Origin of the sequence: Calderihabitans maritimus, from assembly GCF_002207765.1 — a bacterium.
GTDB classification, from domain to species: Bacteria; Bacillota; KKC1; order Calderihabitantales; family Calderihabitantaceae; genus Calderihabitans; species Calderihabitans maritimus.
This window is the reverse complement of sequence record NZ_BDGJ01000198.1, coordinates 41,853-84,234: the sequence shown is the minus strand read 5'-3', so window position 1 is coordinate 84,234 and position 42,382 is coordinate 41,853. Positions and strand designations below refer to the sequence as shown.

Genomic DNA, 42,382 nt, shown 5'->3' with positions numbered 1-42,382 from the left:
CCCAGCCCTTCTTCCACCGCCGTTTTGACGGCTTCCGTACTTCCCAGCTCCATGCGCAGTTTAATTTGCCCCGGAGAAATCCCCGCTTCTTCCAACCCTCTTTCCATAACCCTGCGGGTACCGGAACCCCTTTCCCGCAGCACGAAAGGATAATCTAAAATGTCCTTTAATTCAACCTTTTCCCTTTTGGCAAGAGGGTGCTCCGGGGAAGCAATAAGCAGAAGTCTATCAGACAGAACAGGCCGGGAAACCAGTTTTCTTTCGTCGAACAGGGTGCCCACCATTCCCAGGTCAATTTCCCGGGCCAGAACCATGTCCACCACTTTCTTGCTGTCGGCTACCTTCATATTTACCTCTACCTTGGGAAAATTGGCGGTAAAAATACCGATGTAGCGCGGCAGGATATATTCCCCGGGGATGGTACTGGCCCCGATAGTCAGTCGGCCCCGTACCAATCCTTTGAGTTCGGCAATGTCCTCGTCCAACCGCTGGGATAAAGCGATAATTTCTCGGGCATATTTCTTTAATATTTCTCCTGTTTCCGTCAGGGCAACTCCCCGGCTCAAGCGCTCAAACAGGGGAGCCTGGTAATATTCTTCCAGCGCACTTATCTGAAAAGATATAGCCGACTGGGTGAGATGGAGCTTTTTAGCTGCAGCGGAAAAACTCCCTTCCTCCGCGACGGTGAGAAATACCTGAAGCTTGTGGAAGTCGGGCATTCACATCATTCCTTACCTGCGTCAACTTTCCAAATATAATTATAAGCCAGCTTCCTTAATTTGACCATATAAAGCCGCTCCTAGAGCCCCGACAATTTGCGGGTCGGATGGAATAACAACTTCCGTTCGCAGCCGGGCTCCTAATAAATCGGCTATTCCAGAAAGCAACGCTACGCCGCCTGTAAAAACCAGAGCTGGCTTCAGCCCGACCCGGTGAAGCATCGAGGCAGCTTTTGCACAAACAGATTCTAATACGGCCCGGGCTACAGCTTCTGCTTTAACCCCCCTAGCTAGGAGGGAGACCACCTCCGTTTCTGCAAAAACGGCACATGTGCTGTTGAGGGTCACTCTTTCGGACGTAGCGAGGGCCATACAGGCAAATTGTGTCAGGTCTAAGCCAAGAGTTTGCGCCATAACTTCCACAAATTTCCCCGTACCTGCAGCGCACTTCTCGTTCATCAAAAAGTCCACTACTCTACCGTTATCGTCAAGGCGTATTACCTTGATGTCCTGTCCCCCTATATCTAGAACAGTGCGACACTGGGGATACACAGCGCGAGCTCCTAGGGCGTGAGCCTTAATCTCTGTAATGATTTCATGGGCAAAGGCAGCTCTGGCTGCATGCCGTCCGTAGCCGGTAGCCACCACCCGCCGGTATTTACCCACGTCTCCTAACAATTGAGCTGCCCGTTCCACAGGATTAGGCCCGCTGTCTACAACTCGGGAGAAGGCCAGCCGTCCTCTTTCCCATACTACCATGGCAATAGTCCGGGAACCAATATCTATACCTGCAAACCTCATGGGCTTGGCTACCTCACCACCTCTAAAAAAGCTTCTATCCGGGTACGAATCTGTTCGATGTCTTCTTCACTATAATCAGTTTCGATTCGTAAGCAAGGTATCCCCTTTGCTTTAAGAGCTTTCTCCACCCTAGCCGCCTCGATGCTATAGGGTTGGCAAAAGGACAGGTTATAGTGGATAACACCATCGGCACGATATTCATGCACCAAACGCAAAATATCCTCTACCCGTTCGTGGTTAGGCGTAAAACAGGCGCAATTGATTTGGAAATAACGGTTGGCCAGGTTTACCAAAAGTTCTTCCAGCGTCTCCCCTTCCTCCTGCACTAAATGCTCAAAATAACGAGTTCCGGTACAAGTTTCTTCACATACAACTACCGCGCCGCTGGTCTCTATGAGGTGGTGAAGTTTCCAATTAGGAATTGCTTGAGGACTGCCTGCAATTACAATACGCGGCGCCCCGTTCTTGAAAACCCCGTAGCCCGAGGTTACCCGTTCTTCTAACTCGCTGCATAGTTCTTCCGTCCGCTCGACAAAACGCTGCGGATCGTCGTAAAACGCAATCTGAGTTACCAAAAGAGCGTCTTTCCCACTTATAGGGACCGGATCGTTTTTGCGAAAGCTATAGAGCCGCTTCAGAGCCTTTCTCTTGGCATTTTCCACTCGAATTGCTTCCCGTAAGTGTTCCCTTTCTATCTTCTTCCCAGTTATTTTTTCTACAGTGCCTTTGAAGATACCAACTTCCTCGATCCATGCCTGCCGGTCCTTTTCCCGCTTCATCTGAGGAAGTTCCATTACATAAGTAGGTATGTACTCGTTGAGTATTTCCCACGCCTTCTTTTTATCATCACAAGTTGTTTCCCCTACTAACATGTCGGAAGATTCAAAATAGGGGCAAGTCCTGCTGATTTTCGCACCTACCGAAGCCTTGATCAAGGGACAAACAGTACGCGGCAGTACTTTTTCCCCATCCGGTACCCAAAATTGAGAACCGCCGCATAAACCTATGGCTACACCTCCGGCGGCCCTGATTATTTCCGTAGGAACAAAAACGCAGAAAGTACCGAACACCTTACCGCCCTGCTTCCGGTGTTCGGCCAGTTCCGCCACCCGCATACCGTGAATCTCCGCTATCACCGCATTAAAATAGTTCATCCCCTGCGGACGCCCCGGCTGGTTCAAGTAGACCTCTTCATACAAAGATGGCAAAGCAGCACAAAGAAGATCATGTCTTTCCAGGTCCATATTTAAAGATTGCCATAGATCCCGGTAATCTGACATAAGAACCCTCCTCCCAGACTAACAATAACTTTACAAACAATTCCCCAATAAATTATTAAAAACCTTCAATTCAGCCATCTAATTTTTTAATATATCTGGGTCTGACCAGTTAATTTTTTTGATACGTGTGGTAACACTAACAAAGGATAGGGTTCTTTTACCGGGAGTCAATTTAACCTTAAGATAGCCTTCGGAATTTAAAAATCGCTTAGATTTAGAATCCACACCATGAAAAAAGACGTTGCGTAAGACATCCTCTCCTTACTCCAAGTCGGCATAAATAAAAGCAAAGCGGGTGGCGTGTTCCATTTCATCGGTCATAGCTTCAAACATAATGTCCCGGACTTGGTAGTCAGAGGTAGAGAGCATCATATCCCGATAAAGTTCGGCTGCCTCCAGTTCTCTCTGGAAGGCCTCCTCCACTGCCTCCTCATAGCATTCCACGTGAACCGGCGGAACGGTAATCATAGGCTTCATCCCGGTCAGGAACTGATACAGGTCGGTAAACATTTGGTAGTGTTTTCTTTCATCTTCCAAGGCATGTCTGATATGTTTCTTATGCTCAGCAGGTGCCATTTTTAACATTTGTTCGTACATTTCGATGGCCATCGCTTCATCTTTGATAGCTTTTTGCAAGTTGTTCACGAATTCCTGAAAGTTTTTGAAAACCCCGTGCATAGGGTAGTTGGGTGGATAGCCATAATGATAATAGTACATTCCTGATGGTTGATACATCACTTTTCCCTCCTTGAGGCTTCTTACAACATAATATGCATGTCACGAGCAAAAGGGTTATTGCACCCCAGTCAAAACCTTTAGCCCGCAGAGGTGGCTTGAAATTATGGAAGAAAGATTAAACATTGATCTGTTATCTCCCGAAGCTGTAACAGCCAAGGCCGAAAGTTTGGGTGTGAAAAAGGCTAAGAACACCCTGCGCAGTACAGTGATGTTGGGAATCCTTGCCGGGACTTTTATTGCCCTGGCCGGAGAATTCTATATCATAGCTACCTTTGACGCCAGGGTCGGGCCCAGCTTGGCCAAGCTGTTGGGTGGACTAGCTTTTTCTCTGGGGCTTATATTGGTGGTTATAGCGGGCGCCGAACTGTTTACCGGAAACACTCTGCTGATCATTGCCTACATGACCAGAAAGATTTCGCTGGGTCTGCTCCTCAGAAACTGGATTCTAGTCTATTTTGGCAACCTGCTGGGTAGTCTTTTTATCGTCTTTCTGGTCTACTATTCGGAACAGTGGCGTCTGGGTAACCTGGCCTTCGGTATAACCGGTATGCAAATAGCCCTGGCCAAGGTAAGCAATGATTTCACTACCAACCTGCTGCGCGGAATCCTGGCCAACATGCTGGTAGTGCTGGCCATATGGTTGAGCTACAGCGGAAGGAGTGTTACGGATAAAGTCTTGGCCATTATTTTCCCCATCACCGCTTTTGTGGCTTCCGGCTTCGAGCACAGCATTGCCAATATGTTTTTTATCCCTTTCGGTCTGGTATTGAAAGAAAACGAGGCCGTTCGCCAGGCCTTTATGGCGCAGACGGGAATTTCTTCCCTAGATAATCTAACGCTGGAATCTTTCCTGGTCAACAATTTAATACCGGTAACCCTAGGCAACATTATCGGCGGAGGCTTTCTGGTAGGACTGGTATACTGGTTTGTATATCTGCACAAACGAGTTTAAAAGAAGGTGGGTTAAATTAATGTCCGTAAAATGTTGTAACCAGCAAAAAAAGAAGCCAAAGGACCCGGATATAGAAAAGCTTATCCAAAAGTACCGGGAAACCGACGGCGGCCTTATTCCCCTTTTGCAGGAAACCCAGGATATTAAAGGTTATCTTCCCCGAGAGGTCTTGGAACAGATTGCCGAAGGAATGAAAATTTCTCTGGCCAAAGTTTGCGGCGTCGCTACTTTCTATGCCCAGTTTTCCCTTAAGCCTAAGGGACGCAATACAATCCGGGTCTGCACAGGAACGGCCTGTCATGTGAGAGGCGGGCGGGATATTCTTGAAACCATTGGGAAACAGTTAAAGATACCGGACGGCGGTACTACCGAAGATCGGCGCTTCACTCTGGAAACGGTAGCCTGTGTGGGAGCCTGTAGCCTGGCGCCGGTAGTGGTCATTAACCATGATACCCACGGACAGGTAACTCCGGAGCAAATCCCCTGTATTCTCGACCAGTATACGTAGGAGGTGCCCGCGTTGAAAGAAAAGTTGGCTAAACCCAAAGTAGATCACCAGCCCGACCGGCCCCGGGTAATCGTGGGTATGGGCACCTGCGGTATAGCAGCGGGAGCGAAAAAAGTATGGGAAGCTATTTCCCAGGAAATCCGGCGACAAAATTTGGACGTTGAAGTCCGGCAGACCGGGTGTCTGGGAATGTGCCACCGGGAAGTACTGGTGGAAGTAAGAATTCCGGGGCAACCCAAAGTAATTTACGGTAACATCAGCCCGGAAAGCGTAAAGCGCATAGTACAGGAACACCTGGTAGAAGGCAGAATAGTTAAAGACCTAGTGGTAGGAATGGAGGCCGAAAAGGGAACTCTCCTTGAGGGTATGCCTTTACTGGAAGAAAATCCTTTCTGGAGCAAACAGCTCCGTCTGGTCACCAGGAACTGCGGTATCATTGACCCTGATAGCATTGATGACTACCTGAAGGCCGGAGGCTACCAATCGCTGCGCAGGGTGCTGGCAGAATACACGCCCGAAGAAGTAATCGCCGAAGTGAAAAATTCAGGCCTGCGGGGAAGAGGAGGAGGCGGTTTTCCCACCGGCATCAAGTGGGAGTCAACCCGCAATGCAGTAGGAGACCGGAAATATGTGATCTGCAATGCCGATGAGGGAGATCCCGGAGCTTTCATGGACAGGAGCATCCTGGAAGGAGATCCCCATGCCGTCATCGAGGGAATGATTATAGCTGCTTACGCCGTAGGGGCTCGAGACGGGTACATATACATCCGGGCAGAATACCCCCTGGCTGTTCACCGGTTGATGAGAGCAATCGACCAGGCAAGGGAAAGAAATTTTCTTGGTGACAACATCCTGGGTAGCGGCTTCAACTTTCACCTGTATATCAAGCAGGGAGCGGGAGCCTTTGTGTGCGGCGAAGAAACAGCACTCATCGCTTCTATTGAAGGGAACAGAGGCATGCCCCGGCCCCGTCCTCCTTTTCCCGCCACTAAAGGCTTGTGGGACCGACCCACCAACATTAATAACGTGGAAACTTACGCCAATATTCCGGTCATTTTTCGTATCGGGGCATCGGAATTCGCTTCTATAGGAACCGAACAGAGCAAAGGGACTAAAGTCTTCGCCGTAACCGGAAAAGTTAAGAAGACTGGTCTAGTAGAAGTCCCTATGGGAATCACCTTGCGGGAAATTATTTTTGATATATGTGGCGGAATAAAAGACGACAAAAAGTTCAAAGCAGTACAAATCGGCGGGCCTTCAGGGGGCTGCCTGCCCGAACAACACCTAGACCTCCCGGTCGACTACGATTCGCTTATTTCCGCAGGAGCCATGATGGGCTCCGGCGGCTTGGTGGTACTGGACGAAAATACCTGCATGGTGGAACTGGCCCGCTACTTTCTACAGTTCACCCGCAACGAGTCCTGTGGTAAGTGCACCCCCTGCCGGGAAGGATTAAAACGATTATTGGAAATTTTAAATCGTATTGTCAACGGAAAAGGTGAAAAAGGGGACCTAGACCGGCTCATTACCCTGGGGTCCGTTATCATCAATACTTCCCTGTGTGGCCTGGGTCAATCGGCACCCAACCCGGTGCTCAGTACCATCCGCTATTTTCGCTCTGAGTACGAGATGCATATTGAAAAGAAATTCTGTCCCGCCGGGGTATGCAAGGACCTTACCACCTACCGGATAATCGAGGAAAAATGCAAGGCATGCAGCATCTGCCTGAAACATTGTCCGGCAGGAGCCATTACCGGAGAAAAGAGGACACCTCACCGCATTGACCCGGAAAAATGCGCCAGGTGTGGTATATGTTTAGAAAAATGTCCTTTTGAAGCCATTGTTCGAGCATAGGAGCGTGATACTTATGGATAAGGTAAGGGTAATCATTAACGGAGAAGAATATACCGTTCGCCGCGGGAGTACCATCCTTAAGGCTGCAGAAGCCAACGGTATTGATATTCCTACCCTTTGCTATGAAGAGGGACTACCCGCTCCCGGCAACTGCCGCCTCTGTGTAGTAGAAGTAAAAGGGGCCAGGAAACTGCTGTCGGCCTGCACCACGCCGGTACAGGAGGGTATGGAGATATTCACAGAATCGGAAAAGGTCGTGGAGGCCCGAAAGGAGATTCTCCGGCTACTTCTGGCCAATCACGACCTCCGCTGTCTTACCTGTGCCAAAAATGGCGATTGCCGTCTGCAGGATTACTGTTTTCGTTACCGGGTAGAGGATACTCCCTACCGGGGAGACCAGAAAAAATACCCGGTAGATACTTCCAACCCCTTCTTCATCCGGGATTACAGCAAGTGTATCGTCTGCGGCAAATGCGTCTATGTCTGCGCAGAAATTAACGGTGCTCATGTATATGACTTTATGGAAAGAGGATTTAATACCAAAGTTACGTCAGCCTACGACGATAGCCTGACGGAAACCACCTGCACCTTCTGCGGCATGTGTGTCAACGTATGTCCGGTAGCTGCCTTGGTAGAAAAGTCGGCCGTATGGGCGGCGCGTCCCTGGGAAATTAAGAAGGTTACCACCACCTGTCCCTACTGTGGAGTAGGTTGCCAATTAAAACTTAAGGTGCATGATAACCGCATAGTAGGAGTAACCAAGGATAAATCCGGGTCCAATATGGGCCATCTGTGCGTTAAAGGGCAGTTCGGCTGGGATTTTGTTCATTCTCCCGACCGCCTTACTCAACCCATGATCCGGAAAAGCGGTGAACTGGAGCCGGTATCCTGGGAAGAAGCACTGGACTACGCCACCCGCCGCCTGAAAGAGATCGTAAAGCGCTACGGCCCCGACGCTGTAGCCGGTATTTCCTCGGCTAAATGCACCAACGAAGAAAATTATCTCTTTCAAAAATTTATGCGGGCAGTGATAGGTACGAATAATGTGGATCATTGCGCCCGTCTCTGACACAGCTCCACCGTGGCCGGTCTGGCCACCGCTTTTGGCAGTGGAGCAATGACCAATTCCATTAATGAACTTCTTCAGACGGAAGTGATCCTGCTCATCGGTTCCAATACCACCGAAGCCCACCCGGTAACCGGCTACCGCATCAAACAGGCGGTAAAAGACGGTGCCAAACTGATTGTAGCCGATCCTCGAAAAATTGAACTGGTGCGTTATGCCGACATCTGGTTGCGCCTGCGGCCGGGAAGCAATGTGGCCCTACTAAACGGCCTGGCTCATGTCATCCTGCGGGAGGGCCTGTGGGACAAAAAGTTTGTGGAGGAAAGAAGCGAGGGGTTCGAGGAATGGCAGGAATCAATTCGCAAGTACACCCCCGAGCTGGTGGAAAAACATACCGGCATCCCGGCCCAGGACATTGTGGCCGCCGCCCACCTCTTTGGGAAGGCCGACAGGGCTACCATCGTCTATGCCATGGGTATTACCCAGTATACCTCTGGTACCAATAACGTGCTGGCTATTGCCAACCTGGCCATGCTGACCGGGAATGTGGGCCGGGAAGGTACCGGGGTTGCTCCTCTGCGGGGCCAAAATAATGTGCAGGGGGCATGTGACGTGGGCTGCCTTCCCAACTACTTTCCTTCTTACCAGCCTGTGGAAGATCCGGAGGTGCGCCGGATATTTGAAGAAGGCTGGGGAGCAAAACTGCCGCGGCATAACGGCTATACCGTCACCGAAATGTTTGAAGCGGCTGCCCGCGGTAAGGTAAAAGCCATGTACATCATGGGAGAAAACCCGGTACTGTCCGACCCCGACGCCAGGCATGTGGTGGAAGCCCTGGAACGCTTGGACTTTTTGCTGGTACAGGACATCTTTATGACCGAAACGGCGGAAAAGGCCCACGTGGTTCTCCCAGCCGCGTCTTTTGCCGAAAAGGACGGTACATTCACCAACACCGAACGGAGAATTCAGAGGGTAAGGAAGGCCATTGAGCCCCCGGGAGAGAGCAAAGCCGATTGGGAGATAATACAGCTATTGGCCCGGAAACTGGGAGCCGATTGGAACTACCCTCACCCCAAAAACATTATGACAGAGATCGCTCGCTTTACCCCTATCTACGGCGGTATCAGCTACGATCGCCTGGAAGAAAAAGGAATCCAGTGGCCCTGCCCCCATCCGGACCACCCGGGGACCAAATTCCTGCATGCAGAGAAGTTCTCCCGAGGCAAAGGGCGTTTTCACGTGGTGGAATACCTGCCCCCGGCGGAAGTGCCGGACGAAGAATATCCCCTGTGGCTCAGTACCGGGCGCATGCTATACCATTTTCATACCGGCAGCATGAGCCGACGTTCCAAGGGGCTGCATGAAATCCATTCAGAAGAGCTAGCCATGATCCACCCGAAAGATGCCCAAAAATACCGCGTACAAGACGGGGATACCATTCAAGTAGTCTCCCGGCGGGGCAAAGTAAAAACCAAAGTACAGGTTACGGACCATGTGCCGTCCGGAACGGTGTTTATGACCTTCCACTTCCGGGAAACCCCGACCAACCAGCTAACCAACACCGCCACCGACCCCATATGCAAGATACCTGAGCTCAAAGCCTGCGCCATAAAAATTGAGCCGGTTTAATCATTGTATGATTGCTCCCAGGGCTTCCCTGTAGTAAAATGTTGATAAATACCTTTAATAGGGGGCTTGAATTTGATGATCATTACCACCACACCCAATATTGAGGGACGCACCATTAAGAACTACCTAGGTGTGGTCTCCGGGGAAGCTATTATGGGGGCTAACGTTGTCCGGGATCTCTTTGCCAGCATTACTGACATAGTCGGGGGACGGTCCGGGGCCTATGAGACCAAGCTTATGCAAGCGCGGGAGATTGCCCTGAAAGAGATGGCGGAACGAGCCCGCCACCTAAGGGCCAACGCCGTTGTCGGGGTGGACCTGGATTATGAGGTAGTGAGGGAAGGAATGCTTATGGTTACCGCCAGCGGCACGGCGGTGGAGGTGGAGTAACGTATGGCCAGGGACTTAGGTTTTCAGTTCCTTCCAGGCCTGGTCCACCACAGAATTAATCAGGCTTACGGGATCCTCCGGGATAGATCGCCCATTTTTTTGTAAAAGCAACAGGTACTCTATGTTGCCCTCCGGTCCTTTGAGCGGGGAAAAGGTGATTCCAGCCAAGGCCAGGTTTAACTCTTGCGCCGTGGATATAATCTTTTGCAACACTTCCCGGTGCACCTGGGGATCTCGCACTACTCCTCGCTTGCCCACCTTTTCCCTTCCCGCTTCAAACTGGGGTTTTACCAGAGCTATAATAATTCCACCTGTTTTCAATAACTCAGCGGCCACCGGCAGGACTAAAGCCAGGGATATGAAAGAAACGTCCACCGTAATTACCTCAGGTAATTCCGGCAGCTGTTCCGGCTGCAAATAACGCACATTGGTTCTTTCCATATTGATTACCCGGGGATCCTGGCGCAACTTCCAAGCCAGCTGACCGTATCCTACATCGACCGCTATAACTTTTTGAGCCCCGTGCTGCAAGGCGCAGTCGGTAAACCCGCCGGTAGAAGCCCCTATATCTAAGACGACTTTTCCTTGCAGCGAAATATTAAACTCCCGGAGAGCTTTTTCCAGTTTGAGTCCTCCCCGGCTGACATAGGGTACGGCTTCCCCCAGGATGCGGATTTCCGCGTCTAGCGGCACCGGAGTGCCCGGTTTATCTACCCTCTCTCCATCTACCAGTACTAATCCTGCCATGACAGAGCGCTTTGCCTTTTCCCTACTAGGAAAAAAGTCCCGCCTAACCAGCAGGACGTCAAGCCGTTCCTTATTCTTTTTCCCCACTGGAAACCTCCCATCAGGCCTGTCCTCGTGCAGTCTTATGGTAAGAAACTTGTACCGGAAACCGGCTCAGAATGGCTTTTTTGATTCCTTCGGCAGTCAGGCCATACTTGGCCCGTAGAATATCTGCCTTGCCCTGGGGTACAAACTCATCGGGAATGCCTAAGCACAATACTTCCCTGTCGTTAATTCTCTCCCTGGCCAAGAGTTCGAGAACCGCACTGCCGAATCCCCCGGCCAGCACATGTTCTTCCACGGTAACTATTCTTTTAACCTTACGGGCTACAGCTTTGATTAATTCCTCATCTAAAGGTTTCACGAAGCGACAGTTGATTACACCGGCTTCAATTCCCAGAGAGGCCAGTTCTTCCGCCGCAGCCAGGGCATCATATACGGGTCGGCCGATAGCTAGGATGACTATGTGCTGACCTTCCCGCAGAACTTCCGCTTTGCCCACGGGCAGCGGTTTCACTTCCTGATCTAATCTAACACCCGTTCCTGATCCCCTGGGATACCGGAGCGCTATGGGACCGTCAAAAGTTATGGCCGTGGCCAACATATGGCGAAGCTCATTCTCGTCCTTCGGAGCCATTACCGTCATGTTAGGTATACTGCGCAGGTAAGAAAAATCAAATAGTCCCTGGTGAGTTTCCCCATCCTCGCCGACAATTCCCGCCCGATCTATAGCAAAAACTACAGGAAGATTTTGTAGGCAAACATCATGAAGAATTTGGTCATAAGCCCGCTGCAGGAAAGTAGAATAAATAGCTACTACCGGTTTAAATCCTTCGACCGCCATCCCTGCCGCCAGAGTCACCGCATGCTGTTCAGCAATGCCCACATCATAGAACCGCGCGGGAAATTCCTTGGCGAAAATGTCCAGTCCAGTGCCGTTAGGCATGGCCGCCGTGATACCTATTATTCTCTCGTCTTCCCTCGCCAGCTGTACCAAAGTGTTTCCGAAAACGCTGGTATACGATGGGGGACCATTCTTCCGGATTGGAGAACCCGTTCTAATATCAAAGGGTCCTATACCGTGAAAAGTGTCGGGGTTTTCTTCCGCGGGACGATATCCTTTCCCTTTTTTAGTGATGACATGAATCAGCACTGGCCCTCTGATGGATTTTGCCCGCTTAAATACGGAATTCATCGCCGCTATATTGTGGCCGTCAATAGGACCAAGATAAGTGAAGCCCAGTTCCTCAAAAAGCATCCCCGGAACTACCAGATACTTGAGCGAATCTTTTACCCTTTCCGCCACTTTTACTACCCGCGGGCCAATATGCGGCACTTTGCGCAGCAATGTCTCAAACTCTTCTTTCCCCTTAAAATACATCGGGTCGGTACGGAGACGGGACAAGTAGGAGGATAGAGCTCCCACGTTGCTGGCAATAGACATCTCATTGTCATTCAATATAACTATGAGGTCAATTCCCAGGTGTCCCGCGTGATTGAGGGCTTCAAAAGCCATGCCACCGGTTAAAGCACCGTCTCCTATTATCGCTACTACCTCGTATTTTTCTCCCCGTTTTTCGCGGGCTAAAGCCATGCCCACCGCCGCCGAAATGGAAGTGCTGCTATGCCCCGTATTGAAAGCGTCATGGGGACTTTCTTCCCTTTTCGGAAAACCGCTTATTCCGCCATATTGCCGAAGACTATCAAATTTCTCGCGCCGGCCGGTCAGTAACTTATGCACATAGCACTGATGCCCAACGTCCCAGATAAACTTGTCTTTAGGAGAATCAAAAGTGAAATGCAAGGCCAGAGTCAGTTCCACGACCCCCAGGTTGGGAGCAATGTGTCCTCCGGTCCGGGCAACCGTAGCGATCATTTCCGACCGAATCTCTCCGGCCAGTTGTTCCAGCTGCGACAGGGTTAATTTCTTGACGTCCTTTGGGCCGTTAATCCCGTCCAGAATCCGACCCATTTATTTCACCTTCTTTCTTTTGCCGGAGTTAATTTCAATCCCCATAACCCTGCTCAACCGGTGCAGCAGCCGTCCTACCAGAAAAATTATCTCGTGAGAACGATTGATGGCCAGTCCTTTACCGTAAGCTTTTCCCCCTACCGTCAAGGCGGCAATAAAAGCCGTCATAACCGTTCCGAACAGAAGCTGTTGTTTCCCTCCCGGCTGTCCGACCTGTAGCAGCAGGCGGAAGACAATGGAGGCACCTACCGCACCGCTCAAGGTACCACATACGTCTCCCACCACGTCGTTACAAAAACTGGCTACCCGTTCTGCATTCCTTACTAAAAAAATAGCCTCCCGGGCTCCCGCGATCTTTCTGGACGCCCGGGCATGGAAAGGAGCTTCGGATGCCGCCGCTACCGCTACCCCAACAATATCAAAGATTATTCCTATCAGAATAATTAACACCAAAAGCAGGAAAGATAATACCAATGAAGTGAGGTGACTTAAAAGAGTCTGGGAGCCCAAACTAATGGCTATAGCTAAAAAAAAAGTCCCTACACCGATAAATAAAGCATGTTTCCAACGATTATTGTTGCCGGAATTACCCACGGATATTCTTCTCTCCTCAGGGTTAAAAATAAAACCCAGTTTATGTAATGTGTTTGGGTGGGTGGTAACTTGCCGGGTAAACTTTGTGGCTTAAGGTCTAGCAGGATTTCCCAATAGTCCACCGGCCGTCACCGCACCGGCGGTTTCCCTTTAAGGACTATTCTGTGCCGTCGCCGGTCACAGGGCTAGATTACCACTTAGCACACACTTTAATCCCCGGCAAGCCTTACCTCTCAAGGTAAACAGTCTAGGAGTTTTCCTCAACAGACCAGACCGACTTCTAGCCTCTTTTGCAGTGATGGTTTCAAAACAAGGTACGCGGAAAAGCCCGTGGCTCCGAGCCTCTCCGGTACACTGTATTATTATCCACCATCACCACTCAAGGCAGGCTACGCTGCACCCAGCACTCCTCGCACCGAATGCAGGTTCACACCCCAAGCCGTAGCCTGCCGGGAGCCAGCCGGCAGTTACCACGCACTTGGGTCTCCGCGGGGACGGGGTCAACGCCTACATGCCCTTGTAGGTCGCCCCACCCCCTTAACTCCCAGCACCGACCCCCGACGGGGCGTCAGCAGCCAGCACCAGGAACTTCATCGATGTGCCCTTGACGGATTTTTAGGCCCGTCTTCAAAGCCGGTTGGCCTGACTAGAATACTGCACCACCCACCGCCTAGGAATAAACTATGTCAAGATTACTCTCATTATTTAGTCCACATTAATATTTTATATGCAGAACGTTATTATAACAATTTTCCGCCTCCATTGCAAGAAATGGGTTGAACTAGGTAGACCTAATCTCAGAGGTCGAATACCAGCTCGAGGACGGGTCAAATGGAATGGCCATACTAGTACTCTCTATTCAGCAAAAAACGAGCAATCATCCGCAGCGGTTCTGCTTCCTTCCCGAAATTGGAAAGGCATTGCAGCGCGCGGTTCACTTTTTCCCGGGCTATAGATTTGGACCTCTCAATCCCGTAGAAAGCGGGGTAAGTAGCCTTCTTCTTTTTCAAATCACTACCTACCCGCTTGCCCATCTTCTTCTCTTCCCCTTCTAAATCAAGTATATCATCAGTTATTTGGAAAGCCAAACCTAGGTTGTCTGCGTATTCCGCCAAGAAGAACAGTTCAGGCTCTTCTGCACCTGCCAGCATAGCTCCCACCCTGACGGACGTACTTATCAGGGCTCCTGTCTTCCGTTTATGAATACTTTCTAAGGTATCCCCGTCTACCTGAACTTCTTCCGCCTGAAGATCCATGACCTGGCCGCCGATCATCCCGCCAGTACCTGCCGCCCGGGAAATTTCCTCTATAACCTTAAGAGCAGCCTCGGCACTGATATCCACCATTTTAACCTGCTGCGCTAACAGCGTAAAGGCATAGGTTAAAAGGGCATCACCGGCCAGTATGGCTATGGCTTCCCCGAACACTTTGTGACATGTCAACTTGCCTCGACGATAGTCGTCATCATCCATAGCCGGCAAATCATCATGAATTAGTGAATAAGTATGGATTAACTCCAGGGCGCAGGCAGCCGGCACTACTCTGTCTGTTCTGCCCCCTACCGCTTCTGCCGCCGCCATACAAAGGATGGGACGCAATCGCTTTCCTCCGGCAAAAACACTGTATCGCATCGCCTGGTGAATGGTGACTGGAGGTTGGTTTTCAGGAGGTAGGTATTGATCCAGCGCATCATTTATGAGCCTAATTCGCTCTGCAAAATATGCCTGCAAGTCCACTACTCTTTTACACCATCCTCTTTCTGCTCCTGGAAAGCTTCTAAGACGAGTTCACCGTCCGCCTTCTCTACCAGCAGAGAAACTTTTCTTTCTGCAGCCTCTAATTTATGGTTGCAAAATTTAATTAACTTAATGCCCTCTTCAAAATGCTGCAGGGAATCTTCCAGAGACAGGTTGCCCGTTTCTAAAGCCCGAACTATTTTCTCCAGGCGCTCCAACGCCTGTTCAAAAGTCAAATCCTTTATTTCTGCCAATGTAAATCCTCCTTTTTCTCCTCGACCCGACAGTGAAGAACACCCCGCCGCAGGGTAACCTCCACTAATCCTCCCACTTCTACCTGATCACTATTATTTATTATCTTTCCGCTGTCAACCTCCCTGCAAAAGGCATAACCCCGCTCCAATACCGCCAGGGGACTTAAACTGTTCAATTGACCCGCCAATCGCTGCAAAACCTGCACCCTTTCGCCAAGCCGGAGTTCCATCTGACGGTGGAGTTCCTTTTCCCATAAATCAACCGCCTGGCGTGCTTCATTAAGAAGAGTCTCCGGCCTCTGCATAACTGGACGACCTTGCAAATTTTCCAACCTGTTCCGGCCCCACTCCAACTTTCGTTGCAGCGCCTGCCTCAAACGCTCAAAAGAGGCGTTTAGATTTCTTCTAATTTCTTCCTTGACAGGAACTACCATTTCTGCCGCAGCGGAAGGCGTAGGCGCCCGGCAGTCGGCCACAAAATCAGCAATGGTAAAATCGGTTTGATGTCCTACCGCCGAAATGACCGGTATGCGTGAGGCATAAATAGCTCGTGCCACCGGCTCAGTGTTAAATGCCCACAATTCTTCCAACGATCCCCCGCCCCGTCCTACTATTATAACTTCCGCTTCCCCATGACGATTTAAAAGTTCTATAGCAGCGGCAATCTCTGCCGGTGCCTCCTCTCCCTGTACCAGGGCAGGAGCAATAATGAGTTCAACATTCGGAAAACGCCGGGTAATAACGGAAATAATGTCCCGCAGGGCAGCCCCAGTAGTAGAAGTAACAATACCGATTTTGCTAGGCAAAACCGGTATTGCGCGTTTACGAGCAGAATCAAACAAACCCTCTGCTTCCAGTTTCTTCTTCAATTGTTCGAAGGCCAAATGGAGATCTCCCAGCCCATCGGCCCGTAGTTCCTGGACATAAAGCTGATAGAGGCCATCTCGCTCGTAAAGAGATACATAGCCCCGCGCAAGGACCTTCATCCCATTTTCCGGCTGGAAAAGCAAGCGGCTGTTCTGACGCCGAAACATCACGCAGCGCAGGGCGCTACCGTCGTCCTTCAAGGTAAAGTACATGTGTCCCGACGTATGGTGCTTAAAGTTGGAAATTTCACCGCGCACCCATATATCTCTCAATATTTGGTCGTTTTCTAAAAGTTGCCTAACGTGACGATTAACCTCCGTTACGGTAAATACCTGTTGCGTTAACACTTGCGCCGGGCCGCCTCCACCGTGTTCTTTAGGAGCATAGTAATAGTCATAGGACCTACGCCACCAGGTACCGGAGTAATCCAGCTGGCCTTTTCGGCAGCGCTTTCAAAATGTACATCTCCGACCAAACGTCCATCATCGAGCCGGTTAATTCCCACGTCGATTACAACCGCACCTTCCTTAATCATGTCCCCGGTAATCATTTCCGGACGGCCTACTGCCGCAACCAAAATATCTGCCTGCCGGGTTTCTTCCGCCAAGTTTTGGGTTCGCGAATGACAGATAGTTACCGTCGCATGCCTGGCCAAAAGCATCATAGCCACCGGCTTGCCAACAATATTACTGCGACCAACTACTACCGCCTTTTTCCCTTTGGGGTCGATTCCAGCCTTATCTAGGAGAACCATACATCCGTGAGGGGTACAAGGATAGAAGCATTCATCACCAATTACTAAATTGCCGACGTTAGCCGGGTGGAAACCGTCCACGTCCTTGTCCAAAGAGATAGCATCAATAACGGCCTTTTCGTCAATATGGTCCGGTACCGGTAATTGTACTAGGATACCATGAATTTTGTCATCATTGTTCAGTTTATGAATCAGTTCCAGCAACTCTTCCTGCGTAGTTTCCTTCGGTAGACGGTGTACTTCTGAGTAAATACCAACGTCTCCACAGGCCTTATGCTTATTACGTACATACACTTGCGAAGCCGGGTCATCACCTACAAGAATAACCGCCAGTCCCGGGTGTACTCCCTTGGACTTAAGCTCTTCTACTTCCCTTTTAATTTCTTCCCGGACCTCCTGAGCAATCTTTTTCCCATCCAAAATGTTAGCCGCCATTTTTATAAAACCTCCCTTTTCATAATAATTGTGTTCTGCCCGGCAATCAACACCCGTTGTTGCTGGAATTAGCCGGATATTAAAGAGCCCGTGCTTGGTTGATTAAATAGGGCTAAGGGAAGGGTTAGGCCTTTACTACCTTGACGGCCCCCGCCTTGTATTCAGGTATCTTAGCAACCGGATCGAGGGCCGGGCCGACTAGCCGGTTTACCGGTGCCTCGGCAAAGTGGAAGCTCAAGAATACTACTCCCGGAGCTACCCTTGGCGTAATCTTTGCTTTTACCTCCACTTCCCCGAAGCGGGAAATAAGTTTTACCTTCTGCCCATCCCTTATTTCCATCCGCACGGCATCTGCCGGGCTTATTTCTACATAAGGTTCGGGGCAAACCTCCTCCAGTCCTTTAGCCCGCCGGCTGATGGTGGCATGATAGTGGAAGTGGATACGACCGGTAGTAAGAACGATCGAATATTCTTCGTCGGGGACAACTGCAGCCGGTTGATATTCAACAGCATGGAATTTCCCTAAGCCACGGGCGAATTTATCTTTGTGTAAGAATCGGGTCCCTGGGTGATTCTTATCGGGACAGGGCCACTGCAGACCGATATCGCCAAGACGGTCGTAACTGATACCGGCGTAGCTGGGAGTGAGCCGGGCAATCTCTTCCATAATTTCCTGCGGGGTGCGATAATGCATGGGATAGCCCATACCCCGGGCCACATCCTGAATTATCTGCCAATCGGGCCGGGCTGTGCCCGGTGGGTCAAGAGCCCGCTCCAGTTTTTGTACCCGCCGTTCCGTATTGGTAAAGGTACCTTCTTTCTCCGCAAAGCCGGCCGCCGGTAGGATTACGTCGGCATAACGGGCCGTCTCGGTAAGGAAAATATCCTGCACTACCAGGAAATCCAGTTTCTGCAAGGCCTCTTCTACATGCTTCGAATCCGGATCCGTTAGCACCGGGTTTTCACCGACAATGTAAAGTCCTCTAACCTTTCCTTCCCCTGCCGCCTTTAGCATCTCTACCAGCGTCAGGCCCGGCTTAGACGGAAGCTCAACTCCCCAAGCTTCTTCAAATTTCTTACGAACCTCGTCATCATCCACCCTCTGATACCCGGGGTAGACGTTGGGCAGTCCGCCCATATCGCAGGCACCCTGCACGTTATTTTGTCCCCGCAAGGGATTAACCCCAGTACCTTCCTTTCCAATGTGGCCGCAGGCCATAGCCAAGTTGGCTAGGGCCATAACGTTGTACGTCCCGGTTACATGCTGGGTAATCCCCATTGCATAGTATATACTAGATCTCGGGCCCTGTGCATAAAGACGAGCCGCCCGCCGGATATCCTCTGCCGGTACGCCCGTGATTTCTTCCACATACTCCGGCGTGTACTTGGCAACTACTTTCTTGACTTCGTCAAAGCCTTCCGTGCGCGTTCGGATAAATTCTTCATCATACAACTTTTCTTCCACTATCACATGTAGTAGGCCGTTAATAAGAGCCAGATCGGTTCCCGGTTTCTGCCTGAGCCAGATATGGGCGTATTCAGTCAGTTCAATCGCCCGGGGATCGGCCACAATAAGTTTGGCCCCGTGGTTTCTCACCGCAGCCTTAATCTTTTGCCCGATGATGGGGTGGTTTTCCGTGGTATTAGAACCGATTACCAGAATACAATTCGCCTTTTCCACTTCAGCAATTGAATTGGTCATTGCCCCGCTACCAAATGCTGTTGCCAGACCGGCAACCGTAGAAGAGTGTCAGAGACGGGCGCAATGATCTACATTGTTCGTTTTCAACACTGCCCGTGCGAACTTCTGTATCAGGTAATTTTCCTCGTTAGTACACTTGGCAGAAGTTATCACGCCCAGGGCATCGGAACCATACGTATCTTTAACATGCTTCAGACCCCTGATTACCGTATGCAAGGCTTCTTCCCAAGAGGCTTCCCGGAACTTGCCTTCGCCTTTTTTCCCTTCCCGGATCAGGGGGGTAGTCAAACGCCCTTCATCATGAAGGAAATCGCAACCAAACCGCCCTTTCACGCATAACCAACCCTGGTTCACTTCCGGATTGTCCCATCCCATTACCTTAACAATCCGGTTATCATGTACGTAGAGCTCCAGGTTACAACCCACTCCACAGTAGGGGCAAATGCTTTTCACCTTCCGCATCTCCCATTCTCTCACTTGGTAACGGCGGTTTTTCTCCACTAACGCCCCTACCGGACATACCTGCACGCAGTTGCCGCAGTAAACACACCCTGCTTCCTCGGAGGAAACTTCTTTCCCGTCTTTAACTGTTGTCACCTTGCTGTTAAAGCCGTTGTCTACCCAGTCCAGGACGCCTCTTCCCCGTACCTCCCGGCAGGCCTCAACGCAACGACCGCAAAGAATACACTTTTCATAATCCCGTACAATAAACGGGTTGTCCTTCACCACCGGGTACCGGTAAGTGTCAGTTGTTACCTCACATTCGGTTATACCCTGCTCATAAACAAAATCCTGGAACTCACAGTTTCCTGAACGGTCGCAGGTGTAACAACCGTTGACCGGGTGGGCGGCAATGAGCATCTCCAGTGCACTCTTGCGCAGTTCCTGAACTTTGGGGGTATCGGTAATAACTTCCATCCCCTCTTGTACCGGTGTATCGCAGGCAGTCACCGGTTTTTCCACCCCGGACACTTCTACCAGACACATCCTGCAATGACCCATAGGTCTCAGTCTAGGGTGATAACAGAGGGTGGGAATAGAAATACCGATTTTACGGGCAGCTTCCAATATGGTTGTATTTTCATCAACGGTTACTTCTTGCCCGTTTATCTTTAACTTAACCATTATCCACGCCCCTCCTTCTTAATCATAAGCCGATCTAAGCAACCAAACCTTCCCCTTCAATCGAAAGCCTATTTCCCCCAAGCGTCATCAAAGCCCAGCCAGCTCAATACCTGCAAGTACCGGCTGGAAGTAAAAGGCTGCAAGAGCAATTCCCGCCAAAGCGACCACCAAAGTTATATTTACCAGCAAAGGGGATGTTACCGGTTGCTCTACTGAAGGTTGGATGAAATACATCACCCGTATCACATTTACGTAGTAGTACAGGGAAATAGCACTGTTTATAGCCGCAATAATTACCAGAACCAGCAACCATCCACCCTGCTGGATGGCTCCCCAGAAGAGATAAAACTTGCCGAAAAAGCCCGCCAGCGGAGGTATCCCCGCCAAGGATAGCAGGCATAGCGTCAGGCCCAAGGCGAGGAAGGGATTTCGCCAGTGTAACCCGGCATAATCGGATATGAGATCGCTGCCGGTCAGGTTTGAAAATGCCACCACTACCGCAAAGGCTCCCAGCGTCGCAAACAGGTACGCAAACAGGTAAAAGGTAACCGCTTGAGATCCTACAGCACTGGCCGAAGCCACACCTACCAAGGCATATCCGGCATGAGCCACACCTGAATAAGCAAGCATCCGTTTGATATTAGTCTGGCGCAATGCCGCTGCATTCCCCCAAGTCATGGTAACTGCGGCCGCGAACCCTATCCAAGGCGCCCAGGTCGCAGCCAAGGAATGAAATCCCGTTAACATCACCCGCACAAACACCGCAAAGGCCGCCGCCTTCGATCCAACGGCCAAGAAGGCAGTAACAGGAGTCGGCGCCTCCTGGTAGGCATCGGGAACCCACATGTGGAAGGGTGCCAGGCCCATTTTAAAGCCGAAGCCCACTATGAGAAGGAACAAGCCGATCAAGAGCAATGGGCTGCTCCCGCTGTCTACCATCTTGGCAATCTCTATCAAATCGGTCTGCCCGGTCAGTCCGTAAACTAAAGCCGCTCCGTAAAGCCACAGGCCAATGGCAAAGGAACCCAGGATAAAGTACTTAAGAGCTGCCTCCGTTGCATTTTTATCGTCCCGCCGGTAACCAACCAGGGCGTAAAAGGAGAGGCTGATAAGCTCGATGCCAACGTAGATGGTTACAAGCTCCCGGCTTGCAGCCGTAACCATCATTCCCAGCAAGGCGGTAAGCACCAGCCAGAAAAATTCTCCCCTCCGTCCCGGCAGCCGCTCCAAGGAGGAGATGATAAGCAAATAAACCAACAGAGCGCCGGAGATAAAGATAATCTTAAAGGCAACGGCCAGTCGGTCTACCACAAATACGCCGTTGAAAAGATTATCCTCTACCCCTAACAGCCTGAAACTGGCCAGAAGGGCCACCACCAGCCCGAGGACCCCGACGGTTCCCAGTCCCTCGCGCCGGTTGCTCTCCGGCAACATGAAGTCCAGTACTAAAACCAGTAAAGCGGTAACGGTTATGATAATCTCCGGGGTTAGTAACCACCAATTCACGCTTCCTCGCCTCCTATCTACCTGAGCAAGGCCATCAAGCTAGGATGGCTCCAATCAGTTATCAAGGCAGGATAGACGCCTACCACAATTGTCAGGCCCATCAAGACTACCAGGGGAATATATTCATAAACTTGACCCATATCCGTTAGATGAGACCAACGCGGGTTAAGAGGACCGTAGAATATCCTTTTAACCATCCACAGCATATATCCGGCGGTCAACACAATCCCGAAAACAGCAATGATGGTCGGCACTTGCAAAACAGGATATGATCCTAGGAACACCATGAATTCGGCGATAAACTGGCTCATACCCGGTAATCCTAACGAAGCCATGCTGGCCATAATAAAGGCCACTCCCATGCGCGGAATTTGGGCTACCAGGCCTCCTTCCAGTTCCGGTATCTGCCGGGTGTGGGCCCGTTCATAGAGTAAGCCGATCAGGAAAAACAGCAAACCGGAAACTGTTCCGTGGGCAAACATTTCTAAAACTGCACCATTCAACGCTACCGGCGTTAAGGCGGCTATGGGGAGCAAGACAAAGCCCATATGGCTTACGCTGGACATAGCGATCATGGTCTTCAAATCCTTTTGTCCCATGGCGACATAGGCACCGTATATAACATTTATCACGGCTAGAGTCGCCAGTAAAGGAATAAAGGCTTTAAGACCTTCCGGCAGGAGCCCCGCATTGATGCGGATGAGTCCGTAGCCCCCCATTTTCAAGAGTACCCCAGCTAGGATCATACTGATCGGTGCCGGTGCTTCCACGTGAGCATCAGGCAGCCAGGTATGGAAAGGAAAGACGGGAAGTTTTACGCCAAATCCCAGGAACAGGAGGATAAACAGTAGTGCTTGTACCTGAGGAGCAAATCCTGCCCGGCTCAAATCCACCAGGTCGAAGGTAGGACTGGGAGCCAGGAAATACATGGCTAAAAATCCGGCCAGCATAAAAGCACTGCCTGCCATGGTGTAGATTATAAACTTCATCGCTGCATATTCCCGCCGTTCGGAACCCCAAATTCCTATCAAGAAATACATGGGGATTAATTCCAGTTCCCAGAAAAGGAAGAACAGAAACAGGTCTAAAGAGACAAATACACCCAACACAGCCGTTTCCAAAATCGTAACCAGTAAGAAGTACTCTTTAGTCCGGTGCTTAATGTTCCACGACGCCAGGATGGCACACACAAATATGAAAGTGGTTAGAATTACCATCGGGAGGCTTATCCCGTCCACCCCAAGGTGGTAACTGATAGCAGGCGAGCTCATCCAGGTCGCCTTTTCTACAAACTGAAATCCGGCCAAACGGTTATCATAACTGAAGTACAGAACAAGAGATAAGAATAAGTCTATCAGAGCAACGACTAAGGCTGTACCTTTAATTAACTTCTCCTGCTGTCGTGGCATAAAGCAAATTAAGAGAGTTCCCAGCAACGGAAGCCAGAGCAACGCCGAGAGCCAGGGCATAATATTATTTCCCTCCCCCAATTCCAGTTCATATATTCCAGAATAACGCAAAGTACACGATACTGATGGTAGCCGCCGTTAAGATAATTACCGCATAAAACTGGAAATAGCCGGTCTGCAATCGTCTCAGACCCATGCCGATAACATCGACAAACCGCGCCACGCCATTTACCAAGCCGTCAATTACCGCTCGGTCGAACCAGGCCAGGAAGTAAGCCAGACCAACCGCTCCATATCGCACAATTACTCCATAATAAAAGTTTTCAATATACCATTTGTTGGAGAGAAACTTAAATAACCAGGGTAGCGAGCGAGCCATTGGCTCTTCGGTAACTCTGCGTCGTCCATAAATCAACCAGGCCAGGAAGATGGCGCTAATCGCAACCAGCGTAGAAACCACCATTAGTGTCAGAGCCAATGAGTTAACTCCTGCCTCATGGTGCTCTTCCGGACTGATAAAAGCGGCAAAATAGTTATGCCACGGAGTTCCCACCAAGCCTACAACTATCGCAAATACAGCCAAAATAAGCATGGGGATGGTCATGGTCGGAGGTGATTCGTGAATGTGGTGCTTCTTCATATGCTCCGGAACATCGCCCCGGAAGGCATGGAAGTAAACGCGGAAGATGTAAAAGGCCGTGAAAAATGCCGCCACCAACCCCAATATTCCCAAACCTACATAGCCGGAGTGGAAGGCCGAGTAAATTATCTCATCTTTACTCCAGAAACCGCTGAAAGGCGGGATTCCAGCCAAAGCCAGCGAACCGACCAAGAAGGCAAAGGAAGTGATTTTCATTTCCTTTCCCAGTCCGCCCATATCTTTCATATCCTGAGAATGGACGGCGTGGATCGCACTACCGATAGCCAGAAACAGCAAGGCTTTGAAAAAGGCATGGGTTGTAAGGTGGAACATACCCACGCTCGCCGCCCCAGTAACGCCTAGGGCCATCATCATATACCCCAACTGGCTAATGGTGGAATAACCGATAACCCGCTTGAAGTCGGTATAAACCAGAGCAATAGTAGCCGCAAAGAAAGCAGTGAAGCCTCCGACATAAGCTATAACCAATAGTGCTTGTGGTGACATGGCTACTATCGGCATCACCCGTGCTACCAGGTATACACCTGCTGCCACCATGGTAGCGGCGTGAATCAACGCACTCACCGGGGTCGGACCTTCCATAGCGTCGGGTAACCAGGTGTGGAGCGGAAATTGAGCGGATTTACCAACTGCTCCGGCGAAAATCAAAATACCTGCCGCCGTTAAAGCGGAAGAACTAATTTCCCCTGCCTCGGCAAACTCAAAAACCTCCTGAAAATTCAAGGTAGGGACTGCCGCTACCAGCACCAGTATCCCCAGCAAAAAGCCTACGTCCCCGATACGGGTGGTAATGAAGGCCCTCATTCCTGCTAAGGGCGGGGGAAGTGCGACGCCAGGTTGGTCGTACCAGAATCCGATTAAGAGATAAGAGCACAAGCCTACCAGTTCCCAGAAGATAAAAATTTGCAGAAAGTTATTGGCCGCAACCAAGCCCAACATGGAAAAAACAAATAGGGACAGGAAGGCGTAAAAACGGGAAAAACCCGGGTCTCCATGCATGTACCCGAAAGAATAGATAAATACCAACAGCGAGATCACGGAAACGACTACGAACATTACCGCGCTCATGGGGTCAAGCAGGACGCCCATCTCCAGCTTTAATTGGCCCAAGTCCGCCCATAGAAAACTCAGTTCAGTTTCTTTTCCGGCCCATACGGACCCAAAAACAGCCAGAGAAAGGATTAGAGAAATCGCCGTCCCGCAAACTCCTACCAATCCGCTGAGTACCGGCCTCTTATAGGTAAAGGCCACAATTACGATAAATGCCAATAACGGCATGGCCGGAATAAGCCAGGCATACTGCACCATACTTCACCACCTTCATCATCCCTTAAGATTGGAAAACTCATCGGTAGAGATAGTACCATGCTTTCTCTGCACGGCCAAAAATATCCCCAAGCCCAGGGCAGTCTCTGCTGCCGCCACCGTCAGCATAAAAATAACAAAAATATACCCTACCGCTAAGTCAGGTGCAAAATAACGGGAAAAAGCTACCAGAGTTATTCCTACGCCAGTGAACATCAATTCCAGGCACATAAAAACAAAGACTACATTGCGCCTGGTAAGTACACCAAAGGCCCCGATGCTGAAGACTATCGCCCCGATTACCAGATAATTAACCAGAGCCATGTTCCTTTTCCCCCCTCTCATGGCCCCGGCTTGTGTACATAACAGCACCTACCAGGGCTACCAACAACAACAACGACACCAGCTCGAAAGGCAACAAATACTGTCCCAACAACGTCTGTCCCAGGTCATTCAGCGACAGACTCCTGGAAACTTCTACCGCCTTGATCGTGTTGACCTCCCTAAACGCAAACAACATAACGAGCAGGAAGACAACCGTGATAATCAATCCTGCCCAATGGTTGGTCGTCTGCGGGACCTCCACCCCGGGCAATTGAGGCGTGAGCATGATCACAAAAGCAAAGAGAACCGATACTGCTCCGGCATAAACCATTACTTGTACCAAAGCAAGAAATTCGGCTTCAAGGAGAAAATATAGACCTGCAGCTCCCAGGAAAAAGAAAACCAAAAACATAATTGCCCGGGACAAATTTCTCATGGTAGCTACCATCAGGGCAGAAAGCACGGTTATCAACGACAGTACCACAAAGGATAGCTTAAAGAAAAAACCGTCCATGGCTCACCCTTCTTTCCTTATCTACAGCACCAAAACTAAACTGGTTATACCTAGATTAACTAACGCTAGGGGAAGTACAAACTTCCAATTAAATTGCAACAAATGATCCACTCTGATCCGCGGATAGGTCCAGCGGATCCACATGAAGATAAATATTACCGCGTAACATTTGATCAGGAACCAGATAATAGGAGGCAGTAACGGTCCCTGCCAGCCTCCCAGGAAGAGGGTAGTAATGATGGCCCCACTGGCTAAAAGGTGGGTATACTCTCCCAGGTAAAACATAGCGAAGGGCATACCGGAATATTCTGTTAAATATCCTCCCACCAGTTCCTGCTCCGCTTCTTCCAAATCAAAAGGTCCCCGGTTGGCCTCCGCCAAAGAAGCCATTAGGAAAAGGATAAAACCTAGTGGTTGCTTTACGATATTCCACATTCCTTTCTGCGAAGCAACAATATCCGTTAGGTTTAAGCTTCCGGCCAAGAGAGCTACTCCCAAAGCCGAAAGAATTAAAGGGACTTCATAGCCGATTACCTGCGCCACCGTCCTCATGGCCCCTAGCAGGGACCACTTGTTATTGCTGCACCATCCTCCCGCCAGGACAAAAAAGCTGCTCATCCCGCTGACGGCAAAGATAAACAGCAAACCGTAGTCAAGCGAAGCCACTACCCAGCCGGGACTGAAAGGTATTACGATAAATACCATCATGGCCATGGTAAACATAAACATAGGACTTAAAAAGTAGATGAACCGGTCAACTCCCGGCAGGGCTATAGGTTCCTTAAATAGGAGCTTCACTGCGTCAGCCACGGGCTGCATCAGCCCATGCCATCCAGTTCGCATGGGCCCATAGCGCACCTGGATGTGTCCCGCTACCTTTCTCTCCATCCAAGTTAAAAACATCACATTCAAGAAGATAAAAGCCAACAATATTACGGCCACCGGTATCAGCAACAAAAGCTGTATCAAGGATACCGGAATGCCAACACTCTGTCCCCAGGTTTCTACGGCCTTATAAATACCATACGCCCATTGATCTGGTGCGTAAAAAAATTCCCACATCTTCAGTCACTCCTTACCGATACCTGGTTATCGGCGGCTCACCGGCCATCTTTTCCTGTGCGTAGATAGTGTCCTCGAGGTCGTACACAGCAAGTTCGTAATAAGGCGAGTGGGAAAGAGCGTTGACCGGACAAATTTCTACGCAAAACCCGCACAGCATGCAGTGAGACGCATCTATCTGGTAGTGTAATACTACCTTTTCTCCCTGTTCCCCTTCCCCGGTTACTATATCAATGGCCTTCACCGGGCAGTAGTGCTCACAAAGCACGCATGCTGCGCATTTTTCCCTGTCCCAACGGACTAACCCGCGAAAACGCTCATGAGGTTCCCTTCGCTCAGTAGGGTACTGGAGGGTTACCGGCTTCTGAAACAGGTGCCGCAAAGTAACCCCCAATCCTCTTATAAGTTCTTTCGCTAAAACCACATCTCGTAACCGTAGTGCCATGGTACCTAACCCCTTTTAACGGTCAATTTCTCCCATTACCGGGTCAAAGCTGGCCAGGATTGATACAACATCCGCCAACAGTGTCCCCTTCATTACCTTGGGCAAAATTTGAGCACTCACAAAGGATGGCGCCCTGATCTTCAGGCGATATGGACGACCGGTTCCGTCGCTAACCAGGTAAAAGCCCAACTCTCCTTTAGGATTCTCCACCCCTACATAAATCTCTCTTTTCGGCGGTTGGAAGCCTTTTACCAGCAGCTCGAAATGGCGCACTACTGCCGGAAAATTAGTAGGGAACTGTGCTTTATCCGCTAAAGAAACACCCGGAATATCTACCATAATAGGACCTTCCGGCATTTGATCCAAGGCCTGTCTGATAATCCGACAACTCTGCCGCATTTCCTCCATGCGCACCCAGTACCGGTCGTACACATCTCCCCGGGAACCTGTAGGAATGTCAAATTCTACCCGATCGTAGATTTCGTAGGGATACGCCTTGCGGATGTCCCACTCTACTCCCGATGCCCGCAGGTTAGGGCCGCTAAGCCCGTAGGCAATAGCATCTTCTGCCGAAATTACACCTATATCCCGCGTCCGGGTCAGCCATATGGGGTTCTTATTTAATAACGCCTCATAATCATCCAAACGACTCGGAAAAACCTTCAGGAAATCCTCAATCTTCTGAATAATCTCCGGGGTTAGATCGTAAGGGGTTCCACCCACCCGGAAACAATTCAGGGTCATACGGGCGCCGCAATACATTTCAAAAATATCCAGGATCATTTCCCGTTCCCGGAAACTATAGAGCATTACCGTCCAGGCTCCCAGGTCCAAAGCCATAGTGCCTACCGCTACCAAGTGACTGGCTATCCGCTGCAGTTCAGAAATAATGACGCGAATATACTTCGCTCGCTCCGGCGCTTCCACGCCCATCAAAGTTTCGACCGCCAGGACATAACCCAGGTTATTGCATGCACCGGCTAAGTAGTCCAACCGGTCAGTCATAGGAATGAACTGGCTGTAAAGCATGCCCTCAGCCATCTTTTCCAGCCCACGGTGGAGTTGACCGATGACAGGCACGCATTTAACTACCCGCTCTCCCTCCAGAGTAAGTTCAAATTTCATTACCCCGTGAGTACTAGGATGTTGCGGCCCTAAATTCAAACAGATTTCCTCAGTATTGGTCGGTTTCGGAATACTTTCCATTGGTACCTTCTCCTCCATTTAGACAACTTTCTCCGGCCGCCGATCAACCGGATAGTCTTTGCGCAGCGGATGCCCTTCCCAGTCATCGGGAAGTAAAATGCGCCTTAAATCGGGATGACCGGTAAAGCGAATTCCAAACAAGTCATAAGTCTCCCGCTCATCCCAGTTGGCAGCCGGCCAGACCGAAGTAACAGAGGGAATTTCCGGTTCCTCTCTAGAAATCCTCACTTTCAGCATTAACTGGTGTCGCTCCTTAAGGGAACGAACGGCATATACCACTTCGAAATACTCGATCTTATCCACTGCTGTAACGTAGATCAAGAAATTAAATGCCAACCCAGGAGTATCCCTCAAAAAACGAGCTATCTCTACTAATTTCTCGCGGGAAACCTCCACAACTAGCTGGGGTTCCTCTTGAACAACAGCGACGTGGTCTCCAAACTCTTGCTTAAGCGCCTTGACTAATTCCGCGGGGCTCATTTTTTACCAACCCCCTTCGGGTGATCTTTTCCTGCATAATCTTGTCTTGTAATTTCATCAGCCCATAGAGCAAAGCTTCCGGACGGGGGGGACAGCCGGGAATATAAACATCTACCGGCGCAATTTCATCCATTCCCTGCACTACACTATAGGTGTTAAAAGGCCCGCCGCTGCAGGCACAGTTGCCCATGGCTATTACCCACTTCGGGGCAGGCATTTGTTCATAAAGAGTTCTGACCCGCGGCGCCATTTTATAAGTAATAGTACCGGCTACAATCATTACGTCCGCATGCCGGGCTGAAGGACGAAAAACACCGGCACCAAAACGATCGATATCAAAGTTGGAAGCTCCGGTACTCATCATCTCAATGGCACAGCAGGCCAGACCAAAAGTCATAGGCCATAACGAAGATTTCCTACCCCAGTTAACTAACGCTTCGGACCACCCAATCAGAATTTGCCCACCGGGTATTTTTTCTACATGGGCAAATAACTTTCCCAATGGTCCAGGCTCTGTCTGATGAAACCTTTCCCACCGGTCGTCTACACCCATTTTAAAACTCCTTTCCGCCAGGCATAAACTAACCCTGCCACCAGCATAAGAATGAAAATCATGACTTCAATTAAACCAAATAATCCTAATGGTTTAAAAGCAGCCACCCAAGCAAAAAGAAAGATGGCTTCCACATCAAAAACCACAAATAATAAAGCAAAAGGATAATAGCTCAGGTGATATCGGGCCCAGCCGCTACCTACCGGCGGGTCGCCGCATTCGTAGGCAGTATTTCTCAGCTGCGTAGGCACGGTTTTGGGGGATAAGAACCAGTTAAGAAAATAGATTAAGCCTACCAACAGGACGCCCACCAAGGTAAAAAAAGCAATCTTCCCAAACTCGAACAAAAAGTTCACCCCTTTCAGGCAGTCACCAAGGTCTACCGCCAGAAGCGTAGCCAGCATCGCACCGGCAGTAAACATGGCCGCATGGTTACCCAGTTATGTATCAACCCGATGGAATTAATCTCCAGCGTTCCTCATATCAGAACGCTTACCAGGGAACGGCCATGTACCGCCTGTAAAACTCGTTCTTAAACCGATAGAGGAGCAGACACTACCCACCAGTGTAACCATATTCGCCAGACATTGAGAAATTCCTCTTTTTAATTTCAGAAAAAACTTTTTAATCTGATAAATCAATCTTTCTTTGTGTATTTATATGCGGTATTAACCCGAATAAGTACGGTTATATATGCTTGCCTTTATTAGTTTGTATTGATATGATAGATATGATAGAACCGAGGTCTTCTGTACCTACCCACCAGATTGCTTGATCAGCGGTAGCCAGCGTGAAGGTAGTGATATCCTTTACTAAGCGGGGAGGGAAGAAGCTTGTTCAGTACGTGGAAGAGCGGCGGCGACGTTCTTAAGACCTCGCTCCCATCATTTGGGGGACAGCCGGTAAAAGCCTTTATCGGCTGGAGCGGTATTCTGATCGCCGATACTGAAGTTAACCTTTTAGAAGCGCTTATTGCTTACTATGAAGCTGTGCAGAGAGAATCTTGCGGGCGCTGCGTGCCCTGCCGGGTTGGTACCAGAATAATTTTAAGTTTACTGCAAAAACTTGCCCAGAAAGATGACCCCTCTCTCCGGCAACAGCTGATGAGCGTAGCCAACCTGGTCGTTAATGGTTCAAAATGCGAACTAGGCCAATCTGCCGGTAAGCCGGTTATAGATTTTCTGAATAATTATCAGGAATTATCAAAATATTGCGCCCCTTCAAACTCCGATCAAAAATATCATGCCTTGGTCACCGCTCCGTGTCTACACCGTTGTCCTGCCCATCTCGATATTCCATCATATATAGAACGTACAACCGAAAGATGTTTTGAGGAAGCGTTAGAAGTCATCAGAAGATCTACCGCCTTAGCGGGTGTACTGGGTAGAGTATGTGTCCACCCGTGTGAGGAACACTGCCGCCGAGGACTCCTCGACGAACCCATTGCCATCCGAGGTATAAAGAGATTTGTGGCCGACTATGAACTTAAGCGTGGCCGTAAACCGACCTTGAAAGGCGAAGGTAAAAACAGTAAGGCGCAGGTGGCTGTAGTAGGGGCCGGTCCCGCGGGGTTGAGCTGTGCGTACCAACTGGCCCGAAAAGGATACAAAGTGACTATTTTTGAGGCTTTACCGGTAGCCGGTGGAATGCTAGCGGTGGGTATTCCGCCTTATCGACTGCCTCGCGATATTTTGCAGGGCGAAATTGAGGCCATCAAAGCCCTCGGGGTGGAAATCAAGTACAATACCCGTGTGGGTCAGGATATAAGCTTACAGGACCTCATCCAGAATTATCAGGCTGTGTTTATTGCCGCCGGGTTACATGATAGCGCCAAGATGGGAATTGAAGGCGAAAATGCAGGTTATGAAGGCTTTATTCCTGGTGTAAAATACCTGAGAAATATGAATCTCGGCCTTCCCATACCTGCTGGTAAAAGGGTGGCCGTAATTGGCGGCGGTAATGTAGCCATGGATTGCGCCCGTTCTTCATTGCGTAAAGGATTTGAAGAAGTTTACTTGATTTACCGTCGTACACGAGCGGAGATGCCAGCTAACGAGTGTGAAGTAAGAGATGCTGAAGCCGAGGGAGTAAAGTTTTGCTTCCTAGCTAACCCTACTGAAATCGTGGCCGAGGACGGTAAAGTGAAGGGTCTTAACTGTATCCGGATGGAACTGGGAGAACCTGATGCCAGCGGCCGCAGACGTCCTGTTCCAATTCCGGGGTCGGAATTTTTCCTTCCGTGCGACGTGGTTATACCCGCCATCGGCCAGGTAGCTGATCTCTCTTTCTTGGACCATGAAGGGATCGAACTGACTAAGTGGAAAACAATTGCTGTCGATCCGGTAACTCTGGCTACTGGAGTTCCGGGAGTATTTGCCGGTGGCGATATAGTTCTCGGAGCCAGAACGGTTGTTGAAGCTGTGGCCCAGGGAAACAGAGCCGCCATTTCTATTGACCAGTACCTTACCTCCGGTAAAGTGGAACCAGTACGGGAAGATCTTGTGGACGCATGGTTGAAGGAGTTCGGCGTCTTTGATCCTAACGAGCGGGTAGGGATTCTGAACGGCCGGCCGCGTCAAGAAGAAGAAATGGCGCCCGTGGAGGAACGCCTTAAAGATTTCCGCGAAGTGGAGTTGGGCTTCAACTTGCATGACGGTATAACGGAGACTGGACGGTGTCTCAGGTGTTATCGCGTTGGGCTGATGGTTCTTGATTCGGCCTCCAATGCGTAGTCTTCCAGACTCCGTACTCAAGACCTCACCAAGGCTCATCCGGCTAAAAACGGTGAGGTCTTTTTCCTTTATAGCATTTTACATCCCAACTGAGCTACCCCCACTGCGTTGTCCCCGCTGTAACGGGGGTCGGCAAAGAAAAGCCGCGCTCCTACCGCCCGGTGTTCCAGGCGTTGGCGCAGTCTCTCCCTTATAAAGCGGTTGGCTGCCACACCCCCCACGATTAAAACGTCCGCCAGCTCAAACTCTTTCACCGCCGGGCGCAAAATTTTTTCCAGAGTGGTGGCTATACACCTTTCCACTGCCCGGGCTACCTCCGCCGGAGCTATTCCCTGGCGCAACAACTTCCGGGCCTGCGTTTCCGGCCCAGAAAAACTAAAGTTAAATCCCCGGACAGAGGAAGGAATGCTCACTACTCCGGTCCTGCTCTTCGAAGCCAGTTTCTCCAGATGCGGTCCGGCCGGAAAAGGAAGGCCCATTTCTACTCCTACCCTATCAATAAACTGACCCGCATGGAGATCGGTAGTTCCTCCCAACAACTTTATGGCAAAGGAAAATCCCCCTTTATTCTCCCGTTCCACTAACAAGAGTTCCGAAGTCCCCCCGGACAGATGGACCGCCAGGAATTTGTCTCGGGAAGGCATCCCGCTGGACCACAGGCCGGCCATGATATGGCCTTCCTGGTGGGTAGTAGCAAAAAAAGGAACTCCCAAAACCTCTGCCATTGTCCTACCGAAACTATGAGCCACCGTGAACACCGGCATGTAAGAACCCTCTACCGGCCGGGGCTTTACACTGGCAACCACTGCCCCAATATTTTTGCCTCTTACCGGCGCCAGAGTCTTTTTTATGACCTGGGGCAATTGCTGTACATGTTGAAACACCGCCATCGCTTGTTGCAGCCCCCTTTCTCCCTGGGGTACCGACAACAGTTGGCGGTGTTCGGCCTTCAAGTTCCCTTCCTCGTCTACCAGGGCTGCCGAAGTAGTATAGCAACTAGTGTCAATCCCTAAAACATATTTCATTATTCGTCACCTTCTAGCGGACGGTTCTCAGCAACCCGATGTTTAATAGCATCTAATATTCCATTGACAAATTTACTCGATTCCTCGGTACCGAAAATTTTAGCCAGTTCCACTGCTTCATTAATGGAAACACTAGGAGGAATATCATCCCGGTAAAGGAGCTCATATACTCCCAGACGTAAAATATTTCTGTCTACATTGGCCAGCCTCGCCAAATCCCAGTCCTGGGAGTGGCTTTCGATAAGCTCATCGATAGTGGAAATATTTTCTAAAGTACCCTTTACCACCTGCCGGGTAAAAGCAGCATCCTGTTCTTCCAGGGTGGATTCCTCGAGGATATATTCGGTAGCAAATTCTGGATTGGCTCTTCCCACATCTATTTGAAATAGAATTTGCAGTGCCTTCTCGCGGGCTACCCTTCTACTCACAGAAATCCTCCCTTTACCATATTATTGCTTTTCTTATTCAGGAAAAATCCTGTCCCAAAAATCTTTGAAATTACCCTTATGGTCAAACTTTTTCCCGATGTGGTATCCTGCCACTGCGCACAGAGCAATGAAAATAGCCTTCCAAAAATTAAAAACAGCCACCAGCAGGCCAAACATTAGTCCAATAATCGCTCCCAAAACCTTACCCCGGTGTTCTTCCAGGAGAAATAATACCATACGCCTCCAGTCCAATGATCTATCACCTCTTTTTTATTCCACCCGGGCTCTGATTTCTTCAGCCAGATTCTCCACCAGAACTCGGATTTCCACTACTCGTATACCGGCATATCTCTCCAAGTAATCCCTTACCTTTTCCTGAAGTTCAGCTGCGGTTTCTGGAATGTCTATCTCCGGGACAATCATAACCTGTAGAAAAACGGCCACTCCCTCGGGAGTGAATTTGAGACGCGGCTTGATTTCCTTAACGCCGTTCACCTTCCCTGCAGCCTTCTTGACCATACTTTGGAGAGCCAAGAGGGTAATACGCACCTCACCGAGCGCTGTACTCCTAGCTACTGCCTGTAGTACCGGGGGACGACGAAGGGTGACAAGTAAGAGCCACAAGCCAATCAAAAAAACCACCCCGGCGAAGGCCGCAACCAACCAGCGCAAACTAGTTTGGCCAAAAGCCATGTTGACGTAAAATAAAGGCTGCCTCCATCCGGCGACAATGGCTATAATTATAAGAGCAACGACCGTAAGAGTTAAGGAAAACAAAACGGCCAAAAATTTGTCCAGAATTTTCATGGGTGTCTCCTTTCAACTCCTATCTGACCCGGTGTTCCTCTTCCTTATTTTCCGCCGAGGGGAAAGCTATCCCCTGGACGTGCACGTTGACCTCCACCACTTTCAGACCAGTCATGTTTTCTATAGCCTTCTTTACACTCTCCTGGATTTTCAAAGCCACATCCGGTATGCGAACGCCAAACTTCATAATTACATAAAGGTCTACCGCCGCCTCTTTCTCTCCCACTTCTACTTTAACGCCTTTGGAGAGATTCTTGCGCCCCAGCATTTCCGCTATACCGCCGGCTATCCCTCCGCTCATCCCGGCAACTCCTTCCACTTCGGTGGCGGCCAAACCAGCTATAATGGCTACCACCTCATCAGCTATGCGTATGGTACCCAAATCGTTCTCCTTTTGGTGATTAACAGTAATCTCATTATTATCCACATCTAGCACCTCCTACAATTATCATGCTAATATATTATACCAAAAACTAGTAAACAAATACAAACTAAAGTCTCATGCTAACCAAACTAAAAAAGCTTGTCTACTGCACTTAGACAAGCTTAATGGAGGAGGGGAGTGGGAATCGAACCCGACCCCCAACCGCTCTCGCGGCCAGGCCAACGGGTTTGCAGCCCGTGGGGAGCACCAGCTCCATCCCCTCCGTTCTTGATGAACATCTCCTCCCAGCCTCATGATAAATAATATATGTCTTCAATAGTTAAAATCCTTTTATATCTAGCATAAAAATATTTTATATTTTAAACTCCTGATATAAAAAATTTAGAACTTCAAGGTTAATCATGGATAACACGCAGTTAGAGAGCTTTATTTAAAATTAGAGTGCGGTTTGTGCCGCACTCTACCCTTTGGGAATAATCACGATATCTTCCAATTTATGATCCGTATAACGGGAAACTAAATCGGCTATTTTAGCCGCATCCGTTTGGGTAAGATTTTTTTCGTGGACTATGACGGTCACGGAATCCGGTTCGATAAAAACCACCGCATCTTTATAGCCTTTAGCCACTATCAAATTTTCCAACTGCAGCTCCTGCTCCATCCGCTGGGTAATCTCCAGAATACGGTTCTGAGCTTCCTGGCGCGTCTCAGCAACGGAATTAGGATTATCTACCACCTCCCTAAGCAACTGAACCTGCTGGCTGCGGATCCGATCCCGCTCCAGTCGGTATTCCACAAAAAATTCATCTCCCGATCCGCTTTCCAATTCTTTAGCCGCAGGCACCGGGGTTAGCTTCTCTTGTAAATCTTCTTCTCCCAATTTTTGTTGTTCTCTTTCAGTCCCGCTATCCCGCAGGGCGGTCTCGGTTGTCTCTTCATACAGTTCCGGTCGCTTTTCTTGAAATAGCAGATTTTTCCCAAAAATAACCAGCAATAACAACAAAGCTGTTCCCAAACAAACGGCTGCAATCACCTTTTTCCGGGTGACAATTATGGCCACAGCCATCACCTACCTTTCTTTCGGGATAAAACACTTACCTGGTGGGGAGAAATATCTAGAATCGTCTGTACCGCTCGGCTCAGTTTTTCGCGGACGTACGGATTTTCAGCACCTTCGGCCACTATCAACACTCCTTGTACCTCCGGTTTTATCTCCTTAACCACTACCGGTTTTTCCCCACCCAGTTCTGCGGCCCGGGCCAGTACCAACTGCCCATCTTCATTGACCTCCGTCGTTACTCTGGTTCCTCCCGTCTGGTCTTCCTCCTGGACGGTACGTTTAATGGAGTTCTCATTGACGGCAAACTTATACTCAGGACCAGTTTTAAAGAGAATCGTCACTGAAACTTTCCCCACCCCCTCAATCTCCGACAATATTTGTTCCAAGCGTTCTTCGAGTCGCATTTCGGCTGCCGTCAAAAGATTTATACCGGGTTCCACCCAGGACTCTTTGGAGCTCTTTCCCCCTGCCGGTTCAGGCCTGGGTTCGGTTCCTGTCAGGTTACCGGCAGTTATCAGTACGAGCCCTACCAAAGCTAAAACTGCCAGAGCTCCAAAGGCAGGCAATTGGGCCTTTGGAAGATTTTTCACCTTTCCCACCTCCCGCCTTTCCGTTTAAGAAATCTTAATGGTTACTTTCACCTGTTCCGGTCGAAGACCATAAAAATTGGCAACTGTGCTGATAATTTCTGCCTCCAGTCGCTGGTGACTGGAAATCTCTTTTTCATCTCTTGTCTTCTTACCTATCTCTATCTTGACCGGAGGTATTTTTCGAACCATTCCGGATTCTTTTGACTCTTGGACTTCCCTTTCACCTCCCGCAGTCGGAGTTTCCACCGTCAGGTAGACCGCACGCAGGCTGCCAAAGGTGACCAAATCCCGGTTTTCCTCTACTTCCACGCGAGCTTCTACCTTTTCTACTCCGGGAATCAACTCTACCAGAGCCTGTATCTGTCTCTCCACCCGGCGACGGTATTCCTCTAATGCTTCCCGTGCATTAGTGGATTTTAATTCTTCGCTCTTGCGCAAAATGGTATCTAAAGCTTCATTACCCACAGAATATTGCCAGGCGCTTACTTCAAAGTTGAGCTGTTGTTTCTCCAGCAGCGTCACCACAGGATTCAAAACGGTAATCAGAACAAAAAGCCCCATCACCAGTTTAACGTAACGCCTCATGTCACTATTGGGCAAAAGCATTTCGGCAAAACCGGCCAGTAATACGATGACCGCCAGATTTCTTACCAGGTCCCGCAATATGTCCAAAGCAACCACCTACCTGAGCATTACCGTCACGTTTCCCATACCTACAATAATACTTATCGCCGTAAAAAACATGAGTCCTACCGCCGCTGTCGCAGCAAAAACGAAAATCAGGTTATTAGCCATAGCCTCCAGACTATTGGCTATTTGAGCATCCCCAAACGGCTGTACTAAAGCAGCAGCTACCCGGTAAATCATGACTAGAGCCAAAATTTTAAGCACGGGAAAAAGACTGAGAATCAAGACGGTCATAGCCCCTACAATACCGACTGCATTTTTCAAAAGCAAAGAAGTACCTGCCACAGCCTCTACAGCATCGGATAGCAATTTACCAATCACAGGTACAAAAGTACCGGTCATAAACTTGGCCGTGCGCAAAGTGACACTGTCTGCCACTGAACCGGCCACTCCCTGAACGGAGAGCAGACCAATAAAGAGGGTTAAGCAGAGCCCCAAAAGGCCTATGCAAATCTGTCTGAAGAGCAAAGCCAAGTTAGACACTTTAAAACGGGTAGAAATCTCACTGACCAAATTCAGTATGGCGGCAAAATAAATAAGCGGAAAAACAACCCCTTTGATGAGAGTACTCAAAATACCCATGGAAATTAGTATGAAGGGATGTAAAAGGGCAGCAGTGGTCATCCCCCCAATAGCCGCCAAAAGGGTTAACAAAACCGGTAACAAGGCATGTACGAAGGTTACCATCCGGTCGACGGCTTCTCGTCCGGTATCGATGGCCAGTTTGAACGAACTGAGGGCAATGGTTATTAAGACCAGATACGCTACCATGTAGGCTAATTGTCCTGTGGTTCCCTTCTCAAAGGAAACGAGCAAACTCTGCAAAACTGCGCAAAGTACCGCCAAAATAACCAGCTTACCCAGTAGAGACGATTGGGCCAAAAGCTCCCGGAAAAGAAACCGCATCAACCCTTTTAAAAAAGAATCTAAACCCAAATCCAGTTTTCCGTGTCGAAGGTCATCCAAGACCTTGGAAATGCTTATCTCGGGGAGATACTCCCCAACCTCTGCATCTATCTGCCGGATAAAAGTTTCTACCTCTTGCAGATCTAAGGTCTGAATCTGTTCTTTCAACAGTTGTTCCCCGTAAGCCGCCTGAGTGCTCTGCGCCCGGGCGGGCAGGGATAAGGTCAATAAAAAGGCCCAGAAGACCACCCAAAACAAGATGACTTTTTTCAAAATTCCCACCTCATGGGAGAAGTCTGATAATAGTTTCCAGAATAGCCGCAATAATGGGCACCGCCATAACCATCATAATAATCTTGGCTGCAAATTCCACCTTGCTGGCAATCGCTCCTTCTCCAGCATCCCGGCATACTTGGGCACCAAATTCAGCTATATAGGCAATCCCTACTATTTTGAGCAGGGTGGAGAGGTAAAACCGGTTCACATTGGCCCGGTTGGCCAATTCCTCCAGGATATTGAAGACGCTGGCGATCTTGCCCAGGACCAATATGAAAATAATAACCCCGGTTACAATACTGAGTAGCATGGCCAGTTCAGGTTTCTCCTGTTTCAATATGACGACAAATATCGTGGCCACCAGTCCCAAGCCGGCAATCTGCAAGATCTCCAAAGGTTACCCCCCTCAGTACAACTGAAAAACCGACCTTACCTGGTCGAAAAGATTGCCTAACATCTGAATAACCCACATCAACACGATAGCTACTCCCGCCAGAGTAGCCAGGTGGGCCTGTTCCTCTTTACCAGCTTGTTTTAACACAGTGTGTAGTACGGCAGTTAAGATGCCTACGCCGGCAATTTTAAAAATAAGGTCGACATCCATGGGAGAACCACCTTTCTTCTAATAGAAAATCAGGACTAAGACCAGCCCTACCACAAAACCTAGATTTCGCCACAACTTTTCCTGTCTCTGGCGTACGTTTTCCGCTTTTGCCTCTTGCTGTTTCAACTGTTCCCGGGCCAACGCCAGGTTTTTAACCTGCTCTTCGGTACTGGAATTCCCCAGGCCCTGCCCAAACCTTCGCAGAATCTCTTGATCTTCGGTAGTCAGGGCTGTGTACTCGGCAAAACTATCCAAAGCTTTTTCCCAGGCCTCCGCCGCCGTATATCCTTCGTTTCCTTTTAAGTGTTGGCTGGCACCACAAAAGAGCAATGATAAAGGTAGGCTGCTATGCCGTCCAATCCGCTCCAGAGCTTCCGGTAAAGGAGTAGCCGTAAACACCATCTCCGTCTCCAGCATCTGAAGAGCCGATTGAAGGGCTCTCAACTGCATTGGCCTGAGAGTGTAATTGCGAGAAACAGTAATCCCCATCAACCCGCATGCCACTACGGTCAATCCCGCACCGAGCAATTTAGTCATATTCTCCACCCCTCGGCCGGGCAAGAAAGGACTGGGAAATCAATGGTTTTCCGTTGTTACCATCGATAATAGCTTCTATCGTACCCACCCCCCGCGACCGGCTTAGAATAACGTACCGATCAAAAATCCCTCGCTCCATTAATTTTTTCAACTGCGGGCGATTGCTCAAACTCTTATGATCCCTTCCGTGTACGGTAGTAATTAAACTTATACCGGCATTCAACATTTCTTCTACTGCCTCCATTTCTCCAAGCCGTCCCAATTCATCGGTAGCCACTATCTGAGGCGACATGGAACGTACCAGCATTATCATACCTTCCGATTTGGGACAGGCATCTAACACATCTGTCCTCGGTCCTACATCTAATTGCGGAACGCCTCGAAAACAACCGGCTATCTCCGAACGCTCGTCTACCAAACCTACATTCACCCCGGCCAAAGAAAGGGAAGGCACCCCGGTGCTGAACTGCCGGATAATATCCCGGAGAAGAGTAGTTTTTCCGCAGCGGGGCGGGGAAATAATCAGGGTATGTAACGGGCGCTTTGACGACATATCTATCAGGTAACTCATCACCCGGTCGGCACATCCCCGTACTTGCCGGGCTACCCGTATATTGATACTGGAGATAAATTTGAGGCTATGGATCCTCCCGTCCCGTATCACCGCTCTGCCCACAAAGCCTATGCGGTGTCCCCCTTCAACAGTTATATAACCGTTTCGGAACTCTTCTTCTAAAGCATAGACAGAGCTCTGACTAATAACCTGGAGGGTCCGCTGCAGGTCGTCCGCCGTAGCCCGGTAAGCTTCCTCCATAGTACTTATCCCGCTCGGACCTACGGCTATTTCTCCTTCAAAGGTTTGGAGCAGCAGGGGTCTATCTTGGCGAAGTCTTATCTCTTCCACTTTAGACAAAACGACAGAAGGGAGCTTTTCTACCATTTGCCGGACACGAGGGGAAAGAACGGAGAAGGCTTCTTTCACCTGACTTGCTATTTTCCCGGCGGAGTCATTCTCCCCCACCAGCGGAACTATCCTCAAATTTGTCCCCTCCTTCTCTTTAATATAAATATTGTCCAATTACCAACTTTATGCAAAAAACTTGTGGTAGAAATTTTTCGTCCACCCTTCCCCTCCATGCTCTCTTCTCCACCTGGAGCTTTGCCGCCAGGGGGCAAATGCTAGATAGCCCTTTCCCCATGGAGAACTTCCCCGAATGCCAAAAAAAAACCGGCTCAAAGCCGGTTCTCTTGATGGCGCCAAATTAGTGCTTAAGCACAAGATCCTTGACCTATAACCATCTCATTTCTTGGTTACGGTTATCTCCCACCGTCCGGAACCTATTTTTTTAACCTGACAGGGGTATTGCATTTTCTGTGCCCAGTTAGGAATATTTTCCGTAGCGCTGATGCAATCGGTCTCTACCCGCAGTACATCGCCGGCACTTAATTCGGCCATCTTTTTTTGCACTTTGATCAAGGGAAAAGGACATGTAAGGCCCAAAGTATCCAAATCCACTACAGCCATCAGTCTCACTCCTCCATCAAATTTTATCCCACTTACTTACGGTTCCACATAAATACTTCCAGGATGGTCCGCCACTATCTCGCCGATCACCCCGGCTACAGTAATCCCGTACTCCTTGAGCAGAGCTACCAGCTTTGTCGCTATCTCCCCGGGAACAGCAATTAACAGACCACCTGATGTTTGCGGGTCGTAAAACACATCCCGCAAGGACTGGGGTACAGACCGGTCCCAGACAACCCGCTCTCCCAGGTAATTGCGGTTGGCAAAAGCCCCTCCCGGAATAATACCCTGCTCTGCCAATTCAAGAGCTTCCTGGTAAACTGGAACCTGACCGGCAAACAGTCGCATGCCCACCCCGCTGGCCGAAGCCATCTCTGCGGCATGACCTAGCAAGCCAAAGCCGGTGATATCGGTACAGGCATGAGTCTCCACTTCCTGCATGGCCATCGAGGCCTTATCATTCAACATTACCATCCAGCCTACCGCCCGGTCCAGTACCTCCGGAGCAAGAATGCCTCCCTTAAGGGCAGTGGTAATAATCCCTGTCCCCAGGGGCTTAGTTAAAATCAGTTTATCCCCGGGCTGCGCCCCTTTGTTGGTTATTACCCGCCGCGGGTCTACCACTCCAGTCACCGAAAGGCCGTATTTGGGTTCCTTATCCTCCACCGTATGCCCCCCTACCAGCACGGCACCAGCCTCCAACACCTTGTCCGCCCCTCCCCGCAAGATTTCTTCCAGCACCCCCAGGTCCAGCTTATTGGTGGGAAAACAGGTAACATTCATGGCCGTCAGGGGTCGTCCGCCCATGGCGTAAACGTCACTCAAGGAGTTGGCGGCGGCTATCTGGCCGAAAAGGTAGGGATCGTCTACAACGGGGGTAAAAAAATCCACCGTCTGAATAATGGCTATCTCATCATTGAGGCGGTAGACACCGGCATCGTCACTAGTGTCCGTACCCACCAACAGGTTTTCGTTACACATGGTGGGCAGCTTCTTTAAAACCTGGGCCAGGACCCCTGGCCCCACTTTACTGGCTCAGCCAGCACTGCAGGAAAGCTGGGTTAGTGACAGCCGCTCCTTAATTGTTTCCATCGAATCGAATCACCATCCTTTACCTGCTAAGACTTCTCAGCCGAAAAGAAATGGTAAAAGTCGATACCTATTCTGCCTTATCAAGCAGAGAATCCAAATCC

General features: G+C 49.7%; 44 protein-coding genes and 1 tRNA gene. 6 read left to right on the top strand and 39 right to left on the bottom strand.

The window, feature by feature from the left end:
- The 4 genes from KKC1_RS14830 to KKC1_RS14815 form a co-directional block, all read right to left on the bottom strand.
- The coding region (locus KKC1_RS14830) for a LysR family transcriptional regulator (RefSeq protein ID WP_088555193.1) at nt 1-719 on the bottom strand (719 nt) is incomplete at its 3' end.
- A gap of 39 nt (nt 720-758) precedes the next feature.
- Nucleotides 759-1,520, bottom strand: coding sequence for an acyl-CoA dehydratase activase (locus KKC1_RS14825; protein WP_088555192.1), 762 nt, complete (start codon nt 1,518-1,520; stop codon nt 759-761).
- A gap of 8 nt (nt 1,521-1,528) precedes the next feature.
- Nucleotides 1,529-2,800, bottom strand: a complete 1,272-nt coding sequence (locus tag KKC1_RS14820; protein WP_088555191.1) for a double-cubane-cluster-containing anaerobic reductase — start codon at nt 2,798-2,800, stop codon at nt 1,529-1,531.
- Nucleotides 2,801-3,061: 261 nt separating this feature from the next.
- The gene (locus KKC1_RS14815) at nt 3,062-3,535 is read right to left on the bottom strand and encodes a ferritin-like domain-containing protein (protein WP_088555190.1); all 474 of its coding nucleotides are present in this window, start codon (nt 3,533-3,535) and stop codon (nt 3,062-3,064) included.
- A gap of 106 nt (nt 3,536-3,641) precedes the next feature.
- Here KKC1_RS14815 and KKC1_RS14810 point away from each other — a divergent pair, with 106 nt between their 5' ends.
- From KKC1_RS14810 to KKC1_RS14790, 5 genes are all read left to right on the top strand, one after another.
- Nucleotides 3,642-4,490: a formate/nitrite transporter family protein gene (locus KKC1_RS14810; protein ID WP_088555189.1), complete on the top strand. Its 849-nt coding sequence runs from the start codon at nt 3,642-3,644 to the stop codon at nt 4,488-4,490.
- Nucleotides 4,491-4,509: 19 nt separating this feature from the next.
- Nucleotides 4,510-4,998, top strand: a complete 489-nt coding sequence (nuoE, locus tag KKC1_RS14805) for an NADH-quinone oxidoreductase subunit NuoE (RefSeq protein WP_088555188.1) — start codon at nt 4,510-4,512, stop codon at nt 4,996-4,998.
- Between the two features lie 78 nt (nt 4,999-5,076).
- Entirely contained in the window at nt 5,077-6,852 is a 1,776-nt protein-coding gene (gene nuoF / locus KKC1_RS14800) for an NADH-quinone oxidoreductase subunit NuoF (RefSeq protein ID WP_088555206.1), read from the top strand.
- 13 nt (nt 6,853-6,865) lie between these two features.
- Complete coding sequence (gene fdhF, locus KKC1_RS16935; protein ID WP_088555187.1) at nt 6,866-9,547, top strand: formate dehydrogenase subunit alpha; 2,682 nt, start codon at nt 6,866-6,868, stop codon at nt 9,545-9,547.
- A gap of 75 nt (nt 9,548-9,622) precedes the next feature.
- The gene (locus KKC1_RS14790; RefSeq protein ID WP_088555186.1) at nt 9,623-9,937 is read left to right on the top strand and encodes a heavy metal-binding domain-containing protein; all 315 of its coding nucleotides are present in this window, start codon (nt 9,623-9,625) and stop codon (nt 9,935-9,937) included.
- 15 nt (nt 9,938-9,952) lie between these two features.
- On the opposite strand, the gene KKC1_RS14785 is transcribed toward KKC1_RS14790, so the two are convergent.
- The 19 genes from KKC1_RS14785 to KKC1_RS14695 form a co-directional block, all read right to left on the bottom strand.
- Complete coding sequence (locus KKC1_RS14785) at nt 9,953-10,771, bottom strand: TlyA family RNA methyltransferase (protein ID WP_088555185.1); 819 nt, start codon at nt 10,769-10,771, stop codon at nt 9,953-9,955.
- A 13-nt stretch (nt 10,772-10,784) separates the two neighbouring features.
- Nucleotides 10,785-12,695 carry a 1-deoxy-D-xylulose-5-phosphate synthase gene (gene dxs, locus KKC1_RS14780; protein WP_088555184.1) on the bottom strand — a complete coding sequence of 637 codons (1,911 nt, stop codon included), beginning with the start codon at nt 12,693-12,695 and terminating at the stop codon, nt 10,785-10,787.
- The gene (locus tag KKC1_RS14775; protein WP_088555183.1) at nt 12,696-13,289 is read right to left on the bottom strand and encodes a hypothetical protein; all 594 of its coding nucleotides are present in this window, start codon (nt 13,287-13,289) and stop codon (nt 12,696-12,698) included.
- 845 nt (nt 13,290-14,134) lie between these two features.
- Nucleotides 14,135-15,025 (bottom strand): polyprenyl synthetase family protein, encoded by an 891-nt coding sequence (locus tag KKC1_RS14770; RefSeq protein ID WP_238134327.1) that lies wholly within the window; start codon nt 15,023-15,025, stop codon nt 14,135-14,137.
- Nucleotides 15,025-15,279, bottom strand: a complete 255-nt coding sequence (xseB, locus tag KKC1_RS14765; RefSeq protein WP_202820113.1) for an exodeoxyribonuclease VII small subunit — start codon at nt 15,277-15,279, stop codon at nt 15,025-15,027. The genes KKC1_RS14770 and xseB overlap by 1 nt, the downstream gene beginning before the upstream one ends.
- Nucleotides 15,267-16,493, bottom strand: coding sequence for an exodeoxyribonuclease VII large subunit (xseA, locus tag KKC1_RS14760; RefSeq protein WP_088555182.1), 1,227 nt, complete (start codon nt 16,491-16,493; stop codon nt 15,267-15,269). Before xseA ends, xseB begins: the two co-directional genes overlap by 13 nt.
- A complete protein-coding gene (folD, locus tag KKC1_RS14755) occupies nt 16,487-17,335 on the bottom strand; it encodes a bifunctional methylenetetrahydrofolate dehydrogenase/methenyltetrahydrofolate cyclohydrolase FolD (RefSeq protein ID WP_088555181.1) in 849 nt (282 codons plus the stop codon). The genes xseA and folD overlap by 7 nt, the downstream gene beginning before the upstream one ends.
- A 124-nt stretch (nt 17,336-17,459) precedes the next feature.
- The gene (gene fdhF, locus KKC1_RS14750; RefSeq protein ID WP_088555180.1) at nt 17,460-20,162 is read right to left on the bottom strand and encodes a formate dehydrogenase subunit alpha; all 2,703 of its coding nucleotides are present in this window, start codon (nt 20,160-20,162) and stop codon (nt 17,460-17,462) included.
- Between the two features lie 87 nt (nt 20,163-20,249).
- Nucleotides 20,250-21,668 carry an NADH-quinone oxidoreductase subunit N gene (locus tag KKC1_RS14745; protein WP_088555179.1) on the bottom strand — a complete coding sequence of 473 codons (1,419 nt, stop codon included), beginning with the start codon at nt 21,666-21,668 and terminating at the stop codon, nt 20,250-20,252.
- A gap of 17 nt (nt 21,669-21,685) precedes the next feature.
- A complete protein-coding gene (locus KKC1_RS14740; protein ID WP_088555178.1) occupies nt 21,686-23,137 on the bottom strand; it encodes a complex I subunit 4 family protein in 1,452 nt (483 codons plus the stop codon).
- A gap of 28 nt (nt 23,138-23,165) precedes the next feature.
- Nucleotides 23,166-25,046 carry an NADH-quinone oxidoreductase subunit L gene (gene nuoL, locus KKC1_RS14735; RefSeq protein ID WP_088555177.1) on the bottom strand — a complete coding sequence of 627 codons (1,881 nt, stop codon included), beginning with the start codon at nt 25,044-25,046 and terminating at the stop codon, nt 23,166-23,168.
- A 15-nt stretch (nt 25,047-25,061) separates the two neighbouring features.
- The gene (gene nuoK, locus KKC1_RS14730) at nt 25,062-25,367 is read right to left on the bottom strand and encodes an NADH-quinone oxidoreductase subunit NuoK (RefSeq protein WP_088555176.1); all 306 of its coding nucleotides are present in this window, start codon (nt 25,365-25,367) and stop codon (nt 25,062-25,064) included.
- Nucleotides 25,354-25,881, bottom strand: a complete 528-nt coding sequence (locus tag KKC1_RS14725; protein WP_088555175.1) for an NADH-quinone oxidoreductase subunit J family protein — start codon at nt 25,879-25,881, stop codon at nt 25,354-25,356. Before KKC1_RS14725 ends, nuoK begins: the two co-directional genes overlap by 14 nt.
- 21 nt (nt 25,882-25,902) lie before the next feature.
- Nucleotides 25,903-26,943, bottom strand: a complete 1,041-nt coding sequence (gene nuoH, locus KKC1_RS14720) for an NADH-quinone oxidoreductase subunit NuoH (RefSeq protein WP_202820112.1) — start codon at nt 26,941-26,943, stop codon at nt 25,903-25,905.
- Between the two features lie 13 nt (nt 26,944-26,956).
- The gene (locus KKC1_RS14715; RefSeq protein ID WP_088555174.1) at nt 26,957-27,388 is read right to left on the bottom strand and encodes a NuoI/complex I 23 kDa subunit family protein; all 432 of its coding nucleotides are present in this window, start codon (nt 27,386-27,388) and stop codon (nt 26,957-26,959) included.
- Between the two features lie 15 nt (nt 27,389-27,403).
- Nucleotides 27,404-28,594 (bottom strand): NADH dehydrogenase (quinone) subunit D, encoded by a 1,191-nt coding sequence (gene nuoD, locus KKC1_RS14710; protein WP_088555173.1) that lies wholly within the window; start codon nt 28,592-28,594, stop codon nt 27,404-27,406.
- Between the two features lie 18 nt (nt 28,595-28,612).
- The gene (locus KKC1_RS14705; protein WP_088555172.1) at nt 28,613-29,074 is read right to left on the bottom strand and encodes an NADH-quinone oxidoreductase subunit C; all 462 of its coding nucleotides are present in this window, start codon (nt 29,072-29,074) and stop codon (nt 28,613-28,615) included.
- Entirely contained in the window at nt 29,043-29,627 is a 585-nt protein-coding gene (locus KKC1_RS14700; protein WP_088555171.1) for an NADH-quinone oxidoreductase subunit B, read from the bottom strand. The genes KKC1_RS14705 and KKC1_RS14700 overlap by 32 nt, the downstream gene beginning before the upstream one ends.
- A complete protein-coding gene (locus tag KKC1_RS14695) occupies nt 29,618-30,049 on the bottom strand; it encodes an NADH-quinone oxidoreductase subunit A (protein ID WP_202820111.1) in 432 nt (143 codons plus the stop codon). Before KKC1_RS14695 ends, KKC1_RS14700 begins: the two co-directional genes overlap by 10 nt.
- Before the next feature lie 411 nt (nt 30,050-30,460).
- Between KKC1_RS14695 and KKC1_RS14690 the strand changes: the two genes are divergently transcribed.
- Nucleotides 30,461-32,359, top strand: coding sequence for an FAD-dependent oxidoreductase (locus tag KKC1_RS14690; protein ID WP_088555170.1), 1,899 nt, complete (start codon nt 30,461-30,463; stop codon nt 32,357-32,359).
- A gap of 68 nt (nt 32,360-32,427) precedes the next feature.
- On the opposite strand, the gene KKC1_RS14685 is transcribed toward KKC1_RS14690, so the two are convergent.
- The 16 genes from KKC1_RS14685 to selD all read right to left on the bottom strand — a co-directional run bounded on the left by KKC1_RS14685 (nt 32,428) and on the right by selD (nt 42,281).
- Nucleotides 32,428-33,384, bottom strand: a complete 957-nt coding sequence (locus tag KKC1_RS14685) for a Kae1-like domain-containing protein (protein ID WP_088555169.1) — start codon at nt 33,382-33,384, stop codon at nt 32,428-32,430.
- Nucleotides 33,384-33,812, bottom strand: coding sequence for a transcription antitermination factor NusB (gene nusB / locus KKC1_RS14680; protein ID WP_088555168.1), 429 nt, complete (start codon nt 33,810-33,812; stop codon nt 33,384-33,386). Before nusB ends, KKC1_RS14685 begins: the two co-directional genes overlap by 1 nt.
- 33 nt (nt 33,813-33,845) lie before the next feature.
- On the bottom strand, nt 33,846-34,064 hold the full coding sequence (locus KKC1_RS14675) for a DUF2273 domain-containing protein (RefSeq protein ID WP_238134326.1): 219 nt from the start codon (nt 34,062-34,064) through the stop codon (nt 33,846-33,848).
- Nucleotides 34,065-34,082: 18 nt separating this feature from the next.
- Nucleotides 34,083-34,619: an alkaline shock response membrane anchor protein AmaP gene (gene amaP, locus KKC1_RS14670; RefSeq protein ID WP_088555167.1), complete on the bottom strand. Its 537-nt coding sequence runs from the start codon at nt 34,617-34,619 to the stop codon at nt 34,083-34,085.
- Nucleotides 34,620-34,638: 19 nt separating this feature from the next.
- The gene (locus KKC1_RS14665; protein WP_088555166.1) at nt 34,639-35,046 is read right to left on the bottom strand and encodes an Asp23/Gls24 family envelope stress response protein; all 408 of its coding nucleotides are present in this window, start codon (nt 35,044-35,046) and stop codon (nt 34,639-34,641) included.
- A 123-nt stretch (nt 35,047-35,169) separates the two neighbouring features.
- Nucleotides 35,170-35,267, bottom strand: a tRNA-OTHER gene (locus KKC1_RS16155).
- A gap of 197 nt (nt 35,268-35,464) precedes the next feature.
- Entirely contained in the window at nt 35,465-36,064 is a 600-nt protein-coding gene (locus KKC1_RS14660; RefSeq protein WP_238134325.1) for a SpoIIIAH-like family protein, read from the bottom strand.
- Nucleotides 36,065-36,069: 5 nt separating this feature from the next.
- Nucleotides 36,070-36,654: a stage III sporulation protein AH gene (locus tag KKC1_RS14655; RefSeq protein ID WP_088555164.1), complete on the bottom strand. Its 585-nt coding sequence runs from the start codon at nt 36,652-36,654 to the stop codon at nt 36,070-36,072.
- Between the two features lie 24 nt (nt 36,655-36,678).
- A complete protein-coding gene (spoIIIAF, locus tag KKC1_RS14650; RefSeq protein WP_192868282.1) occupies nt 36,679-37,326 on the bottom strand; it encodes a stage III sporulation protein AF in 648 nt (215 codons plus the stop codon).
- 9 nt (nt 37,327-37,335) lie between these two features.
- Nucleotides 37,336-38,520: a stage III sporulation protein AE gene (gene spoIIIAE, locus KKC1_RS14645; RefSeq protein ID WP_192868281.1), complete on the bottom strand. Its 1,185-nt coding sequence runs from the start codon at nt 38,518-38,520 to the stop codon at nt 37,336-37,338.
- Nucleotides 38,521-38,530: 10 nt separating this feature from the next.
- Complete coding sequence (gene spoIIIAD, locus KKC1_RS14640) at nt 38,531-38,917, bottom strand: stage III sporulation protein AD (RefSeq protein WP_088555161.1); 387 nt, start codon at nt 38,915-38,917, stop codon at nt 38,531-38,533.
- Nucleotides 38,918-38,929: 12 nt separating this feature from the next.
- Nucleotides 38,930-39,127 (bottom strand): stage III sporulation protein AC, encoded by a 198-nt coding sequence (gene spoIIIAC / locus KKC1_RS14635; RefSeq protein WP_088555160.1) that lies wholly within the window; start codon nt 39,125-39,127, stop codon nt 38,930-38,932.
- An 18-nt stretch (nt 39,128-39,145) separates the two neighbouring features.
- On the bottom strand, nt 39,146-39,664 hold the full coding sequence (spoIIIAB, locus tag KKC1_RS14630) for a stage III sporulation protein SpoIIIAB (RefSeq protein WP_088555159.1): 519 nt from the start codon (nt 39,662-39,664) through the stop codon (nt 39,146-39,148).
- Nucleotides 39,657-40,703 (bottom strand): stage III sporulation protein AA, encoded by a 1,047-nt coding sequence (gene spoIIIAA, locus KKC1_RS14625; protein WP_238134324.1) that lies wholly within the window; start codon nt 40,701-40,703, stop codon nt 39,657-39,659. Before spoIIIAA ends, spoIIIAB begins: the two co-directional genes overlap by 8 nt.
- A 261-nt stretch (nt 40,704-40,964) precedes the next feature.
- The gene (locus KKC1_RS14620; RefSeq protein ID WP_088555158.1) at nt 40,965-41,189 is read right to left on the bottom strand and encodes a sulfurtransferase TusA family protein; all 225 of its coding nucleotides are present in this window, start codon (nt 41,187-41,189) and stop codon (nt 40,965-40,967) included.
- A gap of 36 nt (nt 41,190-41,225) precedes the next feature.
- Complete coding sequence (gene selD, locus KKC1_RS14615) at nt 41,226-42,281, bottom strand: selenide, water dikinase SelD (RefSeq protein WP_088555157.1); 1,056 nt, start codon at nt 42,279-42,281, stop codon at nt 41,226-41,228.
- Nucleotides 42,282-42,382: the final 101 nt, after the last annotated feature.

What these genes read in the sequence shown, in the direction of transcription:
- nuoH (WP_202820112.1), bottom strand. Translation starts at nt 26,943, where the DNA reads ATGTGGGAATTTTTTTACGCACCAGATCAATGGGCGTATGGTATTTAT.
- KKC1_RS14740 (WP_088555178.1), bottom strand. Translation starts at nt 23,137, where the DNA reads ATGCCCTGGCTCTCGGCGTTGCTCTGGCTTCCGTTGCTGGGAACTCTC.
- KKC1_RS14790 (WP_088555186.1), top strand. Translation starts at nt 9,623, where the DNA reads ATGATCATTACCACCACACCCAATATTGAGGGACGCACCATTAAGAAC.
- nuoE (WP_088555188.1), top strand. Translation starts at nt 4,510, where the DNA reads ATGTCCGTAAAATGTTGTAACCAGCAAAAAAAGAAGCCAAAGGACCCG.
- KKC1_RS14820 (WP_088555191.1), bottom strand. Translation starts at nt 2,800, where the DNA reads ATGTCAGATTACCGGGATCTATGGCAATCTTTAAATATGGACCTGGAA.
- dxs (WP_088555184.1), bottom strand. Translation starts at nt 12,695, where the DNA reads ATGGGTCGGATTCTGGACGGGATTAACGGCCCAAAGGACGTCAAGAAA.
- KKC1_RS14810 (WP_088555189.1), top strand. Translation starts at nt 3,642, where the DNA reads ATGGAAGAAAGATTAAACATTGATCTGTTATCTCCCGAAGCTGTAACA.
- nuoL (WP_088555177.1), bottom strand. Translation starts at nt 25,046, where the DNA reads ATGGTGCAGTATGCCTGGCTTATTCCGGCCATGCCGTTATTGGCATTT.
- nuoK (WP_088555176.1), bottom strand. Translation starts at nt 25,367, where the DNA reads ATGGCTCTGGTTAATTATCTGGTAATCGGGGCGATAGTCTTCAGCATC.
- KKC1_RS14620 (WP_088555158.1), bottom strand. Translation starts at nt 41,189, where the DNA reads ATGGCTGTAGTGGATTTGGATACTTTGGGCCTTACATGTCCTTTTCCC.
- KKC1_RS14695 (WP_202820111.1), bottom strand. Translation starts at nt 30,049, where the DNA reads ATGTTTACTGCCGGTGCGATGCTGGCTACGCTTCTGGCGGTAGACCTT.
- KKC1_RS14825 (WP_088555192.1), bottom strand. Translation starts at nt 1,520, where the DNA reads ATGAGGTTTGCAGGTATAGATATTGGTTCCCGGACTATTGCCATGGTA.
- KKC1_RS14815 (WP_088555190.1), bottom strand. Translation starts at nt 3,535, where the DNA reads ATGTATCAACCATCAGGAATGTACTATTATCATTATGGCTATCCACCC.
- nuoF (WP_088555206.1), top strand. Translation starts at nt 5,077, where the DNA reads ATGGGCACCTGCGGTATAGCAGCGGGAGCGAAAAAAGTATGGGAAGCT.
- KKC1_RS14715 (WP_088555174.1), bottom strand. Translation starts at nt 27,388, where the DNA reads ATGGCACTACGGTTACGAGATGTGGTTTTAGCGAAAGAACTTATAAGA.
- KKC1_RS14705 (WP_088555172.1), bottom strand. Translation starts at nt 29,074, where the DNA reads ATGAGCCCCGCGGAATTAGTCAAGGCGCTTAAGCAAGAGTTTGGAGAC.
- folD (WP_088555181.1), bottom strand. Translation starts at nt 17,335, where the DNA reads ATGGCGGCTAACATTTTGGATGGGAAAAAGATTGCTCAGGAGGTCCGG.
- nuoD (WP_088555173.1), bottom strand. Translation starts at nt 28,594, where the DNA reads ATGGAAAGTATTCCGAAACCGACCAATACTGAGGAAATCTGTTTGAAT.
- KKC1_RS14700 (WP_088555171.1), bottom strand. Translation starts at nt 29,627, where the DNA reads ATGGGTGTAGACGACCGGTGGGAAAGGTTTCATCAGACAGAGCCTGGA.
- spoIIIAC (WP_088555160.1), bottom strand. Translation starts at nt 39,127, where the DNA reads ATGGATGTCGACCTTATTTTTAAAATTGCCGGCGTAGGCATCTTAACT.
- spoIIIAB (WP_088555159.1), bottom strand. Translation starts at nt 39,664, where the DNA reads ATGACTAAATTGCTCGGTGCGGGATTGACCGTAGTGGCATGCGGGTTG.
- amaP (WP_088555167.1), bottom strand. Translation starts at nt 34,619, where the DNA reads ATGAAAATTCTGGACAAATTTTTGGCCGTTTTGTTTTCCTTAACTCTT.
- KKC1_RS14685 (WP_088555169.1), bottom strand. Translation starts at nt 33,384, where the DNA reads ATGAAATATGTTTTAGGGATTGACACTAGTTGCTATACTACTTCGGCA.
- KKC1_RS14725 (WP_088555175.1), bottom strand. Translation starts at nt 25,881, where the DNA reads ATGGACGGTTTTTTCTTTAAGCTATCCTTTGTGGTACTGTCGTTGATA.